This is a genomic window from Streptomyces sp. NPDC014861 (assembly GCF_043081625.1).
In the GTDB taxonomy this organism is placed as follows: Bacteria; Actinomycetota; Actinomycetes; order Streptomycetales; family Streptomycetaceae; genus Streptomyces.
In genome coordinates this window covers 339350-394266 of the sequence record NZ_JBIBWV010000001.1, presented here as the reverse complement: position 1 = coordinate 394266, position 54917 = coordinate 339350, and the positions used below count along the sequence as shown (strand labels likewise).

Sequence of the window (54917 nt, the reverse complement as noted above, 5' to 3'; positions counted from 1 at the left end):
GTGTCAGGTGACCTCTCGGCGTGTCGCCGGGGTCAGAGCAGCGTGAGCTGTTCCGGGTCGCCGGCCGCCGGTGCGGCGGCCGGGGAGAGCGCGGGGCGCGGGGCGCGCTGGGGGGAGGGCCGGTGGGCCGGGCCGATGCCGAACTCGGCGGCCAGTTCGTGGACCTGGCGGGTGATCCGGCGCTGGTACCAGGTCGGCGCGTAGGCCCCGGTCCCGTACATCCGCTCGTACCGTCCGACGAGCCGCGGGTGGTGGCGGGCCAGCCAGCTCATGAACCACTCGCGGGCGCCGGGCCTCAGGTGGAGGACGAGCGGGGTGACGGAGACGGCGCCGGACTCGGCGATGGCGCGGACGGTGGCGCGCAGCTGCTCGGGGGAGTCGCCGAGGAAGGGCACGACGGGGGCCATGAGGACCCCGCAGCCGATGCCGTGGTCGCCGAGCGCGCGGACCACGTCGAGGCGGCGGTGCGGGGCGGGGGTGCCGGGCTCGACGGTGCGCCACAGCTCCTCGTCGGTGAAGCCGACCGAGACGGAGACGCCGACCTCGGTGACCTCCGCCGCCTGGGTCAGCAGCTCCAGATCGCGCAGGATCAGGGTGCCCTTGGTGAGGATCGAGAAGGGGTTGGCGAGGTCGCGGAGCGCGGTGAGGATGCCGGGCATGAGCCGGTACCTGCCCTCGGCCCGCTGGTAGCAGTCGACGTTGGTGCCCATCGCGATGTGGGCGCCCTGCCAGCGGCGGGAGGCGAGCTGCCGGGTCAGGAGCTCGGCGGCGTTGACCTTGACCACGATCTGGGAGTCGAAGCCGAGGCCGGTGTCGAGGTCCAGATAGCTGTGGGTCTTGCGGGCGAAGCAGTAGACACAGGCGTGACTGCAGCCTCGATAGGGGTTCACGGTCCACTCGAAGGGCATCCGGGAGGCGCCCGGGACCCGGTTGAGGATGGTGCGGGCCCGGACCTCGTGGAAGGTGATGCCGCGGAACTCGGGTGTGTCGAAGGTCCGGGTGGTGACGGCGTCCGCGCCGAACAGGGCGGCGTCGGCGGGCGCGGACGGGGTCTCGCCCAGATGGTCCCAGCGCATGGACGCCTCCTCGATCGACTTCGCTCGTACGTTCGATTGCTCTCGCAAGGCCAGAATAGAACATCTGTTCTCTTGATCGTCGCAACCCGGATTTCGCGCCCCGGGGGCCACGTGGTTCGCTTGGCCCGCAGCCCCGAAACATCCCCGAAGAAATACGAGCTGGAGGAAATGCGATGGCGCAGGTCGAGGCCACGACGGAACGGATCATCGCGGCGGACGCGGAGACCGTGTTCGACACGCTGGCCGACTACAGCGGCGCGCGCGCGAAGCTGCTGCCCGAGCACTTCAGTGAGTACGAGGTGCGCGAGGGCGGCGACGGCGAGGGCACCCTCGTGCACTGGAAGCTCCAGGCCACCAGCAAGCGCGTCCGCGACTGCCTGCTCGAGGTCACCGAGCCCACCGACGGGCAGCTCGTCGAGAAGGACCGCAACTCCTCCATGGTCACCACCTGGACCGTGACCCCGGCCGGCGAGGGCAGGTCCCGCGCCGTCGTCACCAGCGTCTGGAACGGCGCCGGCGGCATCGGCGGCTTCTTCGAGCGGACCTTCGCCCCCAAGGGCCTCGCCCGGATCTACGACGCCGTGCTCGCCAACCTGGCGGCCGAGACCGAGAAGTAACGCCCGGGGCGTTCACCGCTTCGAGTGGATTCCCCGCAGCCCCCGTACCGGCGCCCGATCCGCCGAGGGGGCGCGGGGAGTTCCGCAAACGCGCTGATGGGCGCCGCAAGTGCCCCGGCGCGCCACCGGGTTCACCTCCCCGTCCGGCCACCCTCCGTCCGTACCGCCCGACTTGCTCCCGCTTCGCGCCCGATGCGAAGAATGGCCCGGCGCCGAGGCCGGCAGCGAGCCGGGGCGAAGCCGTGACGAGGGGAGCCGTACGTGGGTGCGATCGCGCTGGTGAAGGACTCCGGGGGAGCCGCGGCGCCCCCCGGGGACGGACCGCCCGCGGCGACCCCGCCGCAGCCCCCGGCCGAGACCCCGCTCGACCCCCGCCGCGTCCGGCTCGTCTTCCTCGGTCTGATGCTCGCGCTGCTCCTCGCCGCGCTGGAGCAGATGATCGTCGCCACCGCCCTGCCGAAGATCGTCGGCGAACTCCAGGGCCTGGACCGGATGTCCTGGGCGATCACCGCCTACCTGCTGACCGCCACCATCGGCCTGCCCGTCTACGGCAAACTCGGCGACCTCCTCGGCCGCAAGAGCGTCTTCCTCTTCGCCATCGTCGTCTTCGTCATCGGCTCCGGACTCGCCGGCTGGTCCCGCAGCATGGACGAGCTCATCGCCTTCCGCGCCCTCCAGGGCGTCGGCGCCGGCGGCCTCATGATCGGCGTCCAGGCGATCATCGCCGACATCGTCCCGGCCCGCGAACGCGGCCGCTACATGGGCCTCATCGGCGCCGCCTTCGGCCTCGCCTCCGTCGCGGGACCCCTCCTCGGCGGCTTCTTCACCGACCACGTCTCCTGGCGCTGGTGCTTCTACTTCAACGTGCCCTTCGGGCTCGTCACCCTCGCCGTCGTCGCCACCGTCCTCAAGCTGCCCAAGCCGAAGACCCGCGCCCGCTTCGACGTCCTCGGCACCCTGCTCCTCGCCGCCGCCTCCACCTGCCTGGTGCTGCTCACCAGCTGGGGCGGGACGGAGTGCGACTGGGACGACCGGGTCATCATCGCCCTCGGCTGCGGCGCCGCCGGAACCGTCCTGCTCTTCCTGGTCGTCGAGCACTTCGCGCCCGAACCCCTCATCCCGCTCCGCCTGTTCCGGGACTCCGTCTTCAACGTCACCGCCCTCGTCGGCGCCGTCGTCGGCGTCGCCCTCTTCGGCGCCGCCGGCTACCTCCCGAGCTTCCTCCAGATGGTCGAGGGCGCCACCGCCACCGAGTCCGGGCTCCTGATGCTCCCGCTCATGGGCGGCATCGTCGTCGCCTCGGTCGTCTCGGGACAGCTCATCAGCCGCACCGGCCGCTACAAGGCGTACCCGGTGATCGGCGCGGCCCTCGCCGTCCTCGGCATGGGCCTGCTCTCCCGCATGGACATCGGCACGCCCCGCCTCACCCACAGCCTCTGGCAGGCCGTCCTCGGCACCGGCATCGGCCTGATCATGCCGGTGCTCATCCTCGCCGTGCAGAACTCCGCCCGCCCCGCCGACCTCGGCACCGCCACCAGCGCCCACAACTACTTCCGCCAGATCGGCGGCAGCGTCGGCGCCGCCGTCTTCGGCACCGTCTTCGCCGCCCGCCTCGACGACGCCCTCGCCGACCGGCTCCCCGCGGTCCAGAACGCCGGAGCCCAGGGAGCGGCCCTCCCGCCAGCCGAGTCGATCACCCCGCAGACGGTGCACGCCCTGCCGCCCGCCCTGCGCGACCTCTACATCCAGGCGTACGCGGACGCCATGCCGCGCATCTTCCTCTACCTCGTGCCGGTCCTCGTGCTCGGCCTCGTCCTCGCCTTCTTCCTCAAGGAGCAACCGCTGGTGTCCCACCACACCCCCGCCCCCGAGGCCACCGACATCCCCTACGACCAGGCCGCCGCCCCCCAGGCCGTGCCGCACGCCCGCCACGCCGCCCCGGCCGCCGTCACGGCCGTCCACCACAGCGGCCTGCCGGTCTGCGGGACCGTCCAGCACCACGACGGCAGCCGCGTCCCGCGCGCCGCGCTCACCCTCATCGACGTCGGCGGACGCCAGATCGGCAGAGGAGCGAGCGGCGAGGACGGCCGGTACGCGCTCAGCGTGCCCGGCAGCGGCTCGTACGTGCTCATCGCCGCCGCCGGCGGGCACCAGCCGCAGGCCGTCTCCGTCACCGTCGGCGACCGGCCGGTCGAGCTCGACGTCGTCCTCGGCGGCGCGGGCCGCCTCGCGGGCAGCGTCCTCACCGCCGACGGCACCCCCGTCCGCGACGCCGCCGTCACCCTCACCGACGTGCGCGGCGAGGTCGTCGCCTCCACCCGCAGCGGACGCGAGGGCGGGTACGTGATCACCGAACTGGTCGCGGGCGAGTACACGCTCGCCGCCAGCGCCCCCGCCTTCCGGCCCGCCGCCGTCCCGGTCAGCGTCCAGTCCTCCCGCGAGACCCGCCAGGACATCGAGCTGGCGGGCGGCGCCGTCCTGCGCGGCACGGTCCGGGCCGGCGGCGGCAGGCCCGTCGAGGACGCCCGGGTCACCCTGCTCGACGCGGCGGGGAACGTCGTCGACACCCTCACCACCGGCCCCGACGGCACCTTCCGCTTCGTCGACCTGTCCTCCGGCGAGTACACGGTCATCGCCGCCGGGTACCCGCCCGTCGCCACCGTCCTCCAGGTGGCCGGCGGCGGCCGCACCGAGCGCGACCTCCAGCTCGGCCACCAGGACTGACCCGGCCGAACCTCAGGAGGTGGTCGGCGCGGCCCTGCGCAGGGCGGTGATGCAGCTGCCGATCGCCTCCTGGAGGGCTTCGAGGCGCTGGAGCATGTCCTCCTCGTAGATCTCCTCCTCCATCACCTCGTCCAGGGTCAGCTCCTCGAAGACCTTCGTGGCCTTCTGGAGCGAGCTGTAGAAGCGGGTCCTGCGCTCCTGGACCCGCAGCGCCGGGTCCTCCTCGACGGCCTTGGCGACGAGCCCCTTCACCGACTCGTACGCCTCGCCGGCCCACTCGCCGGCCTCCTCCGAGTCGTCCAGCTCGTCGATCAGCGAAAGGTGCCGCTCGGCCTCCGCCCGCACCTCGGCCGGCGCGTCCACGGTCTGCCCGGCGGGCGTCCTGATCTGCCCGTTCTCGACGATCTGGCGGACGTAGCCGATCCGGTCGGCCACCTTCGCCTCGCTCGCCACCGCCTTCTTCAGGTCGTCGGTGCGGGCGATGGCCCGCGCCAGCTCCGTCTGGAGCGCCGGGTCCTCCTTCATCCGGTCGAGCAGCGCCCCGCGCGCCGCCTCGGCCGTCCCCGGGTCGGCGAGGATCGCGGCCCGCAGCGCCGTCGGGTTCTCCGCGACCTCCAGCGCCTTCGTCGGCCGGATGCCCTCCGCCTCGGCCGCCGCGCTGATCGCCTGGCCGCGCACGGAGGAGGCGCTGCTGCGGGAGGCGTAGTACGAGAGCCAGACGTCCGCGTCCGGCAGTTCGATGTCGGCGCCCGGCTCCAGGACCTCGAACTGCGGCACCAGACCGTCGTCGGCCGCCATGTCCCACGCCTTGTAGTAGCGCATCACCCGCTCCGGCGAGCACCCCGCGAGCGCGGCGAACGCCCGCGCCGACACCTTCCGCGCCGCCGTCCCCTCGGCAGGCTGCCCGCCGGGCCGGACGCTGCGCGCCACCTTCAGCGCGAAGGTCCAGCCCCCGGTCCGGGCGTAGACCCCGAAGTCCTCGGCGTCCCGGACGACGACGGGGTCGTGGTCGGCGGGGTCGACGGCCACCTCCTCCACGTCTTCGGGAGCACCGGCAGCGGGCTCACCGTCCTCGGGCCCACCTGTCTCCTCGTGGGCGGCGGCATCGGGCTCGCCTGCCTCCTCGTGGGCGGCGGCATCGGATGCGCCGGTCTCCTCCGGGGCGGCCTCGGGGACCCAGAAGCCCTCCTCCGGCGAGGAGGAGGGGGCGGGGGTGGTGTCGGACGGATCGAGGGCGATGGTCACCGAGAACACTCCGGATCGGTCGGGCGGGACAACTGCGGCCGACAGCCTATACGTACCTCTTGGCGATGTTTGGTCCGTTTCGGACAGTGGCCGGAATGATGCCACCGGTCCACACCGGCGGCAGTTGTCCACAGGGGTGGTACGCCTGCCGGGCGGCGCGTACGGTGCCAGACATGAAGATCCTCATCAGCGCCGACATGGAGGGCGCCACCGGCGTCACCTGGCCCGCCGACGTGCTCCCGGGCACGCCTCAGTGGGAGCGCTGCCGCCCGATGTTCACCTCGGACGTGAACGCGGCGGCGCTCGGCTTCCTCGACGGCGGCGCCGACGAGGTGCTGGTGAACGAGGCGCACTGGACCATGCGGAACCTGCTCCTGGAGCGACTGGACGACCGCGTCCAGATGCTCACCGGCCGCCACAAGGCCCTCTCCATGGTCGAGGGCGTCCAGCACGGCGACGTCGACGGGATCGCCTTCGTCGGGTACCACACCGGCGCCGGCGCCGAGGGCGTCCTCGCCCACACCTACCTCGCCAACTCGATCACCGGCGTCTGGCTGAACGGCCTCCGGGCGAGCGAGGGCGTGCTCAACGCCCATGTGGTCGCCGAGTACGGCGTCCCCGTCGTCCTCGTCACCGGCGACGACCTCACCTGCGAGGACGCCCTCGGGTACGCGCCCGAGGCGCTCAAGGTCGCCGTCAAGGACCACGTCTCGCGGTACGCGGCCGTGTGCCGGACACCCGCCCGCACCGCCGCCGACATCCGGGCCGCCGCCCGCGAGGCCGCCGCCCTGGCCGTCCGCCACGACCCGGTCCACGCCGGGCCGCACGACGTCGAGGTCGAGTTCGACGCCGAGCACCTGGGCGCCGCCGCCACGGTGGTTCCCGGCGTGGCGCGGAGCGGCGAGCGGCGCGTCGCGTACACCAGCGCGACGATGTACGAGGCGATCCGCACGTTCAAGGCGGTGACGACGATCGTCTCGGCCGCCGTGGAGGAGCAGTATGGCTAGCAGCACGTCCCCCCGGAGCACGTCCCGCGCGTCCGCCGGAAGCGCGTCCCCCGAGGGCCCCGCCCCGGACGCGCAGGCGTTCGACGAGGTCGTCGCCTTCACCTCCGACCTCATCCGCGTCGACACCACCAACCGCGGCGGCGGCGACTGCCGCGAGCGCCCCGCCGCCGAGTACGTCGCCGAGCGGCTCGCCGGCGCCGGTCTCGAACCGGCCCTCCTGGAGCGCACCCCCGGCCGTACCAACGTGGTCGCCCGCATCCCCGGCACCGACCCCACCGCCCCGGCGCTCCTCGTCCACGGCCACCTCGACGTCGTCCCCGCCGACCCGGCCGAGTGGACCGTCCACCCCTTCTCCGGCGAGGTCCGCGACGGCGTCGTCTGGGGCCGCGGCGCCGTCGACATGAAGAACATGGACGCGATGGTCCTCGCCGTCGTCCGCTCCTGGGCCCGCCAGGGCGTCCGGCCCCGCCGCGACATCGTCCTCGCCTACACCGCCGACGAGGAGGACAGCGCCGTCGACGGCTCCGGCTTCCTCGCCGACCGGCACGCCGCCCTCTTCGAGGGGTGCACCGAGGGCATCAGCGAGTCCGGCGCCTTCAGCTTCCACGCCCACCCGGGCATGACGCTCTACCCGATCGGCGCGGGGGAGCGCGGCACCGCCTGGCTCAGGCTCACCGCCCGCGGCCGGGCCGGCCACGGCTCCAAGGTCAACGACGCCAACGCGGTCACCCGCCTCGCCGCCGCCGTCGCCCGCGTCGGCGCGCACAGCTGGCCCGTCCGGCTCACCGCGACCGTCCGCGCCGCCCTCACCGAACTGGCCGCGCTGCACGGCATCGAGATCGACGCGGACGACCCCGACCTGGACGTGCCCCTCCTCCTCGACAAGCTCGGACCGGCCGCCGCCCTGGTCGAGGCCACCGTCCGCAACAGCGCCAACCCGACGATGCTCCAGGCGGGATACAAGTGCAACGTCATCCCCGGTGAGGCCGTCGGCTTCGTCGACGGGCGGATGCTGCCCGGCACCGAGGAGGAGTTCGCCGCCACCATGGACCGGCTCACCGGCCCGGACGTGGAGTGGGAGTTCCACCACCGCGAGGTGCCGCTCGAAGCCCCCGTCGACTCCCCGACCTTCGCCAAACTGCGGGCCGCCGTCGAGCGCTTCGACCCGGGCGGACACACCCTGCCCTTCACCATGTCCGGCGGCACCGACGCCAAGCAGTTCTCCCGGCTCGGCATCACCGGCTACGGCTTCTCGCCGCTCCGGCTGCCCCCGGGCCTGGACTACGGGGCGCTCTTCCACGGCGTGGACGAGCGCGTCCCGGTCGACGCCCTGCACTTCGGCGTACGGGTGCTCGACCACTACCTGAAGACCGCGTGACCGCACGGACGGACCCGACCCGGACCCTGGGGGGAACGAGGATGCAGAACACGGCCGCCTACGGCAGCTGGCCGTCACCCGTCGGAGCCGCGCTCGCGGCGGCCCACGACGGCCGACCCGAGCACCTGGGCACCGTCGGCGACGAGGTGTGGTGGTCCGCGCCCCGCCCCACCGAGGGGGGCCGCCGCACCCTGGTACGACGGCGCGCCGACGGCACCGAGGCGGCCCTCCTCCCGCCGCCCTGGAACGTACGGAGCCGGGTCATCGAGTACGGCGGCCGCCCCTGGGCCGCCGTCGAACGGCCCGGCACCGGCCCCCTGCTGGTCTTCTGCCACTTCCCCGACCAGCGGCTCTACGTCCACGAGCCCGACGCGGGCCCCGGCGCCGCACCCCGCCCACTCACCCCCGTCTCCGCGACCGGAGGCGGACTGCGCTGGGCCGACCCCGTCCTCCTGCCCGACCGGGGCGAGGTCTGGTGCGTCCTGGAGGAGTTCACCGGACCCGCGCCCACCGACGTCCGCCGGGTCCTCGCCGCCGTCCCCCTCGACGGCTCGGCCGCCGACGACCGCGCCGCCATGCGCGAACTCTCCGACGGACGCCACCGGTTCGTCACCGGACCCCGGATCTCCCCCGACGGGCGGCACGCCGTCTGGCTCGGCTGGGACCACCCCCGGATGCCCTGGGACGGCACCGACGCCGTCCTCGCCGAAATCACCGCCGACGGCACCCTGGCGAACGCCAGGACCGTCGCCGGCGGCCCGGAGGAGTCCGTGCCGCAGGCCGACTGGGACGCCGCCGGCCGGCTCCTGCTCGCGAGCGACCGCACCGGCTGGTGGAACCTCTACCGCGCCGAGGTCGCCGCCGACGGCGCCGTGGGACCGCTCCAGGCGCTCTGCGCCCGCGAGGAGGAGTTCGCCGGACCCCTCTGGAGGACCGGCACGGTCTGGTTCCAGGCCCTGGAGACCGGCCCGATCGCCGTCCTCCACGGGCGCGGCGACGCGGTCCTCGGCATACTCGACCCCGACACCGGCACCCTCGCCGACGCCCCGGGCCCCTGGACCGCCTGGAGCTCCACCCTCGCCGTCCACGGCACCCGCGTCCTCGGCGTCGCCGCGGGCCCCGACCGCTTCCCCGAGGTCGTCGAACTCGACACCCGCACCGGCCGGACCCGGGTCGTCGGCTCCCCGCACACCGACCCCGTCGACCCCGCCCACTACCCCCTGCCCGTCGCCCGCACCTTCACCGGACCCGACGGCCACGACATCCACGCCCACGTGTACCCGCCCCGCAACCCCGGCTCCACCGGGCCCGCGGGCGAGCTCCCGCCCTACGTGATCCGCGCCCACGGCGGCCCCACCGGCCACTCCGCCCTCGTCCTCGACCTGGAGACCGCCTACTTCACCTCCCGGGGCATCGGCGTCGCCGACGTGAACTACGGCGGCTCCACCGGACACGGCCGCGCCTACCGCGAGCGGCTGCGCGGCCGGTGGGGCGTCGTCGACGTCGAGGACTGCGCCGCCGTCGCCCGCGCCCTCGCCGCCGAGGGCGCCGCCGACCCCGCGCGCCTCGCGATCCGCGGCGGCAGCGCGGGCGGCTGGACCAGCGCCTGCTCCCTCGCCCGCACCGACGTCTACGCCTGCGGCACGATCATCTACCCCGTCCTCGACCTCATGGGCTGGGCCACCGACGAGACCCACGACTTCGAGTCCCGCTACCTCGACGGCCTCGTCGGCCCGCTCGACGAGGTCCCCGAGCGGTACGAGGAGCGGTCGCCGCTCACCCACGTCGACCGGATCACCGCCCCCTTCCTGCTCCTCCAGGGACTCGACGACGTCATCTGCCCGCCGGCCCAGGCCGAGCGCTTCCTCGCCCGCGCCGCCGGCAGCGGCGTCCCGCACGCCTACCTCGCCTTCCCCGGCGAAGGCCACGGCTTCCGGCACGCCGAGACCATGACCCGCGCCCTGGAAGCCGAACTCGCCCTCTACGCCCGGGTCTTCGGCTTCGACCGGACCGACGTCCCGGAGCTGGAGCTGCGCACGTGACCGCCCCCGTGCCCGAGCTCGGCTTCAACCGGACCGGCCTCCCGGAGCCGGGGCTGCGCAACGTGACCGCCCCCGTGCCCGAGCTCGGCTTCGACCGGACCGGCCTCCCGGAGCCGGAGCCGCGCACGTGACCGCCCCCGTGCCGGAGCTCGTCCGCCCCCGCAGGCTGCGGCCCGGCGACCGGATCGCCGTGGTCGCCCCCTGCGGTCCCGTGCCCGAGGACCGGCTCCTGCCCGGCCTCGACCTGCTGCGCGAGCTCGCTCTCGAACCGGTCGTCGCCCCGCACGTCCTCGACGCCCACCCCGTCCTCGGGCACCTCGCGGGCGCCGACCGCGAGCGGGCCCGCGACCTCACGGAGGCGTACACCGACCCCTCGGTCGCCGCCGTCGTCTGCGCGCGCGGCGGCTACGGCGCCCAGCGCATGGTGGATCTGGTGGACTGGGCGGCGATCCGCGCGGCCGGCCCCAAGCCGTTCATCGGCTACAGCGACGTCACCGCTTTGCACGAGGCCTTCGCCCGCCGCACCGGCTTCGCCACCCTGCACGGCCCGATGCCCGCGACCGCCGCCTTCCTCACCGAGCCGCGCACCCGGGAGTCGCTGCGGGCCACGCTCTTCGCGCCCGAGACGGTACGGACCCCGGCGACGGGACGGACCCTCGTCCCCGGCCGCGCCGCCGGCGTCACCCTCGGCGGCTGCGTCAGCCTCCTCGCCGCCGACCTCGGCACCCCGCACGCACGGCCCTCGGCCCGTGGCGGGCTGCTGCTCCTGGAGGACGTGGGGGAGGAGCCGTACCGCCTCGACCGGATCCTCACCCAACTGCTGCGCTCCGGCTGGTTCGACGGCGTCGCCGGGATCGCCCTCGGCTCCTGGGAGGAGTGCGGCCCGTACGAGGAGGTCCGGGCGCTGCTCGCCGACCGGCTCGGCGGACTGGGCGTGCCGGTCGTGGAGCGGATGGGCTTCGGTCACGACCCCGCCGCGCCGACGGTGCCGCTCGGCGTGCCGGGCGTGCTCGACGCCGACGCCGGCACCCTCACCCTCGACGTGCCGGGCCTGGTGTAGCCCCCGCGACGGCCGCCGCCCCGGCCCAGGCCCAGTCGTCGCGGGCCGCCCGGCCTGAGCCGTCGCGGGCCGCCCGGCCTCAGCCGCCTAGCGCCGCGCCCCGGCCGCCGCCCCGCCCCGGCCGTCGCGGGTCGCGCGGTGCGTGCCGGGGCCATGGGGGCGTGCGGTCCGCCGCTACTCCGCCGCCAGGCGCCGCTGGTGCTCGGTCGCCTTGCTCTGACTGGTCTCCAGGTGGTGCAGGGCCAGTGCCTCGACGCCCTCCACGTCCCGGGCCTCGATCCGCCGGAACAGCTCCTCGTGCTCCTCGGCGACGACCGCGAAGTCGTCGTGCTGGCCGAGCAGCCAGCGCATCCGGCTCCGCAGCGTGCCCTCCAGCTCGGTCAGGAGCGCGTTGTCGGCGAGCTCGGTGACTGTCTCGTGGAAGTCGGCCGCCGCCCGGCGGGCCTCCGGACCGTCGCCCCGCGCCGCCGCCGCCTGCTCGTCGTCGAGGACGGCGCGCAGCGTGGCGAGGCCCGCGCGGGTGCGGCGCTGGGCCGCGAGCCGGAAGGCCAGGATCTCCAGGGCGGACCGGACCTCGACGAGGTCGGCGATGTCGGAGGCGGTGAACTCGCGGACCACCGCCCAGGTGCGCGGCCGGGGCGTGACGAGCCCCTCGTTGACCAGGTCCTTGAGCGCGTCGCGGACGGGCAGGCGGCTGACGTCCAGTTCGGCGGCGATCTCCCGCTCCACCAGACGGCTGCCGGGGGCCCGCGTCCCGTCGATGATCTGGTCGCGCAGGGTGCGCGTGATCCGCTCCGACTCGGGCCTGAACTCCTCAGCAGCTGTCATGGCGCCATTCTTCCACCGGGGAGGACGGCCCCCGCCGCCCTCCCCGGGGCGTCACAGGGCGGTGTACCCCGGGCGTACGACCTCCGCGATCAGGCGCTCGCGCTCGGGCAGCGGCAGGAAGGCGGCCTCCAGGGCGGCGACCGTGAACTCCTCGAAGACCTCGGGGCCGTACCCGAAGGCGTCCGCCATGTGCTGGAACTCCTCGCTCATCGTGGTGCCGGAGACCAGGCGGTTGTCGGTGTTGAGCGTGATGCGGAAACCGAGGCGCCGCAGCTCGTCGATCGGGTGGGAGGCGTAGTCCTTGGCGGCGCCGGTCTGCAGGTTGGAGGTCGGGCAGACCTCCAGGGCGATCCGGTTGTCGCGGACGTAGGAGGCGAGCCGGCCCAGCGTGCCGTCCTCGGCGATGTCGTCGGTGATGCGCACGCCGTGGCCGATCCGCTCGGTGCCGCACACCTGCACGGCCTCGTGGATCGACTCGGCGCCGACGGCCTCGCCCGCGTGGATGGTGAAGTGGCAGTTCTCCCGCTTCAGGTGCTGGAAGGCGGGCAGGTGGCGGGCGGGCGGGTTGCCGATCTCGCCGCCGGCGATGTCGAAGCCGGCCACGCCGTTGTCGCGGTGGGCGACGGTGAGCCGGGCGATCTCCAGCGAGCGGTCGGTGTGCCGCATGCCGGTGAGCAGGGCGCGGACGGTGATCCGGCCGCCGGTCCTGCGCTCGCCCTCGCGGAAGCCCTCGTTGACCGCCTCGACGACCTCGTCGAGGGTGAGGCCGGCCTCCAGGTGCTGCTCGGGGGCGTATCGCACCTCGGCGTAGACGACCCCGTCCGCGGCCAGGTCCTCGGCGCACTCGGCCGCGATCCTGAGCAGCGCCTCGCGGGTCTGCATCACCGCGCAGGTGTGGGCGAAGGTCTCCAGGTAGCGCTCCAGCGAGCCGGAGTCGGCGGCGTCCCGGAACCAGACCGCGAGCTCGGCCGGGTCCTCGGCCGGCAGCGCGGTGTAGCCGCACTCGCGGGCCAGCTCGACGATGGTGGCCGGGCGCAGCCCGCCGTCGAGGTGGTCGTGGAGGACGGCCTTCGGGGCGCGGCGGATCCAGTCGGAGACGGCGGCCCGGACAGAAGCGGCAGGGTTGTCAGACAAGTGCATGGCCGGGAAGTGTACGTCATGACCCGTCCGACCCCCGCACGGCCGCCGGGGGAGCGATTCCGGCGGCGATTCCGGCGGCGATTCCGGAACGGCACCGGGAGGAGGCCGGCCCGTGTCTCCGGTGGGATCCGGCGGGTGTCCGGTGGGGTCCGGGACGGGTGCGGGAGGCGTCCGGAGCGGGGGACGGAGAGGGGTCGGCGCCGGTGCGGGGAGGCGTCCGGTGCGGGTGCGGGTGCGGGTGCGGGTGCTGGGTGCCGGGCGCCGGGTGGCGTCCGGCGCACGTGCGGGGAGGGGGCGCACGACTGTCGGCAGGGGACCGGCAGGGTTCTTCGGTACGGCTCCGAGGGCGGGGGCCCGGGTGTGTGCCCCGGTCGCCGGCCCGGGGCGCGGGGCGCGCCGGGCGGGGGCTCAGTGGGACTGGAGGACCGGCAGCGCGGGCGCGCCCGTCGGCAGCATGTGCTTGGCGGCGAGTACGGGGGTGTCCCCGACCCGTACCACCTGGGTGACCAGCACCGCGGGGGTGTCGGCGGGGCGGCCCAGCTGCTCGCCGCGGCGCCGCCCGAGGAGGGTGGCGGTGATGCCGCTGTGGGCGTGCAGGGCGACCTCGCGGGAGGCGCCGAGCAGGACCGAGAGCATCGACACGGTCCCGTCGCCTTCCGTGGCCTCCCCGCAGGTCCGCAGCGCGGCGGCGAAGGCGGGGTGGACGCGGTCCAGGACCTCGTCGGCCGCCGCCCACTCGTGGCTGAGCGCGGCCGGCCCGGACTCGCCGCCGAGCACCGACTCCCAGAACCGCAGCTCGGCGCGGGCCGGGGCCAGCAGGTGCTGGGTGGTGAAGTCGGTGGGCTCCTCCAGGGTGCGCAGCAGCGCCAGCACCCGGGGTCCCGTACCGCCGCCGACCAGCTCCTCCAGCGGCTGGACGTGCTCGAAGCCGCGGCGGGGCGGCCGGGCGTTCACCGTGCGGCCGACTCCCCGGCGGACCGTGAGGAGCCCGTCCTCCTGGAGAAGCAGCAGCGCCTCGCGCAGGGCGGGCCGGCTGACGCCCAGTTCGGCGGCGAGCTTCGGTTCGGAGGGGAGGGTGGAGCCGGGCGGGTAGGTGCCGTCGTGGACGGCGTCCGCAATCCGCTCGTAGAGCGCCACCACCGGTCGCCGCCGGTGCCCGCTGAGTGCCAAGGCTCCTCCTCGTCCCGTCGTCCGGCCACCACCGTAGCCGCCCAAGGTTGTCTGACAAGTCACCCGGACGGCGTCTTCCACCCGCCCGCCGAGGTGCATGTCCCCCCATTCTGGTCCCACGGGTACGCCCGAGACGGACGACGGAGGAAGGGCGGGCAATGAGTCCCAAGGACACGGCGGGCACGCAACGGGGAGACCGCTTCGGCGCCATCACCCCCGGACGCATCGGGATCGCGGTCGTCGCGGTCCTGCTGCTCGTCTTCATCTTCGAGAACACCCGCCAGGTCAAGATCCGGCTGCTGATCCCGGAGGTGACGATGCCGCTGTACCTCGCGCTCCTCGCGACCGCGGTGCTGGGCGGGATCTGCGGCTGGTACGTGGCCCGGAGGGGCCCCCGGAGGAACAGGTGAAGCGCGGCGCCCTGATCGGGGCGGGCGCGGCACTGGCCCTGGCGGCGGTGGCGGCCGGGGCGGCGGGCGGCACGGACTCCCGGCGGGCCCGCGAGGCGGCGGCCGGCGCCCGGCCACCCATGCCGGACTTCCGGGGCGGCGGCCTGTGGCGGGTCTTCACCCGCCTCGACCACCGCACCCGCCTCGACGTCCACGACGTGAGCGGCCGCGACCGGCGCGTCCTGTGGCCGCCGCGCTGGGAGGTCTGCACCCAGTACCCGTCCGCCGGCACGGGCCTCGACCGCCGCACCACGGTCGTGATCGGCGTCCTCCGCAAGGGAGAGCCCTGCCCCGTCCGCGTGACCACGGCCCGCCGCTGACCCGCCGCGCCCGCCCTCCGGGCCCGCGCCCCGCCCCCGCCTGCCCTGCCCGCCTGCCGCGCCCGGCCTACCGGCCCGCCCGCCGCCCGCCCCGCCTGCCCTGCCCGTCCCCCTACCCGCCGCGCCCGGCCTCCGGTCTCTCCGCCCCGGCCCGCGCCTCCCGGGAGCCTGAAGCTCCCGGCCTGCGCTCGGCCTCTGGGCCTGCGCTCGGCCTCCCGGCCCCCGCGCGCAGCCTCCCGGGAGCCTGAACCCCCGCGCACGCTCGCGCCCCCCGCCCACGCCCGCCCGTGCCCCCGCCGCCGGAACCGCCTCCAGCCCCGCCCCCGTCCCCGTCCCCGTTAGCCTGGGCGTATGTCCGACGATCTTGACCGGTACCTCACGGCCGGACCCCGCGTGGGGCTGCGGCCATTCACGTTCGGCGACGGGGAGGAGTTCGTCGCGCGGGCGGAGGAGAGCGTGGAGCTGCACCGGCCGTGGCTCTTCCCGCCCCGTACGGCCGAGCGGTACGCCGCCTACGCGGGCGCGCTGATCGAGGAGCCGACGCGGGCCGGCTTCCTCGTCTGCGAGCGGGAGGCCGACGGAGGCATCGCCGGCTTCCTCACCGTCAACAACATCGTCCACGGCGCCTTCCGCAGCGGCGCCCTCGGCTACGGCGCCTTCGCGCACGCCGCCGGGCGCGGTCTCATGGGAGAGGCGCTCGGCCTGCTCCTGGCGCACGCCTTCGGGCCGATGGGCCTGCACCGGCTGGAGGCCAACATCCAGCCGGGCAACGCCCCTTCGCGCGCCCTGGTCCGCCGCGCCGGCTTCCGCCTGGAGGGCTTCTCCCCGGCGATGCTCCTCATCGACGGGGCCTGGCGCGACCACGAGCGGTGGGCGATCACCGACCCTTGCGGTTGATCTTCATCGTGTCGAGGTCGGTCACGGTCGACTTCAGCCCCGTGTACCCGTGGCCGAGCGCGCCCAGCGCCTCCTCCACCCGCTCCTCGGCGAGCGCGCCCGCCATCTCGTCCCCGTCCTCGGCGTCCGACGTGACGACCAGCCGGTACGAGAAGTGCTTGAGCGTCCGGTCGTAGGTGAGCGAACCCTCCTCGGTGAAGCGCATCGACGCCAGGCCGTGCTCCTCCGCCTCGGCGAGCAGTCGCTCCCGGCTCTCGGGCGCCAGCCCGTCGAAGGTGCCCCGCACGATGACCCGGTAGGTGTGTGGCGTGCCCATCTCTCGTACTCCCGTGGTGCTCCCGGTGCCCGCCCCGACGGCGGACGACCCTCCACCCTAGGCACGGCCCCGCTCCCGCCGCGCGTCCTTTTCGGCGCGGCGGAATCCCCTGGTCACACGCCCTCTGTTCAGGGCGGGCCCCGGCGTGTTCCATGGGCGGATGACGACCGTACGACGTGCCGTGCTCACCCTTCCCGCGGCCCCGCTCGGCCCGGACAACCCGCTTCCCGCCCTCCGGACCCCCGGTCCCGCGCACGCCCTCGGCGCCGCCGAACTGGCGGCGCTGCCGCGCGAGATGGCGCGGGGCATCGGCAGGGCGCCGCTGCGCAGCCTGCTGCCCGCGCCGGTCCGCGACGGCTACGGCCGGGAGCGCGAGGACACCGCCCTCGACGCCCTCGTCATGGAGAACGACCGGCTGCGCGTCACCGTCCTGCCCGGGCTCGGCGGCCGGATCCACTCCCTCCACCACAAGCCCACCGGCCGCGAACTCGTCTACCGCAACCCCGTCCTCCAGCCCGCCGCCTTCGCCCTCAACGGCGCCTGGTTCTCCGGCGGCGTCGAGTGGAACACCGGCGCGACCGGCCACACCACCCTCTCCTGCGCCCCGCTGCACGCGGCGACCGTCCCCGCGCCGGACGGCACCCCGATGCTCCGCCTCTGGGAGTGGGAGCGCCTGCGCGACCTGCCGTTCCAGGTCGACCTGTGGCTGCCCGAGGACTCCGACTTCCTCCTCGTCGGCATCCGCGTCCGCAACCCGCACGAGCGGCCCGCGCCCGTCTACTGGTGGTCCAACACCGCCGTCCCCGAGCACCGCAGGATCCTCGCCCCCGCCGACACCGCCTGGCACCACGGCCACGAGCGCGGGCTCACGGAGGTGCCCGTGCCGGCCGGGCCGGACGGCGCCGACCGCTCCCGGCCGCGCCGCAGCACCCACGCCGGCGACTGGTTCTACGACCTGCCGGACGGCGGCCGGCGCTGGATCGCCGCCCTCGACGAGGACGGCACCGGCCTCGTCCAGACCTCCACCGACGTCCTGCGCGGCCGCAAGCTCTTCGTCTGGGGCACGGGCCCCGGTGGCCGCCGCTGGCAGGAATGGCTCACCGCCCCCGGCACCGACGGCTACGCCGAGATCCAGGCCGGACTCGCCCGCACCCAGCTCGAACACCTCGAACTCGCCCCCGAGTCCGAGCTGAGCTGGCTGGAGGCGTACGGGCCGCTGGCCGCCGATCCCGCCACCGCGCTCGGCGCCGACTGGGCGGCGGCCCGCGCCGAGGCCGAGCGGAGCCTCGACCTGGCCCTGCCCCGTACCGCCGTCGACGCCGCTTACACCGCCTGGCGCGAGCGGGCCGCCGACACCGACCCCGCGCCGGACGCGGTCCTGGCGGCCGGCTCCGGCTGGGGCGCCCTGGAGGTGCTGCGGGCCGGACACGCCCTCCCCGGCACTCCCTTCCCGGAGTCCACCCTCGGCGCCGCGCAGGAACCCTGGCGCGCCCTGCTGAGCACCGGCGTCCTGCCGCCGCCCGCGAAGGGCACCGTGCCGGTCCCGCCGCAGGTCGGCCAGGCCTGGCGGGACATGCTGGAGACCGCGCCGGCGGACCCGGCCACCGAGTACCACCTCGGCATCGCCCAGTGGCACGCCGGCGACCGGGCCCAGGCGGTGCGCAGCTGGGAGCGGGGCCTGGCCGGGGCGGAGGTCCGCTGGCCGCTGCTGTACTGCCTCGCCGTCGCCGACCGGGAGGAAGGGCATCCGGAGCGGGCCGCCCACCGCTTCGCCGAGGCGTGCGAGGAGCTGGAGGGGGCGCTCGACGGGCCGGCCGCCGTCACCACCGCCGCCGCGCTCGCCCGCGAGGCCGTCGACGCCCAGCTGACGGCCGGCCGGCCCGAGCGCGCCCGCGCGCTGTGGCGGGCGCTGCCGGAGGAGGTGCGGGCCAGGGGTGCGTTCCGGTTCCTGGAGGCCCGGCTGCTCCTCGCCGAAGGGTGTCCGGCCGAGGCGCGGGCCGTTTTCGACAGGGGCTTCGAGGTGCCGGACCTGAGGGAGGGCGCCGAGATCCTGGGCGAGCTCTGGGCCCGGATCACCGACGAACCGCTGCCGGCCGCCTACGAGTTCCGCATGCGGCCGTAGGGGGCGGTCCGCCGCTCGGGCCGGGCTCGTCCGAAGGGCCGCCGACGCGCCACGGGCCGGGCTCGTCCGAAGGGTCGCCGACGCCCCCGAGCCAGGCTCGCCCGAGCGGGCTGCCGACGTGCCTCGGGGCCGGGCTCGTCCGACGGGCCGCCGACGCCCCTCCCGGGCGGCCGGGCTCAGGAGACGCGGCAGAGGATCTCGCCGTGCGGGACCATGAACCAGGCGTCCTCGCGCGTGCCCCACTCGCGCCACGCCGCGGCGATCTCCGCCAGTTCGGCGCGGGTGGCGTGGCCGCCCTCGACGGCCAGGTCGGCGTAGGAGGAGGAGGTCGTGCGGTCCGCCCACAGGCCGCTCCACCAGGCACGGTCCTCGGGGGTGGAGAAGCACCAGGTGCCCGCCGTGGCGGTGATCTCGGTGAAGCCGGCCCGCCGGGCCCAGGCGAACAGCCGCCGTCCCGCGTCCGGTTCGCCGCCGTTGGCGCGCGCCACCCGGTGGTACAGGTCCAGCCAGTGGTCCAGGACGGGCCGTTCGGGGTACCAGGTGAAGGCGCCGTAGTCGCTGTCGCGGGCCGCCACGATCCCGCCCGGCCGGCAGACGCGCCGCATCTCGCGCAGCGCCTGGACCGGGTCACCCACGTGCTGGAGCACCTGATGGGCGTGGACGATGTCGAAGGAGTCGTCGGGGAAGTCCAGGGCGTGGACGTCGGCGACCGCGAACTCCACGTTTTCCAGGCCGCGTTCGGCCGCGGTCGCGCGGGCCTTCGCCAGTACGTCCTCGGCGGCGTCGACGGCGGTGACCCGTCCCGGGGCGACCAGGGCGGCCAGGTCGGCCGTGATGGTGCCGGGCCCGCAGCCGACGTCCAGCACGTCGAGTCCCGGACGCACCTCGTCCAGCAGGTAGGCCGCGGAGTTGGCGGCGGTGCGCCAGGTGTGCGAGCGGAGCACCGACTCGTGGTGGCCATGGGTGTAGACGGCGGTCTCGTGGACCCGGGGCTGCTCGGAGGCGTGCGTCATCGAACCGACTCCCTCGGTGTGGGTGTGTGGCTCCACGGTAGGGGCTCGCGCCGTATGGTGAGACTGCTGTCTTGTCATGTGGACAGGCGTGGTCGTGGCCGCATGGGTCGAACGGGCCTGTCGTGTGCTGGAGTTCGGGGGGTGCGGGAGTGGCTCGGGCCGGGCCTTCGCGCGGGGAGAAATCGGACTGGAGTTGGTTTCTAGAAGCAACTTCTATATCTTTCCCTCGGAGGGGACGCGCGACGGGGGGCGCGTACCCGCGCGGAGGCGGCCCGGCCCGTGGGGGGAACCGGGCCGCCCCGCGTCCCTCGTGCCCGGCCGCCGAGTCCTCGCGCCTCGCCGTGGCCCTGAGCCGCCGCGCCCTCGGCCCCAGGACCTCCACCCCGCGCCCGCTCCACGGAGCACTGCCTCCACCGCGCCCCCGGCTTCCCTCCCCGCGTACGACCGACCCTCACCGCACCCCCAGCGCACTCCCACCGCACCCCGGCCGAGCATCGCCCCCGACCGAGCCGCCACCCCCCGGCAACCGCCTCCCCGACCGCCGGCCCCCGGCAACCGCCCCCCAACCGCCGGCCACCCCGACCGCCTCCTGTGACAGCCTCGTGAACAGGCGTCCGGGAACCGGGTCCCGCCGCCCCCCGCACCCCTACGATCGGCCCGCCGCCGCCGGTGGCCCGACCCGTGACCCGTGCCGAGGAGACCCGTGCCGCATCCGCCCGTGCCCGTCCGCCGAACGCTCCTGAAGGCCCTCGCCGCCGGACCGGCCGCCGCCGCGCTCGGCGGACTCGCCGCCCCCCGGGCCGCCGCCACCACGGGCCCCGCCGCGCCCCTCGCCGCTCCCGGCATCGTCAAACCGCTGCCCGACGCGTATTTCACCGTCCGGGGCACCAACGCCGAGGCCCGCTTCGACGCCCTCGGCGACACCGGCCTCCTCGCCCCCGCGGACCGCTTCTTCGTCCGCAACCACACCTCCACCCCGGTCCTCGACGCCCGGGACTGGCGTCTGACGCTCTGGGGCGACGGGCTCCACGGCCGCACCCCCGTCCACTTCACCTACGGGCGCCTCCGCGACCTGCCCTCCGTCACCCGGACGGCCCTCGTCGAATGCGCCGGCAACGGCCGCAGCCTCTACACCACCCAGCAGGGCCAGTCCGTCTCCGGCACGGCCTGGACCCTCGGGGCCGTCGGCGCCGCCCGCTGGCGCGGGGTCCGCCTCGGCGAGGTGCTGCGGCGCGCCGGACTCGCCCGCGACGCCGTCGACCTGCTGCCGCGCGGCCTTGACGACCCGTACGTCTCCGGCGGCACCGACCACGGCCGGGTCCGCCGCCCGCTGCCCGTGGCCAAGGCGCTGGACGACGTGATCCTCGCGTACGAGATGAACGGCGAGCCCCTCCCGTACGACCACGGGCACCCCGTCCGGCTCATCGTGCCGAACTGGGTCGGCATCGCCTCCATCAAGTGGCTCGGCGACATCGAGGTCTCCACCCGCCCGCTCACCAGTCCCTGGTCGACCGACTGGTACCGGCTGCTGGGCGAGGCCCACCCGCCCGGCGGCAGCGCCCCGATCACCCGGCAGACCCTCAAGTCCGGCTACCAGCTGCCCTTCGGCGCCGGCCTGGAGGCCGGCCGCGTCCACCGGCTCACCGGCCGTGCCTGGTCCGCCCACGCCCCCGTCCGCTCCGTCGACGTCTCCGCCGACGGCGGCGCCACCTGGCGCCCGGCCCACCTCCACGACGCGCCCCGGCGCGGCGCCTGGGTCCGCTGGTCGGTGCCGTGGCGACCCACGCGCACCGGGCCCGCCACCCTGCTCTCCCGCACCACCGACGCCGCCGGGAACACCCAGCCCGACCGGGCCGTGCACAACACCCAGGGCTACCTCTTCGACGCGATCGTCCGGCACCCGGTCACCGTCGTCTGAACGGGCGGACCGGCCCGAACCTTCGTATAAAGGGCTCGGGGATGCCGTGCCCGGCGCCCCGCGCGCTCAGGAGGTACGGGACATGCGGGAGACGGCTCCGGAAGGCCGCGGCCCGGTGCGCTACGGACCTCCGGCGCCCGAGAGCGGCCGGCCCGTCCCCCCGGGGCTCGCCGCGCTCCTCGCGGCGGCCGCCGGACGGACCTCCCCCGAACCGCCCGGCGGCGGCCCCGTGCTCCGCGAGGCCGCCGCCGGCTACTGGTGGCGCCGGGGCCTGCGCGGCCACGCCGAGGACGGCCTCGCCGCCCCCGGAGCCCCCGCCCTGCTCCTCGCCCTGCTCGCGGCCCACGGCGGCGACGTCCTGCTGCCCCGGCCCTGCCCCGCCTGGTGGACGCCGCAGATCCGGCTCCTCGGCCGGCCCGCGTACCACGTGCCCACCACCGCAGAGGCCGGCGGCGTCCCCGACCCGTACGCGCTCCTGGAGACCGTCCGCCGGGTCCGCGCCGAGGGCGGCGACCCGCGCGTGCTGCTCCTCTCCGTCGCCGACGACCCCACCGCCACCGTCCCCCCGCCCGAACTCGTCCGGGAGAGCTGCGAGGCCGCCGTCGCGGAAGGCCTCCACGTCGTCAGCGACGAGACCTGGCGCGACACCCTCCACGACCCCCGGGACACCGTCCTCGTCAGCCCCGCCGAGATGTGCCCGGACGACGTCACCGTCCTCGCCGACCTCGCCGGCGGCGGCCTCGTCCCCGCCTCCTGGCCCTGCGCGATCGCCCGCTTCCCGCCGTCCGGCCGCACCCGCGCCGACCGCTACGGCGATCCCAGGGCCCGCGCCCTCGACGTCCTCACCGCACTCGGCGCCGTCCTCCCCGCGCCCGTCGCCCCCGCCGTCGCCCACGCCCTCGACGAACCCGAGGACGTCTCCGTCCCCGCCCTGCGCGCCGCCGCCGTGCACGGCAGGCTCGCCGCCGCCGCGCACCGCGCCGTCCTCGCCGCGGGCGCCCTCGCCCGGCCCCCGCGGGCCGGCCGCCACCTCTACGCCGACCTCGGCCCGCTCCGCCCGGGACTGGCAGCCCGCGGCGTCACCGACTCCCTGGAGCTGGAGCAGTACCTCACCGCCCGGCTCGGCCGGCCCGTCCCCGGCGGCCACCGCTTCGGCGACGAACTCGGCGCCCTCCGCGTCCGCGTCGACACCGGTCCGCTGCTCGGCGCCGACCCGCCCGAGCGCGCCGAGACGCTCGCCTCCCGCGCACCCGAGCAACTGCCCCAGGCGGTACGGGCCCTGGCCCGGCTGGCCGCCGCCCTCGACGACCTGGCCGATCCCCCCGCGCAGAACGGAGCCCGCAGATGACCGAGAGGACGGCCCGCCCCGCCCCGGCCGCCGAGGCCCCGCGCCCGCCCGCGCCCGTCACCCTCCCGACCTCCGTGCTCCAGCCGCTCGGCCGGCTCCGCGAGGACTGGCCCCGCACCTTCGCCGACCGGCTCACCGCGCCCCTGCCCGGTGTCCGCGCCCTCGCCCGGCTCGCCCGCGAGGGCGCCGTCCGCCCCCGTCCGGAGGGCCTGCGGGACGTGCCCCGACTGCCCTTCGAGCCCGGCCCGCTGCCGCCCGCGGGCCCCGGCACCGTCGCCGTCACCTGGGCCGGACACGCCAGCTGGATCCTCCGCGCCGGCGGCCTCACCGTCCTCACCGACCCGGTCTGGTCCCGGCGCATCTTCGGCACCCCGGCCCGGCTCACCCCGGTCGGTGTCCGCTGGGAGGACCTGCCGCCGGTCGACGCGGTCGTCATCAGCCACAACCACTTCGACCACCTCGACGCCCCCACCCTCCGCCGCCTCCCGCGCGCCACCCCGGTCCTCGTCCCGGCCGGCCTCGGCCGCTGGTTCCGCCGCCGGGGCTTCACCCGCGTGACCGAGCTCGACTGGTGGGAGGCGGCCGAACTCGACGGCGTCCGCTTCGACTTCGTCCCCGCCCACCACTGGTCCAAGCGGACCCTCCTCGACACCTGCCGCTCCCTGTGGGGCGGCTGGGTGCTCACCGACCCCGCCGGCCGACGGGTCTACTTCGCCGGGGACACCGGATACGGCCACTGGTTCGCCGAGATCGGCCGCCGCCATCCCGGCATCGACCTGGCGCTCCTCCCCATCGGCGCCTACGACCCCCGCTGGTGGCTGCGGGACGTCCACACCGACCCCGAGGAGGCGGTCAGGGCCCACCAGGACCTGGGCGCCCGGCGGATGGCCCCCATGCACTGGGCCACCTTCGTCCTGTCCACCGAGCCCGTCCTCGAACCCCTCGACCGCGTCAGAGCCGCCTGGGAACGCGCCGGCCTGCCCCGTGAGGACCTGTGGGACCTCCCGGTCGGCGGCTCACGCGTCCTCGTGCCGTAGCGCCCGCTCCCGGCCGTCCCCGCCGTCCCGGTCGCCCCTGATCCGCCGCCACACCGCGGGAACCGCGCCGAACAGCAGCGTCAGGCCGACCGCCGCCACCACGCCCTGCCACGGCTCGGGGAAGAGCGAGCCGCCCAGGATGCCGATCAGCTGGTACGTCGCCGCCCAGGCCAGGCAGGCCGCCGCGTCCCCGCGCGCGAAGCGGCGCAGCGGCATGCGGGCGAGCAGGCAGGCCAGCATGACCGGGATCCGGCCGGCCGGGACCAGCCGGGACAGCACGAGCACCGAGACCTGGTGGGTGTCGAGGCGGTCCTGCGCGTGCGCGAGGCGGTCCGGCGTCACCCGGGAGCGCAGCGCGGCCAGCCACCGCGAACCGTTCCTCGACCGCACGCCCCGCTGCCCCAGCCAGTACAGCGCCACATCGCCGAGGAAGGCGGCGAGGGAGGCCAGCAGGAAGACGACCAGCAGCGAGAAGGGCGAGGACTGGTGAAAGGCGACCACGGCCGCCGAGCTGACGATCGCCCCCGTCGGTACCACCGGCACCAGCGCGCCCAGCGCCACGAGCAGGAACAGCGACGGGTAGCCGACCGCCTGCTGCGTCGACTCCGGCGGAAGGTCGCCCACGGCGGCGAGCAGCGCACCGGTCACCGGGCGACCTCCGGCCGCACCCGCTCGCCGTGCGCCAGTCGGTGCACCACCGCCTTCGGAGCCAGCCGGGCCGCCTGCCGGACGAACTCGTCGCCGGGCGCGTGGAACTCGTGCGGCCGGACGCCGTCCATACCGATCGGCCAGTACGTGCCGTAGTGCACCGGCACCGCCGCCGCCGGGGAGAGCGCCGCCAGCGCCTGCGCCGCCCGGCCCGCGTCCAGATGCCCGTGGCCCAGGTACGGGCCCCAGCCGCCCACCGGCAGCAGCGCCACGTCGACCGGCCCGACCGCCTCCGCCATGCCGTCGAAGAGCCCGGTGTCCCCGGCGAAGTACGTGCGGGCCTCGCCCTCGACGACGTACCCGAGCGCGGGGGAGCGGTGCGGGCCGAACGGCAGTCGCCGGCCGTCGTGCGCCGCCGGCACCGCCCGTACCGTCACGCCCTCCACCGTCACCTCGTCCCCGGCCGCCACCTCCGTGAGCCGAAGCCCCGCCGCCGCCAGCCGGCGCAGCCCCGGCACGGCGTCGGGGGCGCCGGACGGCACCAGCACCCGGGTCCCCGGCGCGAGCCGGGCCAGCGACGGCAGGTGCAGGTGGTCGGAGTGCAGGTGCGAGACGAGGACCGCCTCCGCCACGGCCGCCTCCGGCGGCGGCGGGGCGCCCCGGCGGCGGCGCAGATGCGCGAGGCGCCGGGCGAACAGCGGGTCCGTGAGGAACCGGACCCCGGAGTCCTCGACCGTGCAGGTCGCGTGCCCCCACCAGGTGACCTCCACCGGCATGCCGCCCTTCCGTCGCCCCGCGTGCTCCCTGTCGAGGGTAGAGGCCCGGCGGCCCTCCCGTGCGGCACCCCGGGGCAGTAGGGTCGGCGCATGAACGACGTCCGGGTCGCGGCGATCGCCAGCCTGACCCCGCTCGAAGAACTCGATTCCGAACCCTTCCTCGTCGACACGCGCGGTCAGCACGCGGTGTGCGCCCGCTGGGCCGTCGAGCGGGGCTACGTCCTCGCCCGCCAGCTCCTCTTCTACGGCGTGCGCCCCGACCACGACGAACTCTGGGCCGACGTGGACTCCGGCGAGGTCGACCTCTTCGTCGCCGCCAACGAGCACGTCCTGGCCCGCGCCCTGACCTCGGTCCCCGGCTTCCGCGCGGAGTGCGCCCGCAGGGGCGTCCGGGTGGAGACCGCCGGAGCCGCGCCGCCCGCCTACGACTCCGCCGCCAAGGCCGCGGTCCACCGGCGGCTCTCCATGCCGACCGCCGGCTACGACGGCACCTGACCCGCCGCCGCACGCTCCCGCCCCTCACCCGATGTGCCGTGCGCCCCGCGTGGGTAGGTGTGTCAGGGTAGGGGGACGTTTGGGTGAAAGGTGACGGGCGGCGTGGGTGACGGGCGAAGGGGCGGCGGCACCGACCGCTGGCGCAGCGCGGGGCGGGCGGGCATACGGGTGCTCACCGTGTGGGCCGTGTCGACGGGCACGCTGCTCGTGCTCGCCGGTCTGCTGCCCGACTTCCAACTGCAGTCCCCCGACGGCGACAGCCTCACCAGGACGGCGCTGACCGCCGCCTCGGCGGCCGGCGCCTTCGGCCTGCTCACGGCGCTGGTCTGGCCCCTGGTGGTCCGCGCGCTGCTCCTCGTCCCCGCCCTCGTCCTCGGCCTGCTGGTCTTCTTCCTCAACGGCTCGCTGCTGCTCGTCGCACTCTGGCTTATCCCGGACGGGCGCGGCGCCGCCGACCCGGAGACCGCGGTCGTCGTCGCCGCCGTGATGTCCGCCGTCGCCTCCGCGACCTCCACCGCGCTCGCCGTCCGGGACGACGACGCCTACCGCCGCAGGCTCTACCGGCTCACCGGCCGCACCCGCCCCCGTGACCCGGGGACCGTCCCCGCGCCCCCGCCGGGCACGGTCTTCCTCCAGCTCGACGGCGTCGGCCACGAGGTGCTGCGGTCGGCCGTCGCCGACGGGGTGATGCCGACGGTGGCCGGCTGGCTGGCCGCGGGGCACCGGCTCACGCCGTGGCGGACGGACTGGTCGAGCCAGACCGGCGCCAGTCAGCTCGGCATCCTGCACGGCAGCAACGAGGACGTGCCCGCCTTCCGCTGGTACGAGAAGGACACCGGCCGCCTCATGGTGTCGAACCGGCCGGCGAGCGCGGTCGAGCTCCAGCGCCGCGCGGTGCGCCGCACCGGCGACGGCGGGCTGCTCACCCTGGACGGCGCCTCCCGGGGCAACCTCTTCAGCGGCGGGGCCGACCAAGTGGCGCTGGTGCTGACGGTGGCGGCGCGCCGGGGCCGCCGCAACCGCTCGCGGGCCGGCTACTTCGCGTACTTCTCCGACCCGGCCAACGCCGTCCGCACCGCCGGCTCCTTCGCCAACGAGGTGGTCCGCGAGGTGGCCCAGTCGATCCGGGCCCGGCTGCGCCGCGACCGGCCGCGGATCCCGCGCGGCGGCACCTACCCCTTCGTCCGCGCCTTCGCGACGGTGATCGAGCGGGACGTGGTGGTCGCCGCCGTCATGGGCGACATGCTCGCGGGCCGGACCGCCGTCTACGCCGACCTGGTGGCGTACGACGAGGTGGCCCACCACTCGGGACCGCAGGGCCGCGACACCGACCAGGTGCTGCGCCGCCTCGACCGCTCCCTCGCCCTCGTCGGCCGGGTCGCCGAGCACGCCCCCCGGCCGTACCGGATCGTGCTCCTCTCCGACCACGGGCAGAGCCCGGGGGAGACCTTCGAGGGGGCCTACGGGCTGACGCTGAAGGATCTGGTCCGGGCGGGCTGCGGACTGCCCGTCTCCCGCCGGGTGGGCAGGACCCGCAGCGGCGCGGAGGCGAGGGACGCCGCCAGGGACGCGCTGCGCAGCGCCCTGCACCGGCCGGTGGAGACGGGCGAGGAGGCCGAGCGGGAGCTGCCGGCCCGCCGGTCGGAGCCGGTCGTCCTCGCCTCGGGGAACCTGGGCCTGATCTCCTTCCCCGACGTGCCGCACCGGATGACGAAGGAGGAGATCGACCGGCGCCACCCGGCGCTGCTGCGGACCCTCGCGCAGCACCCGGGGATCGGCTTCCTGCTCGTGGCGAGCGCCGAGCACGGCTCGGTGGTGCTGGCCGGGGACGGCGTGGAGGTGCCGGTGGCGGAGCTCGCGGACGACGGGCCGCTGGCGGTGTTCGGCCGGGGCGCGGCCGAGGCCGTCCGGCGCACCGACGGCTTCCCGCACGTCGCCGACGTGATGGTCAACTCGATGTACGACCCGGCGACCGGCACCGTGCACGCCTTCGAGGAGCAGATCGGCTCGCACGGCGGCCTGGGCGGGGAGCAGTCGCACCCCTTCCTGCTCTCGCCGCCGGAGCTGTCCCCGCCGGTCGAGGAGGACGGCGAGCTGGTGGGCGCGGAACGGGTGCACCGGGTGCTGCGCCGCTGGCTGCGCGAGTGCGACGGGCCGCAGGTTCCGCTGGAGCGACCGGCGGGGACCCCGGAGACTTCCCCGGCCGAAGCGGGGGCGGAACCGGTCCTCCCGGCGGAGGGGCCGGTCGTGCCGGACAAGAACCACTGACCGGGACGGCGCCGGGGCCGACGCGGCCGCGCGGTGAATCGGGGCCGACGTGGTGAATCGGGGCCCGGAGGCGTAGCCCAGGAGGGCGGATCTCCCGCCCGGGCGGAGCGTCGGCGGGTCCGGCGGGGCAGTACGGATCACCGTGAGCCCCGCACCCCGGCCGGCCCACCCGGCCCGGCCGCACGACGAGCCCGCCACCCCGGCGGGCCGTCCGGCGCGCGTCCGGCGGCTCCTCGTCCTGGTCTGCGGCGCACTGCTCGCCCTCGTCGCCCTCGCCGCGACCAGCACCGCCGCCGCCCTGCCCGGCGCCGTCGCCGAACCCCGGCCGGCCGGCGCGCCCGCCGTCCCGGACCCCGTCGGCGAGACGTACGAACCGGGCCCCGCCGAGGCCGGACTCCCCGGCCGCACCCGGCACCGCAGGACCCGCGTCCGCCCCGTCCCGGCGCCCCCGCGCCCCCGGGCCGTCCGCCGCGCCACCCGGCGCGGCGCCCCCGCCTCCGTCCCCGCTCCCCGTCCGCTCCCGCACCGGCGCGTGGTGATGCGCTGCTGACCGGCCCCGCCGCAGCAGTCCTTCCCACCCACCCCGCACCCGCGAGGAGCACCGTCATGAAGTCAGACCCGTACGCCGTCCTCCAGGCCCTGCTGCGCGCGGAGGCCGCCCGCGGCCGCCGGGCCGCCGAGCACCCCTCCGAACCGGCGCCCGTCCCGCCGGCCGCCGAGCCCGCGCCCGCCCCGGCGGGTCCGCGCCCGCACCGGGAGCCCCCGGCCCGCTGACCGGCGCGGCACCAGCCGTACGGCCCCGCACCAGCCGTACGGCCCCGCACCGGCCGTACGGCCCCGCATCGGGCAGCCGGCCTCGCACCGGCCGCCCTGCCCCAGCGCCGGGCGGCCGGACCGGCGCCGGCACCGCCCGGCCCGCATGACCTCTCAGGTAATCGACCCGCACCCTCCTGTGGCGGCAAGCTCTGAAGCACCGGAACCCGGGCGGCGCACTCCGTCCGGGCGCCGGGTCCCACGTACGAACGACCCCCTTCAGGAGGGTGATCCGTCATGTCCCAGGCCCTGCTCGCCGGTCTCTCCCGCACCACCCAGCCGCAGTCCATGGTGCGCCGGTTCCTCGCCCTCGACGCCGTGGTCACCGGCGGCAACGGCCTCGCCTACGTCGTCGCCTCCGGCCCCCTCGGCGAACTCCTCGGTGTGAACAGCACCCTGCTCCTCGGCCTCGGCGTCTTCCTCACCGCCTTCGCCGCGGGCGTGGCCTGGCTGGCCAGCCGCCCGCAGCCGCCGGTGCTCGGCGTGAAGCTGGTCATCGACGCCAACGTGCTGTGGGCCGTCCTCAGCCTCGTCGCCCTCGTCGCCTGGCTGGAGCCCACCACCGCCGGACTCGTCTGGACGCCGATGCAGGCGGGCACCGTCGGCGGCTTCGCCTTCCTCCAGTGGGCCTCCCTGCGCGCCTCTACCCGCTGAGGGAGCGCAGGTACTCCACCGTCGCCGGGTCGGCCGGGAGCATCGTCTCGATGGCCAGCTCGGCGACGGTCACGTCCATCGGCGTGTTGAAGGTCGAGATCGACGACACGAAGGACAGCACCCGCCCGTCGTGCTCGATCTGCAGCGGCAGCGCGAAGTACGGATACGGCTCGGGGTCCTCCACGTCACCCGGGTGCGACTCCGGCAGCGGATACGCCGCCACCTCCTCGTACAGCACGCGCAGCGCGTCCGAGCGGGCGTAGGCGATCTGACGCTCCATCTGGGCCAGCAGATGCCCCCGCCACTCCCGCAGGTTGCGGATCCGGGGCGCGAGGCCCTCCGGGTGCAGGGTGATCCGCATGACGTTCATCGGCGGCGTCAGCAGGTGCTCCGGCAGCCCCTCGATGAGCAGCGCGATCGCCCGGTTGGCGGCCACCACCGTGTAGGAGCCGTCCACCACCAGCGCCGGGTACGGGTCGTACCCCTGGAGCAGCCGCTCGATGCCCTCCCGCAGCGTCTCCAGCTCCGGCGCGTCGAGCGTCGACTCCGCGTACCGGGGCGCGTAACCCCCCGCGAGCAGCAGCACGTTGCGGTCCCGCACCGGCACCTCCAGGTGCTCGGCGAGACGGAGGATCATCTCCTCGCTCGGCCGCGACCGCCCGGTCTCGATGAAGGAGATGTGCCGCGCCGAGGAGTCCGCGCGCAGCGCCAGCTCCAGCTGACTCAGCCGCCGCCGCTCGCGCCAGTCGCGCAGCAGGGGCCCCACTCCCGTGTCGTTCACGACTGTTGTCATGGGCAGACGGTATCTCAGAGGGGTGACCCGGGTACGTTCCCCGGAGGCACATCCGCACCCCGTACCCCGCCCCGCGCACCACCGACCGGAGGGAGCACCCCCGTGCCCACGCAGCCGCTGTCGCAGAAGGAGATCGAGGACCGACTGCGGGAGCTCCCCGGCTGGTCGGTCGAGGACGCCCGGCTGGTCCGCTCCTACCGGCTCGCCGACCACTTCGCCGCCACCGCCCTCGTCGTCCACGTGGCCCAGATCCAGCAGGAGCTGGACCACCACTCGGACCTGACGCTCGGTTACGACTCGGTCGCCGTCTCCGTCCACACCCACTCCGCGGGCGGCGCCCTCACCGAGAAGGACTTCGCCCTCGCCGAGCGCGTCGACGCCATCGCTCCCGGGCACGGCGCCCGCTGACCCCCGGTCCGTCCTGCCGGGCCCGTACGATCCCCGGCATGGCGGACACCCTGCTCGACTACGAGACCGAGGCGGCGCACTACGACGAGACCCGTGGCGGCGTGCCCCGGGCGGAAGCGGCGGCCGGCGCCGTGCTGAGGCTCCTGCCGCCCGGCGCCCGCACCCTCCTCGACCTCGCCTGCGGCACCGGACTGGTCACCGAGCGGATCGCCGGAGCCGGGCCGCGGGTCCTCGGGGCCGACGCCGCCCACGCCATGCTCCGGGCCGCCGGGTCGCGGCTGCCCGGGCGGGTGGTCCGCGCCGACGCCCGCAGGCTGCCCTTCCCCGACGCCGGCTTCGACGCGGTCTGCGCGGTGTGGCTGCTCCATCTGGTGCCGTACACCGGGGAGATCGTCGCCGAGGCCGCACGGGTGCTGCGTCCCGGCGGCGTCCTCGCCGTCACCGTCGACAAGGACGCCGCCCACGACGTCGGCAGCGACATCGACGCCCTGCTCCGCCCGCACCGGGCGGCTTCCGCCGCCCACGACCGGGCCGGACGGGTCGACGCCCTCGCCGCCGCCCACGGCCTCGCCCCGGCCGGCACCACCACCTTCACCGGCCACGGCCAGGGCGCGACCCCGCGAGGCACCGCCCGCCGCCTCCGCGCCGGCGCGTACGCCTCCTGGTTCCGGGGCGGCGCGGCCACCGTCGACGCCCTCGCCGCCGCCCTGGCGGCCCTCCCGGACCAGGACCGTCCCCGCCGTGACCCGGAGTACCGCCTGGCGGCCTACGCGAAGCCCGCCCGTCAGGACTCCTTCGCGGCGCGTCCCTAGAAGGCGACCCGGCCTCCCGCCAGTTCGATCCTGCGGCCGGTGAACCGGTCGCGGAACTCGCGGTCGTGAGAGACCGCGACCACCGCGCCCGGGAACGCGGCGACCGCCTCCTCCAGCTCCTCCACCAGCGCGGGCGCGAGGTGGTTCGTGGGCTCGTCCAGGACCAGTAGATCGGCGGGGCGCCGGACCAGCAGAGCGAGTTCGAGCCGGCGGCGCTGGCCGGCCGAGAGCGCGGCCACGGGCACGGCCAGGTCCTCCTCCCGCAGCAGCCCCAGGGCGAGCAGCTCCGCCGCGTGCTCCTCCGGTTCGCCGGGCCGGCCCCCGGCCCAGACCGCCAGGGCCGTGCGGCGGGTGGGGGAGTGCGGCAGTTCCTGCGCGAGATGTCCGACCCGGCCGATCCGGCGCACCACCCCCTCGTCCGGCGCGATCTCACCGGCCAGGACCCGCAACAGGGTCGTCTTCCCGGCCCCGTTGGGACCGGAGACGAGCAGCCGCTCACCGGCCCCGATCCGCAGCTTCCCCACGGCGAGCCGGTCGCCGACGACCACGCCCTCCAGCTCCACCAGCGGCCCCTCGGGAAGCTCCGCGCCGTCCCCGGCGAACCGTCCGCCGAAACGCAGCGGCTCCGGCGGCGCGGCCACGGGCTCCCGCAGCAGCTCCTCCAGCCTGCGGCGGGCCGTCCGCACCTGCCCGGAGAGCTTGTTCTCGCTGGAGCGCCGGTGCTTGCCGAAGCCCTGGCGCGGGTCCTTCCCGGTCACCGCGAGCCGCTGCCCGGCCGCCGCGACCAGCTCCTCGGTCCGGGCCACCTCCTCCCGCCACTCCAGGTGCTCCTGCGTCCTGCGGCGCCGCTCGGCGGCCTTCGCCGCCCGGTAGCCGGTCCAGCCGTCCCCGTACCGCAGCACGGTCCGCAGGTCCCGGTCGACCTCCAGGACGGTGGTGGCGAAGCCGGTGAGGAAGGCGCGGTCGTGGGTGACGACGAGCGCGGTGCCCCGGTGCGCGGCGAGCCGTGCCCGCAGCCAGTCGACGGCGTCCCGGTCGAGGTGGTTGGTCGGTTCGTCGAGCAGCAGCAGCTCGGCCCCGGAGGAGAGCACGCAGGCGAGCGCGAGCCGGGCCTGCTCGCCGCCGGACAGGGTGGCGAGCGGCCGGTCGGTGGTGACGTGGCCCAGGCCGAGGGCGTTCAGGGCGGCGGCGACCTCGGCGTCGGCGCGGTAGCCGCCGCGCTCCTCGAAGCGGTCGAGGAGTTCGCCGTACGCGGCGAGCTCGTCCGGCCCGGCCGAGCCGAGGCCCGCCTCGGCTTCCCGCAACTCGGCTTCGAGTGCGCGGAGTTCGGCGAGGGCGAGGTCGAGGGCGTGCTGGACGGTGTCGTCCGGGCCGACGGGGTACGTGTCGGGCAGGGTCTGGGCCAGGCGGGCGACGGAGCCCGGGAAGCGGACCAGGACCTCGCCCTCGTCGGGGGTCAGGGTGCCGTCGAGCAGCCGGAGCAGGGTGGACTTGCCGGAGCCGTTCTCGCCGACGACGACGGCCTTCTCGCCGGGACGGACGGTGAAGGAGACCTGGTCGAGGACGCGGCGGTCCCCGAAGGCGACGCCGACATGACGGAGGGAGAGCTGAGCGCGTTCGCGCATGGGTGTTCCTCTGAGGGGTTCGTGGAATGCGGGCACACGAAACCGGCGCACGGCCGCGACGGCGGCCGGGCCGGACCCGGAATCAGCGGAAGAAGTAGTAGTGGAACGCACCCATACGCCCAGGCTAACAGCGACTCCGGAGAACATCCCGGGACTTTTCCCGGCCGCTCGGCCCTCCCACAGAGGCCCATGGGCGACCGGCCGCTCCCGCCGGAGCGCGGGCGGAGGCCGGGTCTCGGGCCGGGGAGCACGGGGCGAGCACCGGGCGAGGATCGGGTGGGGAGCGGGGGGAGAGACCGGGCGGGTATCGGCCGACACGTTTGCCGTACCGGCAACTTTTCTCGCGTTTCCGGGGAGGTGGGGCGCAGGCTGCTCCCATGACCCAGCATCGCGAAGCCCCCGCCGCCGCCCCGGCCCCGCCCGCCCACGACCACGGCCCGGGCCACGCCCCCCACGCGGGCCACGGTGCCGACGGCGGCCACTCCCACGGACCCGCGAGCGGCCACGGCACCGACGGCGGCCACTCCCACGGACCCGCGAGCGGCCACGGCCACGGCACCGACGGCGGCCACTCCCACGGACCCGCGAGCGGCCACTCCCACTCCCACGGTGACGGCGCCGAGCTCGACTGGGGCCGGCTCGCCCCGCTCCTGGAGCGCCAGGCCGAGGTCGCCGGCACCGCCTACCGCGAGGCCGCCGCCTGGCTCGGCACCCTCGTCCCGGCGGCCGGCGTCCGCAGGCTCCTCGACGTCGGCAGCGGTCCCGGGGTCGTCACCACGCTTCTCGCGGAGGCGTTCCCGTACGCCGAGGCCGTCGCCGTCGACGCGACCCCGGAGCTCCTGGAGCGGGCCCGCGCCCGCGCCGAGGCCCAGGGCCTCGGCCACCGGGTCGGCACCCTGCGTGCCGAACTCCCCGCCGACAACGCCACGCTGGGCGAGGCCGACCTGCTGTGGGCCGGCAACTCGCTGCATCACATCGGCGACCAGCGCGCGGCGGTCGCCGACCTGGCCGAGGTGCTCCGCCCCGGCGGTCTGATCGCGCTCGTCGAGGGCGGTCTCTCCCCCCGCCACCTGCCCCGGGACATCGGTGTCGGCCGCCCCGGCCTGGAGGCCCGCCTCGAGGCCGAGCACGCCGACCAGTTCGCCCGGATGCGCGCGGAGCTGCCCGGCGCCACCCGCGAACCGGACGACTGGCGCGCCCTGTTCGTCGCCGCGGGCCTCACCCCGGCCGGCACCCGCACCTTCCTCGTGGACGTGCCGGCGCCGGTCCCGCAGGTCGTCCGCGAGCTCGCGGTCAGCCACTTCGGGCGGCTCCGCGAGGGCTTCGGCGACCGGCTGGACGCCGAGGACCGCGCCACCCTCGACCGGCTCCTCGACCCGGCCGACGCGCAGTCCCTGCACCGGCGCACGGACCTCTTCCACCTGACGGCCCACACGGTGCACACCGCCCGCAAGGGCTGAACCGCGCGGGCCGCCCGCCCGCGACCGGGCCGGACGCCTCGGGAGGAACGACTCCCGAGGCGGAGGCCGCCTCAGGAGGACACCGGCTCCAGCCGCCACCACTGGAACGGGGAGTCGGTGTCCTCCCCCTGCCGGATGTCGGCGCCCTCGGCCGCCGAACCGTCCGCCACCTCCAGGAGCAGCCCGCTGACGAAGCTCACCAGCGTGACCGTCCCGGGCTCCTCGACGTCCCGCTGGATGATCCACTCCTGGGCGCCGAAGTTGTTCGCCCGCCACTGCTGGACGAGCGCCCCCGGCTCCGTGGAGGCGTTCACGACGTCGAGCCGCTTCCCGCTGGCCGCGTTGACCAGGTGGTACAGCCCGCCGCCGTTCGGCACGGCGGACACCTGCCAGCGCTGTCCCGGGGCCCCGTCGGCCGCGGCGCCCTGCTGCACCTTGGCGCCGCCGCGCCGCGAACCGGCGTACACCTCCAGGACCAGCCCGCTGCCCACGTTCCGCACCCGGTAGAGCCCGTCGGGGACGGGGGCCGGGCGGCCCCCGTCCCGCGTCCCCGCCACCGGGGCCTCAGGCCATGTTGAAGTGCGCCGGGTCCGGGCCCAGGCGCCGGCCCTCGTCCAGCGCCGCGATCGCGGCGATGTCCTCCGCGTCCAGCTCGAAGTCGAAGACCTCGATGTTCTCGCGGATCCGGGAGGGGGTCACCGACTTCGGGATGACCACGTTGCCCAGCTGGAGGTGCCAGCGGAGGACGACCTGCGCGGGGGTGCGCTCGTGCTTGCGGGCGATGGCGACGAGCGCCGGGACGTCGAGCAGCCCGCGGCCCTGGCCCAGCGGCGACCACGCCTCGGTCGCGACGCCCAGCTCGGCGTGGAGGGCGCGGGACTCGGCCTGCGCCAGCTGCGGGTGGAGCTCGATCTGGTTCACGGCGGGCACGACGGAGGTCTCGTCCGTCAGCCGCCGCAGGTGCTCGGGGAGGAAGTTGGAGACGCCGATCGCCTTGGCGCGGCCGTCGGCGAGGATCTTCTCGAACGCCCGGTAGGTGTCGACGTACGCGTCCTTGGCCGGGACCGGCCAGTGGATCAGGTACAGGTCGACGTAGTCGAGGCCGAGGCGCTCCAGGGAGGCGTCGAAGGCGCGCAGCGTGGCGTCGTGGCCCTGCTCGCTGTTCCACAGCTTGGTGGTGACGAAGAGCTCCTCGCGGGCGATCCCGGAGGCCGCCACGGCCTTGCCGGTGCCCCGCTCGTTCTCGTAGATCGCCGCCGTGTCGATGGAGCGGTACCCGGCTTCCAGGGCGGTGGCCACGGCCTTCGCCGCCTCGTCGTCCGGCACCTGCCAGACACCGAAGCCGAGCTGCGGCATCGCCACGCCGTTGTTCAGGATGACCGAGGGGACCTTGCTGTCCGTGCTCACGTGGGATGGATCCTTACGTCGTCGTGGTCGTTCACGCGGAGGGCGCGCGTGAGCCCGCCCCTGCCCTTCAACGATCACCCGCCCCGTAACATTCCGCCCGCGCGGCGCCGTCCCGTCAGCCGTACAGGGCCTCGACCTCCGCCGCGTAGGCGCGCTCGATGGCCTTCCGCTTCAGCTTCAGGGACGGGGTGAGGAGGCCGTGCTCCTCGCTGAAGGGGTGGGCGAGGATGCGGAAGGTGCGGATCGACTCCGCCTGCGAGACCAGGGTGTTCGCGGCGACCACGCCCCGCCGGATCTCCGTCTCCAGGTCAGGGTCCCTGACCAGCTCGGCGGGGGAGAGCGGCGGGCGGTTCTGGATGGCGAGCCAGTGGTCCACGGCCTCCTGGTCCAGGGTGACCAGGGCCGCGATGTACGGCCGGTCGTTGCCGACGACGAGGCACTGGGCGATCAGCGGGTGGGCCCGCACCCGCTCCTCCAGGCCGGTCGGCGCCACGCTCTTGCCGCCGGAGGTCACCAGGATCTCCTTCTTCCGCCCGGTGATCGTCAGATACCCCTCGGCGTCGAGCGCGCCGAGGTCGCCGGTGGCGAGCCAGCCGTCGTTCAGCACGGCGGCGGTGGACGCCGGGTCGCCCAGGTAGCCGGAGAAGACCTGGCCGCCGTGGACCCACACCTCGCCGTCCTCCGCGATGTGCACGCTCGTGCCGGGCACCGGCCGCCCCACCGTGCCGTATCTGACCCGGCCGGGCGGGTTCGCGGTCGCGGCGGCGGTCGTCTCCGTCAGGCCGTACCCCTCGAAGACGGTGACCCCGGCGCCGGCGAAGAACAGCCCGGTCCTGCGGTCCATCGCCGATCCGCCCGACATCGCGTACCGGATCCGCCCGCCGAACGCCTCGCGCACCTTGGCGTAGACCGTCTTGTCGAAGAACTGGTGCTGCACCCGCAGCGCCGCCGACGGGCCCGGGCCCTCGCCGAACGCCTTGTGCTCCAGCGCCTCCGCGTACTTCACCGCCACGTCCACGGCCTTGTCGAAGATGCCCACGCGCCCGTCCGCCTCGGCCCGGCGGCGCGCCGCGTGGAAGATCTTCTCGAAGACATAGGGCACGGCGAGGACGAAGCTCGGCCGGTACGTCGCCAGATCCGGCAGGAGCGCGGCGGCGGTCATCGACGGCTGGTGCCCCAGCTTCACCCCGCCGCGGACCGCCGCGACCTCCACCATCCGTCCGAAGACGTGGGCGAGCGGCAGGAAGAGCAGGGTGGACGCCCGGTCGCCGGGGCGGGAGCGGAAGACCGGCTCCCAGCCGGCCAGCAGGGCGTCCGTCTCGTGCATGAAGTGGCCGTGGGTGATCACGCAGCCCTTGGGGCGGCCGGTGGTGCCCGAGGTGTAGATGACCGTGGCCACCGAGTCGGGGGTGACCGCGCGCCGGTGCCGGTGCACCACCTCCGCGTCGATGCCCTCGCCGGCCGCGGTGAGCTCCGCGACCGCGCCGGGGCCCGCGTCCTCGCCGGGGTCGAGCTGCCACAGCCGCTGGAGCCGCGGCAGCCGGTCGACCACGGAACCGATGGTCATGGCGTGGTCCTCGTGCTCCACCACGCAGGCGGTGACCTCGGCGTCGTACAGCATCCAGTGCACCTGGTCGGCGGAGGAGGTCGGGTAGATCGGCACGGGCTGCGCGCCGAGCGTCCACAGCGCGAAGTCGAAGAGGGTCCACTCATAGCGGGTGCGGGACATGACGGCGACCCGGTCGCCGAACCGGACGCCGTGCGCGACCAGCCCCTTCGCCAGCGCCAGCACCTCGTCCCGGAACCGGGCGCAGGTCACGTCCTCCCAGGCCCCGTCCGCCGTCCGGCGTCCGAAGGCGACCGCGTCGGGGGTGTCGGCGGCGCGGGCGAAGACGGCGTCCGCAAGGCCGCCGCTGAGCGGAGCCGCCTCGACGGGCGGCACGGTGAACTCGCGCACGGACCTGGTCCTCCCTCGACGGCTCGGTGGCTGAAAGGGGCCGCTGTGACGGCTGCGGCGCCGTGACCGTACCCCACCCGGAGCAGCGGTGGCAGGACCTTCACCAAGCCGCGACATTCCCCGTTCGTACAGGTCAGGACAGGTGGTCGGGCAAGTGACCGAGGAGCGGCGCTCGTTGCGTACCGACCGGTACGTCCCCGGGCCGGAAGTCTCCACCGAATTCGTACCGGCCGGGCACGCCCCCACGACCGACCGGCGTCCGACGGGCCGCCCGTCCTTGAGGCCGCGCCCCCAGTGAGGCCGCCCCCTCGAAGCCGCGCCTCCCTTGAGGCCGCGCCCCCCTGAGGCCGCCCCCTTGAGGTCCCGCCGCCCAGGCGCCGTGGCGGGCCGCCGGACGCTCCGTCCCCGCCGCCCCAGGCGCCGTACCGGGCCGCCGGGCGCGCTCAGCCCGGCTGCCGGAGCCCGTCGCCGCTCTCCAGGATCGCCTCGGCCAGCGCGTCCGCCGCCTCCTGCGCCGCCCCGCCGCGCCGCCCCTTCCGCAGGACGAAGTCGACCCCGCCCAGCTCGGGCAGTCCCGCCCTGGCCGGTACGGGGACGAGCCCGGGCGGCACCAGGCCGCGCGTGTGCGCCATCACACCGAGCCCCGCGCGGGCCGCCGCCACGTTCGCGCTCAGGCTGGAGCTCGTGCACGCGATCCGCCACGTCCGGCCCTCCGCCTCCAGCGCCGCCAGCGCCCGCGCCCGGGTGATGCCCGGCGGCGGGTAGACGATCAGCGGCACCGGGCGCTCCGGGTCCAGCCGCAGCCCCGGCGCCCCGATCCACACCAGGACGTCGCTCCACACCGGCACCCCGCCCTCGCCGTCCGCGCCGGCGCCCCGCTTGGCCAGGATCAGGTCGAGCCGCCCCGCCGCGAGCCGCGCCTGGAGCGTCCCGGAGAGGCCGACCGTCAGTTCCAGGTCCACCTCCGGGTGGGCGCGCCGGAAGGACTCCAGGATCTCCGGGAGCCGGGTCGCCACGAAGTCCTCCGACGCGCCGAACCGCAGCCGGCCGCGCAGCCGCGTCCCGGTGAAGAAGGCCGCCGCCCGCTCGTGCGCCTGGAGGATCGTGCGGGCGAACCCGAGCATCGCCTGACCGTCCTCAGTCAGTTCCACGCTGTGGGTGTCCCGGGTGAAGAGCGGCCGCCCGGTCGCCTCCTCCAGGCGTCGCACGTGCTGGCTGACGGTCGACTGGCGCAGCCCGAGCCGCCGGGCCGCCCGGGTGAAGCTCAGGGCCTGCGCGACGGCGAGGAAGGTGCGCAGCTGGGTGGGCTCGTACACCCTCCCGACGTTATCGCGGATCGTGATGACAGTCAGTGGGCTGTACGGGATTCCCGATGACCGTCCCGTGGACCAGGATGGGAGGACGCGCCGGCCCGTCACGGGACCGCGTACCGACCGCCACCAGCCCCGCGTGGAGCCATGAACCGACGCCCCCTCCTGCCCTCCTGGCTGCCGGTCGACGGCTATGTCCTCGCCCTGCTCGGCACCGTCGGCCTCGCCGCCCTGCTGCCCGCGTCCGGCGCCGTCGCCACCGTCGCCGAGGCCGCCGCCACGGGGGCGGTCGCGCTGCTGTTCTTCCTCTACGGCGCCCGGCTCTCCACCCGCGAGGCGCTCGACGGGGTGCGCCACTGGCGGCTCCACCTCACCGTCCTCGGCTGCACCTTCCTCGTCTTCCCGCTGCTCGGCCTCGCCGCCCGCGGACTCGTGCCGGCCGTCCTCACCCCCCAGCTGTACAGCGGCTTCCTCTTCCTCTGCCTGGTCCCCTCGACCATCCAGTCGTCGATCGCCTTCACCTCGATCGCCCGCGGCAACGTGCCGGCCGCCATCTGCGCCGGCTCCTTCTCCTCGCTCGCCGGCATCGTGCTCACCCCGCTGCTCGCCGCCGCCCTGCTCGGCGGCAGCACCGGCGGCCTCTCCGCCGACGCCCTCCTCCGGATCGTCCTCCAGCTCCTGGTGCCCTTCCTCCTCGGGCAACTGCTGCGCCCCTGGGTCGGGGGCTTCCTGACCCGCCGCAAGAAGGTCCTCGGGTACGTCGACCGGGGCTCGATCCTCCTCGTCGTCTACACCGCCTTCAGCCAGGGCGTGGTGGCCGGCGTCTGGCACCTCGTGACCCCCGGCCGGCTCGCCCTGCTGCTCGCCGCCGAGGCCGTCCTCCTCGCCCTGATGCTGGCGCTGACCTGGTACGGGGCGGGGAAGCTCGGTTTCGGCCGGGCCGACCGGATCGCGATCCAGTTCGCCGGGTCCAAGAAGAGCCTCGCCGCCGGCCTGCCCATGGCGAGCGTCCTCTTCGGCGCGCACGCCTCCCTCGCCGTGCTGCCCCTGATGCTCTTCCACCAGATGCAGCTCATGGTCTGCGCGGTCCTCGCCAGGCGCCGGGCCCGCGACCCGGAGCCGCCCGAGCCGGACGCCACCACCACCACCGGCACGGAAACCGCCGGTGCGCACGCAGCCCCCGTACCGGCCTCCACCCCCGCACCGGCTCCGCTCCCCGGCGCCGGACGGATCGCGCCACCACCCCCTCCGCGGTGATCATCCGGGCGGCTACCGTGCTCCCATGCCCTCACTCGATCCCGCCCGCACCGCCCTCCTCCTCGTCGACCTGATGGAGCGGATCGTCGCGCTGCCGCTCGCCCCCCGGCCCGGCACCGACGTCCTCGACGCCGCCGGCCGGCTCGCCGCCGCCTTCCGCACCGCCGGCGCGCCCGTCGTCCACCTCCGCGTCGAACGGCCCGGCGTGCCCGTCCAGCCGGCCGGCAGCGAGCTCGTGCCCGACCTGCTGCGCACGGGCGAACCGGTCGTCGTCAAGCGCACCATCGGCGGCTTCCAGGACACCGGGCTGCACGAACTGCTCACCGGCCTCGGCGTGAGCACCCTCGTCCTCGCCGGGATCGCCACCAACCTCGGCGTCGAGTCCACCGCCCGCGCCGCCGCCGACCTCGGCTACGACCTCGTCTTCGCCGAGGACGCCATGACCGCCCTCACCGCCGACGAGCACCGGGCCTCCGTCGACCTCGACTTCCCCCGCCTCGGCACGGTCGCCACCGTCCCCGGGATCGTCCTGGACGGCCGGGGATGAGCCGCGTCCCGATACGGTACGGGGCCCGCCCCTGCTCCCTGGTCGTCTGCCGGGGCTGCTGCTGCGGCGACCCCCGCAAGAACCCCGGCACCGACCACGACGCCCAGCTCGACCGGCTCCGCGCCGCCGCCGCGGCCTCCGGCGGGAAGCTCGCCGTCCGGACCAGCGACTGCCTCGGCCCCTGCGCCCAGGCCAACATCGTCGTCGTCCAGCCCTCCACCGAGGGCCGCCGGCGCGGCGGCCGGGCCGCCTGGGTCGGCTTCACCCTCGACGACGACTGCCTCGACGACATCCTCGCCTGGACCGAGGCCGGCGGTCCCGGCCTCGCCCCGCCCCCGGCGACCCTCGCCCTCCAGATGATCGACCCGCCGAAGAACTGACCCCGCCGGGGCCGTGCCTCAGAGCGCGATCCGGTGCTCGCCCGCGTACACGTTCATGTCCGGCCCGCGCAGGAAGCCGACCAGCGTCAGACCCGTCTCCACCGCCAGGTCGACCGCCAGCGAGGACGGCGCGGACACCGCGGCGAGCACCGGGATCCCCGCCATCACCGCCTTCTGCGCCAGCTCGAACGAGGCCCGCCCCGACACCAGCAGCACCGCCCGCCCCAGCGGCAGCAGGTCCTCCCGCAGAGCCCGCCCCACCAGCTTGTCCACCGCGTTGTGCCGGCCCACGTCCTCCCGTACGTCGAGGAGCTCGCCGTCCTCCGAGAAGAGCGCCGCCGCGTGCAGCCCGCCCGTCGTGTCGAAGACCTTCTGCGCCGCCCGCAGCCGGTCGGGCAGCTCCGACAGCAGCGCCGGGGCGATCCGTACCGGGGGAGTGTCGGCGATCGGGAAGCGGGCCGTCGTCCGCACCGCGTCCAGGCTCGCCTTGCCGCACAGCCCGCACGACGAGGTCGTGTAGACGTTCCGCTCCAGCGTGATGTCGGGGACGACGACCTCCGGCGCGAGCTTCACGTCGACCACGTTGTACGTGTTCGTACCGTCCTCCCTGGCTCCCGCGCAGTACACGATCGACCGCACGTCGGCGGCCGAGGCCAGCACCCCCTCGCTCACCAGGAACCCCGCCGCCAGCGCGAAGTCGTCGCCCGGCGTCCGCATCGTGATCGCGATCGGCCGCCCGTTCAGCCGGATCTCCAGCGGCTCCTCGGCCACCAGCGTGTCCGGCCGCGTGTTCACCGCGCCGCCCCGGATCCGCGTGACCCGCCGTCGTTCGGTGACCCGTCCCATCCCCGCCGCCTTCGATTCCGTCGGTGTTCCTGCCCCTGACCGTGTCATTCTCCGCCACCCCCGGAAACCCCGCCCGACCCGGTGTGCCGCCTGACCCCTTGTCACGGTCGGCCAAGCGACTCGGGGGAATCTTGGTGGTTTACGTCACCTGTTACCCATCAGTCGCTGGCAAGACTGGGTGGTTCCTGCCGTCGAACGACCATCGAGGGGGTCCCGGGATGACGGGCACTCGCATCTCCGCGCTCGGGCACTACCAGCCCGCCAAGGTACTGACCAACCACGACCTGGCCGAGCTGGTCGACACGAGCGACGAGTGGATCCTCAGCCGGGTCGGCATCCGCACCCGGCACATGGCCGGACCCGAGGAGCCGGTCGACGAGCTCGCCGCGCACGCCGCCGGCAAGGCGCTCGCCGCCGCCGGCCTCGCACCCGGCGACATCGACTACGTCATCGTCGCCACCTCCACCGCGATCGACCGCTCGCCCAACACCGCCGCCCGGGTCGCCGCCCGCCTCGGCATGGGCTCGCCCGCCACCCTCGACCTCAACGTGGTCTGCGCCGGCTTCACCCACGCGCTCGCCACCGCCGACCACGCCGTCCGTGCCGGGGCGGCCCGCCGCGCTCTCGTCATCGGCGCCGACAAGATGACCGAGATCACCGACTGGACCGACCGCACCACCTGCGTCCTCACCGGCGACGGCGCCGGCGCCGTGATCGTCGAGGCCACCGAGACCGACACCGGCGCCATCGGCCCGGTCCTGTGGGGCTCGGTCCCCGAGATGGGCCACGCCGTCCGCATCGAGGGCACCCCGCCGCGCTTCGCCCAGGAGGGCCAGAGCGTCTACCGCTGGGCCACCCAGAAGCTCCCCGCCCTCGCCCGCGAGGCCTGCGCCCGGTCCGGCATCGCCCCCGAGGACCTGGCCGGCGTCGTCCTCCACCAGGCCAACCTGCGCATCATCGAACCCCTCGCCGCGAAGATCGGCGCCGTCAACGCGATCGTCGCCCGGGACGTCGTGGACTCCGGCAACACCTCCGCCGCCTCCGTACCGCTCGCCCTCGCCAAGCTCGTCGAGCGCGGCGAGCTCCCCTCCGGCGCGCCCGTCCTGCTCTTCGGCTTCGGCGGCAACCTCTCCTACGCGGGCCAGGTCGTCCGGATCCCCTGACCGGCGGGCCGGGTGCCCCGTTCGGCGGAGCACGAGGGGGGACCGGTGGCGGCGCCCCCGGGGCGCGCCTAGCTTCGGACGCGGTGGGGGTACCGGCGCCGCGGGCGTCGGACCCGGACGCGGAGCGGCTCCGCGACCCCGCCCCCGCCGCGACCCGGAGGACCGCATGCGCGCGATACGTACCGCTTCCGCAGCCCTGCTCGCCGCCGCGGCCGTGGCACTGTCCGCCCCCGCGGCCTCCGCCGACGAGGACACCGGAACCGGCACCGGAATCGGCACCGGAACCGGCGCGGACATCACCTCCTTCGGCTTCTCCGTCACCCCCGCCACCGTCGCTCCCGGCGGCACCGTCACCCTGACCAGCGACGGCTGCGAAGTGCCGTCCGTGACCGTCACCTCGGGGATCTTCGACACCGTGACCCTCACCGAGGGCCGCCCCGGCCGCGCGACCGTCGACATCGACGCGAAGGCCGGCGCCGCGTACGAGATCGTCTTCGACTGCAAGGGCGAGCGCGGCACCACCACCCTCACCGTCGCCCCCGGCACCACCACCCCGACGCCGCCCCCGGTCCCCCCGCACAAGGGCGTCAAGGCCGGCTTCGGCAGCTCCACCGGCTCCGCCGCGCTCGGCGCCGCCGAGCTGGCCACCGGCGCCGCCCTCATCACCGGGGGCCTCGCCGCCGCGCTCGTCCTCGCCCGCCGCGGCCGGACCCGCGGCCGCCCCTGAGACGGCCCCTCCGTCCCGGTGTGACGAGGTCCGGGACGGAGGGGCGACCAGCGACCCGTCCGAACAGAGGAGGCCCGAGGGCCGTGGAGAGCGCGTACGGCCGGCGCGGCGCCTGGGGCGTCGTCGCGATCCTCCTCCTCACCGGGGTCCACCTCGTGCGCGGCGGTACGGAGCAGCTCACCGCCGCCGGTCCGCCCCAGCCCGTGGCGGCCGACGCCCCCGCCCCGGCGGCGCCCCCGCTCCGCGCCCGCCCCGCCCTCCCCGCCGCCGCACCGCTCTCCGTCGCGATCCCCGCGATCGGCGTGGACGCCCCGCTCACCCGGGTCGGCCTGGACGCGGACGGCTGGATCGAGGCCCCACCGCCCGAGCACCCCGGCCGCGCGGGCTGGTTCTCCGGTGCCGTCACCCCCGGCGAGCCGGGCACCGCCGTCGTCGTCGGCCACGTCGACACCCCGGCCGGCCCCGCCGTCTTCCACGCCCTCGGCGCCCTCACCCGCGGCCGCGTGATCGAGATCCCCCGTGCCGACGGCCGCACCGCCGTCTTCACCGTCCACGGCGTCGAGCTCGTCCCCAAGGACGACTTCCCCGCCGACCGCGTCTACGCCTCCACCGGCGCCCCCGAGCTCCGGGTGATCACCTGCGGCGGTGCCTACACCCGCGCCGGCGGCTACACCGGTAACGTCGTCGTCTCCGCCCGCCTCACCGCCCTCCGCTGACCTGACGTAATCCCGCCGTCCGACTGGCCTGGACCAACCCCCCGGGGCCAGGGTGGACCCCGGAGCAGGCGTCGGGGGGCGTCTGGCTCCCGGCCGCCGAGGCGGCATCCCCGGGGATGGGCGGTCCCCGTGCGCCCGGTCACGACCCGTGGTCCACCCGGCGCACGGGCCGCCCCCTCCACCACCCACGACTGACCACGGAAAACGCCGGTGAAAGCGCCCGCGAACCCCTGGTAGAGTTGTCCATGTCGCCGCGGGGAACACCCGCGATCACGACAGACACCTTGTCCGGGTGGCGGAATGGCAGACGCGCTAGCTTGAGGTGCTAGTGCCCTTTATCGGGCGTGGGGGTTCAAGTCCCCCCTCGGACACCACGGAGCAGGCCGGTCGATCTCGTATCGACCGGCCTTTCTCGTCATCTGCACCTTCGGGGGAGGGAGCGGCGGATGCCGCGAGTGTCTGGGTTCGACCGGCGGGCCACGGCCCTCGTCGAGGTGCACGGGCTGCGCGGCGAGCACGAGCTGTTCGAGGAGGCCCTCGCCGCCCGGGGATGGCCGGTGCTCGACCGGCAGGGGCGGGATCCGCAGCCGCTCGTCGAGCGGCGCGTCCGCTACCTGATCGAGGCCCGCTTCCCCGGCAGCCGGCTGAACGCGGTCTCCGGCGCCCGGCAGCGGATCGAGCTGATCGCCGAGGAGTGCGGGCTCGACCTCCAGGTCCAGGCGGTCGAGTGCGTCGAGCGGGACCCCAGGGACCTGCCGCACTGGTTCGCCTACGAGGCTCCGCGGGTGCCCGCCGGGGCGGGCCCGGCGGAGCGGGCGCGGGGACGGCTCGCCCGCTGGGCCGCAGAGAACCTCGGCACCCGGGACACCGGTCGGCTGATCACGGCGAGGACACCGCAGGCCGCCCGCTGGCTGGCGGCCCGGCCGCTCCCCGGTACGCGGGCGCGGTCGGAGGCGGCGGCCCGGCGGCCCTCGGGCGCCGCGCCCACGCCCGCGCGCCGGGTCGGCGGCCGCCGGGAGTCCTCCCGGACGATGGGCCGCCTCATCGTCGTCGCCCTGCTCGGCCTGCTGCTCGGCGCCCGTCAGGCCGACGTCCTCCTGGTGCGGGACCGGTGGTCGTGGACGAGTACGGTGCTCCTCGCCGTCCTCGTCGGATCCGCCGAGGCCGTCCTCTCCCGCGCTCCGGGGGACGGCGGCTCGCGGGCGGTCCCGAGGGGCGTCGCCGCGGGTCTCGTCCTGTGCAGCGCGGGGCTGGGGGCCTACCTGGCGTGGACGGTCCCCGATCCGGGGATCACGGCCCCCGTCCTCGTCGCCCTGGCGGCGGGGGCCGCCGTCGCGAACGGCGTCCGCCTCCTGGTCCGCCAGTGGAGCTGGCAGCGGGTCGCCCCCTGGCTGCTGCCCGCCCTGATCCCGCTCGCCTTCGGGTTGCTGCCCGGGGTCGGCACCACCCTGCACATGATGTACCTGGACGCCTTCGGGGTCGACCTGGAGGACGTGGAGATACCCCGGGCCTACCAGCTGATGGCGATGCTCAAGCTGGCCGCCTGCCTGAGCCTGTGGTTCCTCGCCCCGGCACTCCTGGGCTACATGAAGCACTTCCACCTGCACGTCAAGGACCGCGTCTTCGGCAATCTGGTGGTCCTCGCCCTCAGCGTCCTGCTGGTCGTCACCGGCCTCCTGGAGATCGGACTGCTCGGCGCCGGCCGGGCCGGGGCACGGGACGCCACCGCCGCGGCGGCCGGCCGCACCCCGCCCGGCTACTACGGCATCGACCCCGAATGGGTCTGCCCCGCCCCCGTCGGCGCGCTCGCCGAGGTCCCGGTGGACGGCGGTGTCCTGGACCCGAAGCGCGCCTACCTCAAGCTCGGCGACTCCGGGGGAGTGGTGGTGCTCTGGGACGCGCGGGAGCGCGCCGGCATGAAGGTCCCGCTGGAGAAGCTCCGCCTCGTCCCGGCGGACTCCGCCCGCACCGCGTGCGGGGCGGACACCCCCTAGGTGTATCGACCCGCGTCGACAACCCCGCGGGTCGATACGCCTGTATTGACCCGCAGGGTTGTTGACGCGGGTGATGGGTGGGTGTCCGTCGAGTGCGGTGTGGCAGCGGTGGTGGTTGTAGGTGTGGAGGAAGTCTGCCAGGGCTTCGGTCCGCTCGTGGTTCGAGGTGTAGGGCCGCTGGTAGGCCCATTCGTCGAGCAGGGTGCGGTTGAAGCGTTCGACCTTGCCGTTGGTCTGCGGCCGGTAGGGCCGGGTGAGTTTCCCGGTCGCGCCGAGGTCGGCCAGGACGTTCTTCCAGGCCAGGCCCTTGCGGTAGGCCCAGGCGTTGTCGGTCAGGACCCGTTCGATCCGGGTGATGCCCTGGCTGTGGAAGAACGCGGCCGCGCGGGCCAGGAAGGCCGCGCAGGTCGCGGCTTTCTCGTCGGGGTGGATCTCGCTGTAGGCGAGGCGGGAGTGGTCGTCGACGGCGGAGTGGACGTAGTCGAAGCCCATGTTGCTGCGGGTGGCCCGGCCGGCCTGGCGTCCCAGGGTCCTGTGGCCGCCGCCGTCGGGGATCCGGCCGAGCTTCTTCACGTCCACGTGGATCAGCTCGCCGGGACGTTCGCGTTCGTAGCGGCGGATCGGCGTCCCGGTGGGGCGGTCGAGCCAGGCCAGGCGGTTCAGCCGGTGCCGGGTCAGGATCCGGTGCACGGTCGAGGCGGGCAGGCCCACGATCGGGCCGATCCGGGCCGGCCCGAGCTTGCGGGTCCGCCGCAGCTCGCAGACCTGCTCTTCCACCGCGGTCGCGGACCGGTGCGGCGTGGTCCGAGGGCGGCTGGAGCGGTCGTGCAGGCCCGCGTCTCCCTCGGACCGCCACCGGCGGATCCACTTGTGGGCCGTGGCCCGGGAGATACCCATCTCGGCGGCCACATGAGCGACCGGACGGCCGGAGCAGACACGTTCGACCAGCAGTCTCCTACCGAAGACGGTCAGCCGGGCATTACGGTGGGACACGAAGACCTCCGTGCGGTGAGTTCCTAGACAGCTCCCACCACACCGGAGGTCTTCGCCATGTTCAAGACCAGACCGGTGTCAACAACGCTCGTGATCAATACACCTAGCCCTTCCGCGCCACCACCAGCCGGCAGTTCGGGCTGCCGTCCGGGCGGGTGCCGAAGTCGGGGAGGGGGAGGTGGGTGACCGCGAAGCCGGTCTCCTCCAGGAGGGCGCGGACGTCCGCGAGGCGGAAGGTGCGGTAGTACATGACGAACGGAGGGCGCCAGAGGGCGTTGCGGACGCGCATCGCGGCGTCGAAGGCCCAGAGGGTCCAGTAGGCGCGGGAGCCGACCGGGGGCGGGGCCGGGAGGGGGAAGGCCAGCAGGCCGCCGGGGCGGAGGACGGCGTGGACCTGGGCGAAGAGGGTGCGCTGGGCGGCGGGGAGGAAGTGGCCGAAGGCGCCGAAGCTGACCGCCAGGTCGAAGGCCGGTGCGAAGGGGAGGGCGAGGGCGTCGGCGCGGACCAGGGTGGCGTCGGGGTGCCGGCGGCGCGCCTCGGCCAGCATGTTCGTACTGAAGTCGACGCCGGTGACGCGGCCCGCGCAGACCGAGCGGAGGACGGGGAGGCCGGCGCCGGTGCCGCAGCAGACGTCCAGGCCCGTCCCGAAGGGACCCAGGCCCTCCAGGGCGTCGGCCACCGCCGTGAGGATCCGGTCCGGGGTGCGGAACGGGGTCGCTTCGAACTTGGGCGCCAGGAGGTCGTAGCCGTGCTCCACCGAGGAGAGCGCCTGGCCGGTCAGTTCGCGGAGGGTCGGGCCCTGCGGGGTGAACATGGCACCGACTCTACGCAGCCGCGGGACCGGGCGGTCAGAGCGCGCTGCGCACCGGCGGGGCCGGCCAGGCCGGGGCGGTGCCGGTGAGCTGGCAGGTCAGCAGGTAGAGGGGGATCGGCGGGGTGTAGGGCGAGGTGCCGTCCGGGTGGTGGATCAGCCGGGGGCCGCGGTCGGGGATCTCGGCCCCGGGGGCGTAGCAGGCGGGCAGCGGCCAGGTCAGGTCGAGGTCGGAGCCGGCCGGGACGAGCCACCACCACCAGTCGGTGTCGGCGTAGACGCAGCCCTTGGCGGGGAGCCGGGAGAGGATCTTGAAGCCGAAGCGGGCGGGGACGCCGACGGCGTCGCAGCCGAGCCCGGTGTTCAGGCCGGTGGGGACCGCGAGGCGGGTCGCGGTGACCGCGGGGGAGCGGCCGGGGCCGTTCTCGGGGGAGCGGCGGCCGCGCGGGACGAGCAGGGTGGCCATGGATCTCAGCATGGCTCCCCCAGGGAGTGGGCCAGCTCCGCCCAGACGATCTGCGCCGTGCCGTGCCCGGTGCGCTCGGCGCCCCAGGACGCGCAGAGCGCGTCGACGATCAGGAGGCCGCGGCCTCGTTCGTCCGCGCCGCAGTCGCGTATCCGGGGGCCGGCGGGGCCGCCCTCGTCCCGGACGGCTATGCGGAGCGCCTCGGCGCCGTCCCGCAGCTCGCAGACGATCCGGCTGCTCGCGGTGTGCAGGACCGCGTTGGTGACCAGTTCGGAGACGACCAGGGCGGCCGTGTCGCGTATCTCGGAGCCGCGGCCCCAGAGGACCAGCCGCTCCTCGGAGAGGTGGCGGGCGCGGCTGACGGACTCGGTGCGGGCGGGCAGCTCGAAGGCGAAGCGGCGGAGGGGGTCGCGGCGGAGCGGGTCGCGGTGATGGGGCTCGCGGTGCCGGGGGTCGTGGTGGACGGGATCGTGGCGGTGCTGCGGGCGCTGGGCCATGACTCGGGAGCTCATGAGACCTGAGGGCTGCGCGTTACCAGAAGCCACGACCGGTTCCTCACAACAGTGGGCAGGGCTGCCGTACATCGCTGTCGCCGGGGCCCGGGGAGCTCCGGCGGCAGTCCGTACTGGTTCACCGGAACACTGTCCTCCTGACTCGGACACTTGGCAAGTGGCACTCTGAAAATTGCAGAGTGCCGTGTTCTCTCCGGCCGGGCTTCGTGGCACACTCATCGAAAACAGCGCGTCGGGGAGGTCTGGGAGTGAGCGAGCCGCGGTCCGCCCCCACGGTGGGACAGGTCGTCCTCGGCCGGCGTCTGCAGGACCTGCGCGAGCGCGCGGGCCTCAAGCGGGAGGAGGCCGCGAAGGTCCTCCACGTCGCCCCGGCGACCGTCCGTCGCATGGAGACCGCCGAGGTCGCGCTGAAGATCCCGTACGTCCAGCTGCTGCTGAAGACCTACGGGATCACCGACGCCGAGGCGGAGGCGTTCGTCGCCCTCGCCGAGGAGGCCAACCTGCCCGGCTGGTGGCAGCGGTTCCACGACGTGCTGCCCGGCTGGTTCTCCATGTACGTCAGCCTGGAGGGGGCCGCGAGCCTCATCCGGGCCTATGAGCCCCAGTTCGTCCCCGGTCTGCTCCAGACCGAGGGGTACGCCCGTGCCATTCTCCGCAGTGGAGCGGTCGGCGGCGGCGGCGACGCCGCGCGGGAAGAGGACATCGACCGGCATGTAGCCCTCCGGATGGAGCGCCAGTCCCTGCTGACCAGGGAGGACGCCCCCAGGTTCTGGGTGATCATGGACGAGACGGTGTTCCGCCGGCCGGTCGGCGACGGGCCCGAGGTGATGCGCGACCAGCTCGACCGGCTGCTCGAAGCGTCCGAGCTGCCGAACGTCACCCTGCAGATCGCGGAGTTCGCGTCCGGCCACCACCCCGGCACGTACGGTCCCTTCGTCCTCTTCCGCTTCGCCATGCCCGAACTCCCGGACATGGTCTACAGCGAGTACCTGACCGGCGCCGTCTACCTCGACGCGCGCCCCGAGGTGGCGTCCCACCTGGAGGTCATGGACCGTATGGCGGCGCAGGCCGCGACTGCACAACGCACGAAGGAGATCCTCAGGGATCTCCGCAAGGAGCTGTGAATGGATCGCATATACAACGGCATGCCCGCCGCGGAGCTCGGTGCCGAGGGATGGCACAAGCCCTGGAGCGGCGGGAACGGGGGCAACTGCGTGGAGGCCATGAAGCTGGCCGACGGCAGGGTCGCCGTGCGACAGTCCGCAGACCCTGAAGGACCCGCGCTCATCTACACCCACGGGGAGATCGCCGCGTTCATCGCGGGAGCCAAATCCGGTCAGGCTGACTTTCTCCTCACCTGAACCCTTCCGTCCTGCCCCTACCGTCACGTAACTCTTGTAGCAGCGCCACCCGTTCGTCCCGACCAGGAGAGCCGATGACCCAGGAACCCGCTTCCGCGCGGAGCGAGATACGGATCGACACCAGCAAGCCGCACCCCGCGCGGATGTACGACTGGTTCCTGGGCGGCAAGGACAACTACCCCGTCGACGAGGAGATGGCCCGCCAGCTCCTCACCGTCGACGCCCGCGGCCGGGACATGGCCCGGGTCAACCGCGCCTTCATGCACCGTGCCATCCGCTGGCTCAGCGCCCAGGGCGTGCGCCAGTACCTGGACGTCGGCACCGGTATCCCCACCGAGCCCAACCTGCACCAGATCGCGCAGGCGGCCGCGCCGGAGTCCCGGATCGTCTACTGCGACAACGACCCGATCGTGCTCGCGCACGCGGCCGCCCTGCTGCGCTCGACCCCCCAGGGGGCCACCGAGTACATCCAGGCGGACGCCCGCGATCCCGAGACCATCCTCGAACGGGCCGGAAAGGTCCTTGACTTCGACCAGCCCATCGCCCTGTCGATGCTGGCCCTGCTCCACTTCCTGGGGGACGAGGACGGCGCCCACGACATCGTCGCCAAGCTCGTCGACCAGCTCGCCCCGGGCAGCTACCTCGTGCTCTCCCAGGTCACCGGCGACTTCGACCCCGAAGGCGCCGCCAAGGCCGTCGGCATGTACAAGGCGCGGGGGCTGACCCTGCGACCGCGCACCCGCGACGAGCTGGCGGTCTTCTTCGACGGCCTGGAGTTCGTCGAGCCCGGGGTGTCGCTCACCGCCGCCTGGCACCCCGAGCTGGGCGAGCCGGTGCCGGTGCAGGGCGACGACCCGATCCCGGGCTGGGCCGCGGTGGCCCGCAAGCCCTGACCCGTACCGGTACCCGCACGCCCCGACCCGTACCGGTACGCCGGAGGGCACAGCCCGTACGACCGGGAGGCCCGTGGAGTCCGCTCCACGGGCCCCTCGGGGAGCCGGCCGTCACCCCCGCAGGTACGCGAGGCCCGGATGCGCCGCCGTGTAGCCGTCGAGCAGCCGGCGGGCCACCGCCACCGAGTCCACCAGCGGATGCAGCGCGAAGGCCTTCACCGCGTCCGCCCGCGCCCCGCTCTCCGCCGCCGCGAGCACCTCCCGCTCGACCGCCTTCACCGCCGACACCAGCCCCATGGCGTGGTACGGCAGCGGGTCCACGGCCACCGGACGGGCGCCGTTGGCGTCCACCAGGCACGGCACCTCGACCACCGCGTCCGCGTCGAGCCCCGGCAGCGTGGTGCCGTTGCGCACGTTCAGGATCAGCGTGGTCCGCTCACCGCGCGCGATCGCCCGCATCAGGGCCAGCGCCACCTTCTCGTAGCCGCCCGACTCCAGGTCCTCCTCGGCCCGGTCGCCGGCCCCGGCCGCCTCCCGGTTGTGCGCCATGTAGGTCGCCTCCCGGTCGGCGAGCGTGCGGTGCCAGGCGTCCAGGGCGCGGGTCCCGGGCCTGCGGGCCTCCGCGTAGAAGCCGGCCTGCTGGTCGAGGAGGTACGCCCCGCGGGTCTTCCCGGCGCCCCGGTAGGAGGCGACGGCCTCCCGGTTGAAGTAGTAGTAGTGCAGGTACTCGTTGGGGACCGCGCCGAGCGACCGCAGCCACTCGGTGCCGAAGAGCTTCCCCTCCTCGAAGGAGCCCAGCAGCGCCTCGTCCGCGAGGAGCCGCGGCAGCTCGTCCCGGCCGTCCACCCGCAGACCGCGCAGCCATCCGAGGTGGTTGAGGCCCGCGTAGTCGATCCAGACCCGGTCGGGGTCGGCGCCGAGCACCCGCGCGACCCGGCGGCCCAGGCCGACGGGGGAGTCGCAGATGCCGACGACCCGGTCGCCCAGGATCCGGGACATCGCCTCCGTCACCGTCCCCGCGGGGTTGGTGAAGTTGATGACCCAGGCGTCCGGGGCGAGCGCGGCGATCCGGCGGGCGATCGCGACCGCGACCGGCACGGTCCGCAGGCCGTACGCGATCCCGCCCGCGCCCACCGTCTCCTGCCCGAGCACCCCTTCGGCCAGCGCCACCCGCTCGTCGGCCGCCCGGCCCTCCAGTCCGCCGACCCGGATCGCCGAGAAGACGAAGTCCGCGCCGCGCAGCGCCGCGTCGAGATCGGTGGTGGCCGTGACGACGGGCGCGTCCGGCACCCCCTCGGCCTGCTCGGCGAGGACCCGGGCGACGGCCGTCAGCCGGTCCGCGTCCAGGTCGTGCAGGGTGACGTGGGTGATCCGGCCCTCGGCGTGATCGCCGAGCAGCGCGCCGTACACCAGCGGCACCCGGAATCCGCCGCCTCCGAGAATCGTCAGTCGCATGCTCCGTACGCTACTCGGACACCCCCGCCGAACAGCCCGAACCGGCCTCGGCGTCCACGCCGGCGTCCGCATCCCGGGCATCGGCTGAGGGAGAATGACCGCATGTCCCGACGCAAGACCGCCCCTCGCCGCCGCACGCCCGCACCCGCCCCGGTCACCGCCGACACGCCCTGCCCCTGCGGGCTCGACGCCGGCTACGGCGCCTGCTGCGGCCGCTTCCACGCCGGTACGGGAGCCACCGCGCCCACCGCCGAACTGCTGATGCGCTCCCGCTACAGCGCCTTCGTCGTCGGTGACACGGCCCACCTCCTGCGCACCTGGGCCCCCGAGACCCGCCCCGCCGACCTCGACCTCGACCCCGGCACGCGGTGGGCCGGCCTGGAGATCCTGGACACCACCGACGGCACCGCCTTCCACCAGCGCGGCACGGTCACCTTCCGGGCCCGCTACGTCCAGGGCGGCGAGCCGGGCTCCCTCCACGAGCGCAGCCGCTTCACCCGCCACGACGGAGCCTGGGTCTACGTCGACGGCGAGTTCCTGGACGACTGACGACCGACGACTGACCGACCGAGGATTGACCGACCGACCGACCGACCGACCGACCGACCGACCGACCGACCGACGACTGACCGACCGGCGACCGGCGCTGACGACCTGAGACCGACCGGCGGGGCTCCGCCCCCGGGGATCACCGCCCCGACGTGACCTTCCTGCGGGTGTCCGGGCCGTGGGCCGGGAGGCCGGTGGAGAGGTCCTCCGCCACGGCCTTCTTCGCGATGGCGTCGGCCGCCGCGCGGAGTTCGGGGCCGCTGGGGCGCCCGCGCTCCTGTTCCAGGCGGTCGGCGAGCCAGTCGCCCCAGGCGTGGGTGATGACCTCGGCCTCGCGGGCCCCGGCCGGGGTGTGCGAGAGCAGGCTGCCGTCGCGGGTGAGGAAGCCCTCGTCGACCATCCGGTCGAAGACGGGGAGGATCACCTCGGGCGGGAGGCGCCGGCCCGCCGCGATGAGGCCGAGGCTGGCGTGGCCGACCGTCCGGGTGTAGAGCTCGACCTGCATGACCGCCCAGGCGCCGGCCATGTCGAGGCGGGTGTCGGAGCCGGCGACGATCCGCCGCGCGGTGTCCCGGTCCATCCGGTGCAGCAGCCGCCCCACGGCGAGTTCGAGGAGCTTGGCCGAGTCGCCGCCGCTGGTGGGGGAGGCGAAGCCCTCGCCCATGTCGGGAGCGGCCTCCCGGGCCGTGTCGCGGAGCTTCACCTGTTTGAGGAAGAGAGCGACGACGAAGCCGACGGCGGCGACCGGGACGGTCCACAGGAAGACGGTGTGGAGGGTGTCGGCGTAGGCGCGGACGATCGGCGCGGCGACCCCGTCGGGCAGTCCGTGCACTCCCTGCGGGCTCTGCGCGGCGGTCGCGATCCCCGACGGGTCGAGGCCGGCCTGCCGGGCGAGGACGGACGCCTCGGCGACCCCGGTGGTGAGGTTGGGCTTCAGGGCGTTGGCGTAGATCGTGCCGAAGACGGCGGTCCCGAAGGCGCTGCCCAGGGTGCGGAAGAAGGTGACGCCGGAGGTGGCGGTGCCCAGGTCGGCGTAGTCCACCGTGTTCTGCACGGCGATCGTCAGGACCTGCATGCACAGTCCGATGCCGACGCCGAGCACGAACATGTACAG

54 protein-coding genes, 1 tRNA gene and 1 pseudogene (1 of these 56 cut by a window edge) are annotated in these 54917 nt (G+C 75.2%); 34 read left to right on the top strand and 22 right to left on the bottom strand.

Features of this window, described 5'->3' with window-relative positions:
* Positions 1–32 precede the first annotated feature (32 nt).
* The gene (locus ACF1BN_RS01680; protein ID WP_392329578.1) at positions 33–1076 is read right to left on the bottom strand and encodes an Rv2578c family radical SAM protein; all 1044 of its coding nucleotides are present in this window, start codon (positions 1074–1076) and stop codon (positions 33–35) included.
* Positions 1077–1249: 173 nt separating this feature from the next.
* Here ACF1BN_RS01680 and ACF1BN_RS01675 point away from each other — a divergent pair, with 173 nt between their 5' ends.
* Both ACF1BN_RS01675 and ACF1BN_RS01670 read left to right on the top strand, forming a co-directional pair.
* Positions 1250–1693, top strand: a complete 444-nt coding sequence (locus tag ACF1BN_RS01675) for an SRPBCC family protein (protein ID WP_030756869.1) — start codon at positions 1250–1252, stop codon at positions 1691–1693.
* A 261-nt stretch (positions 1694–1954) separates the two neighbouring features.
* Entirely contained in the window at positions 1955–4417 is a 2463-nt protein-coding gene (locus tag ACF1BN_RS01670) for an MFS transporter (RefSeq protein ID WP_392329577.1), read from the top strand.
* 12 nt (positions 4418–4429) lie between these two features.
* Here ACF1BN_RS01670 and ACF1BN_RS01665 read toward each other — a convergent pair whose 3' ends face one another.
* Complete coding sequence (locus ACF1BN_RS01665) at positions 4430–5662, bottom strand: hypothetical protein (protein WP_392329576.1); 1233 nt, start codon at positions 5660–5662, stop codon at positions 4430–4432.
* 173 nt (positions 5663–5835) lie between these two features.
* Between ACF1BN_RS01665 and ACF1BN_RS01660 the strand changes: the two genes are divergently transcribed.
* From ACF1BN_RS01660 to ACF1BN_RS01640, 5 genes are read left to right on the top strand one after another with little or no spacing between them, the layout of a single operon-like run.
* The gene (locus ACF1BN_RS01660) at positions 5836–6669 is read left to right on the top strand and encodes a M55 family metallopeptidase (RefSeq protein ID WP_392329575.1); all 834 of its coding nucleotides are present in this window, start codon (positions 5836–5838) and stop codon (positions 6667–6669) included.
* Positions 6662–8047 carry a M20/M25/M40 family metallo-hydrolase gene (locus tag ACF1BN_RS01655; RefSeq protein WP_392329574.1) on the top strand — a complete coding sequence of 462 codons (1386 nt, stop codon included), beginning with the start codon at positions 6662–6664 and terminating at the stop codon, positions 8045–8047. Before ACF1BN_RS01660 ends, ACF1BN_RS01655 begins: the two co-directional genes overlap by 8 nt.
* A 41-nt stretch (positions 8048–8088) precedes the next feature.
* The gene (locus tag ACF1BN_RS01650) at positions 8089–10089 is read left to right on the top strand and encodes a S9 family peptidase (RefSeq protein ID WP_392329573.1); all 2001 of its coding nucleotides are present in this window, start codon (positions 8089–8091) and stop codon (positions 10087–10089) included.
* Positions 10086–10220, top strand: coding sequence for a hypothetical protein (locus tag ACF1BN_RS01645; protein WP_392329572.1), 135 nt, complete (start codon positions 10086–10088; stop codon positions 10218–10220). The genes ACF1BN_RS01650 and ACF1BN_RS01645 overlap by 4 nt, the downstream gene beginning before the upstream one ends.
* Positions 10217–11149: an LD-carboxypeptidase gene (locus tag ACF1BN_RS01640; protein ID WP_392329571.1), complete on the top strand. Its 933-nt coding sequence runs from the start codon at positions 10217–10219 to the stop codon at positions 11147–11149. The genes ACF1BN_RS01645 and ACF1BN_RS01640 overlap by 4 nt, the downstream gene beginning before the upstream one ends.
* Before the next feature lie 174 nt (positions 11150–11323).
* Here the strand turns inward: ACF1BN_RS01640 and ACF1BN_RS01635 are convergent, their stop codons facing one another.
* The 3 genes from ACF1BN_RS01635 to ACF1BN_RS01625 form a co-directional block, all read right to left on the bottom strand.
* The gene (locus tag ACF1BN_RS01635; RefSeq protein WP_392329570.1) at positions 11324–11977 is read right to left on the bottom strand and encodes a GntR family transcriptional regulator; all 654 of its coding nucleotides are present in this window, start codon (positions 11975–11977) and stop codon (positions 11324–11326) included.
* A 51-nt stretch (positions 11978–12028) separates the two neighbouring features.
* Positions 12029–13117, bottom strand: coding sequence for an adenosine deaminase (locus ACF1BN_RS01630; protein WP_392329569.1), 1089 nt, complete (start codon positions 13115–13117; stop codon positions 12029–12031).
* A 408-nt stretch (positions 13118–13525) separates the two neighbouring features.
* The gene (locus tag ACF1BN_RS01625; RefSeq protein ID WP_392329568.1) at positions 13526–14287 is read right to left on the bottom strand and encodes a GntR family transcriptional regulator; all 762 of its coding nucleotides are present in this window, start codon (positions 14285–14287) and stop codon (positions 13526–13528) included.
* 158 nt (positions 14288–14445) lie between these two features.
* Here ACF1BN_RS01625 and ACF1BN_RS01620 point away from each other — a divergent pair, with 158 nt between their 5' ends.
* From ACF1BN_RS01620 to ACF1BN_RS01610, 3 genes are all read left to right on the top strand, one after another.
* Positions 14446–14697: a DUF1049 domain-containing protein gene (locus tag ACF1BN_RS01620; protein WP_392329567.1), complete on the top strand. Its 252-nt coding sequence runs from the start codon at positions 14446–14448 to the stop codon at positions 14695–14697.
* Positions 14694–15056: a hypothetical protein gene (locus ACF1BN_RS01615; RefSeq protein WP_376596968.1), complete on the top strand. Its 363-nt coding sequence runs from the start codon at positions 14694–14696 to the stop codon at positions 15054–15056. The genes ACF1BN_RS01620 and ACF1BN_RS01615 overlap by 4 nt, the downstream gene beginning before the upstream one ends.
* A 351-nt stretch (positions 15057–15407) precedes the next feature.
* Positions 15408–15953, top strand: coding sequence for a GNAT family N-acetyltransferase (locus ACF1BN_RS01610; RefSeq protein WP_392329566.1), 546 nt, complete (start codon positions 15408–15410; stop codon positions 15951–15953).
* Here the strand turns inward: ACF1BN_RS01610 and ACF1BN_RS01605 are convergent.
* Positions 15934–16269 carry a DUF6204 family protein gene (locus tag ACF1BN_RS01605; protein ID WP_392329565.1) on the bottom strand — a complete coding sequence of 112 codons (336 nt, stop codon included), beginning with the start codon at positions 16267–16269 and terminating at the stop codon, positions 15934–15936. The genes ACF1BN_RS01610 and ACF1BN_RS01605 overlap by 20 nt on opposite strands.
* A 160-nt stretch (positions 16270–16429) precedes the next feature.
* Between ACF1BN_RS01605 and ACF1BN_RS01600 the strand changes: the two genes are divergently transcribed.
* The gene (locus tag ACF1BN_RS01600) at positions 16430–18391 is read left to right on the top strand and encodes a DUF5107 domain-containing protein (protein ID WP_392329564.1); all 1962 of its coding nucleotides are present in this window, start codon (positions 16430–16432) and stop codon (positions 18389–18391) included.
* 176 nt (positions 18392–18567) lie between these two features.
* On the opposite strand, the gene ACF1BN_RS01595 is transcribed toward ACF1BN_RS01600, so the two are convergent.
* Entirely contained in the window at positions 18568–19404 is an 837-nt protein-coding gene (locus ACF1BN_RS01595; RefSeq protein WP_392329563.1) for a methyltransferase domain-containing protein, read from the bottom strand.
* A 703-nt stretch (positions 19405–20107) separates the two neighbouring features.
* Here ACF1BN_RS01595 and ACF1BN_RS01590 point away from each other — a divergent pair.
* The 3 genes from ACF1BN_RS01590 (at position 20108) to ACF1BN_RS01580 (ending at position 23707) form a co-directional block, all read left to right on the top strand.
* Positions 20108–21322 (top strand): sulfite oxidase, encoded by a 1215-nt coding sequence (locus ACF1BN_RS01590; RefSeq protein WP_392329562.1) that lies wholly within the window; start codon positions 20108–20110, stop codon positions 21320–21322.
* Positions 21323–21404: 82 nt separating this feature from the next.
* The gene (locus tag ACF1BN_RS01585; RefSeq protein WP_392329561.1) at positions 21405–22670 is read left to right on the top strand and encodes an aminotransferase class I/II-fold pyridoxal phosphate-dependent enzyme; all 1266 of its coding nucleotides are present in this window, start codon (positions 21405–21407) and stop codon (positions 22668–22670) included.
* Positions 22667–23707 carry an MBL fold metallo-hydrolase gene (locus tag ACF1BN_RS01580; protein WP_392329560.1) on the top strand — a complete coding sequence of 347 codons (1041 nt, stop codon included), beginning with the start codon at positions 22667–22669 and terminating at the stop codon, positions 23705–23707. Before ACF1BN_RS01585 ends, ACF1BN_RS01580 begins: the two co-directional genes overlap by 4 nt.
* On the opposite strand, the gene ACF1BN_RS01575 is transcribed toward ACF1BN_RS01580, so the two are convergent.
* Positions 23687–24355: a DedA family protein gene (locus ACF1BN_RS01575; protein ID WP_392329559.1), complete on the bottom strand. Its 669-nt coding sequence runs from the start codon at positions 24353–24355 to the stop codon at positions 23687–23689. The genes ACF1BN_RS01580 and ACF1BN_RS01575 overlap by 21 nt on opposite strands.
* The gene (locus tag ACF1BN_RS01570) at positions 24352–25131 is read right to left on the bottom strand and encodes an MBL fold metallo-hydrolase (RefSeq protein WP_392329558.1); all 780 of its coding nucleotides are present in this window, start codon (positions 25129–25131) and stop codon (positions 24352–24354) included. The genes ACF1BN_RS01575 and ACF1BN_RS01570 overlap by 4 nt, the downstream gene beginning before the upstream one ends.
* Before the next feature lie 90 nt (positions 25132–25221).
* Between ACF1BN_RS01570 and ACF1BN_RS01565 the strand changes: the two genes are divergently transcribed.
* From ACF1BN_RS01565 to ACF1BN_RS01545, 5 genes are all read left to right on the top strand, one after another.
* Positions 25222–25626 carry a hypothetical protein gene (locus ACF1BN_RS01565; RefSeq protein ID WP_392329557.1) on the top strand — a complete coding sequence of 135 codons (405 nt, stop codon included), beginning with the start codon at positions 25222–25224 and terminating at the stop codon, positions 25624–25626.
* Between the two features lie 102 nt (positions 25627–25728).
* On the top strand, positions 25729–27894 hold the full coding sequence (locus ACF1BN_RS01560) for a phage holin family protein (protein WP_392329556.1): 2166 nt from the start codon (positions 25729–25731) through the stop codon (positions 27892–27894).
* Positions 27895–28036: 142 nt separating this feature from the next.
* The gene (locus tag ACF1BN_RS01555; protein WP_392329555.1) at positions 28037–28444 is read left to right on the top strand and encodes a hypothetical protein; all 408 of its coding nucleotides are present in this window, start codon (positions 28037–28039) and stop codon (positions 28442–28444) included.
* A gap of 56 nt (positions 28445–28500) precedes the next feature.
* Positions 28501–28668: a hypothetical protein gene (locus ACF1BN_RS01550; protein ID WP_392329554.1), complete on the top strand. Its 168-nt coding sequence runs from the start codon at positions 28501–28503 to the stop codon at positions 28666–28668.
* 276 nt (positions 28669–28944) lie between these two features.
* A complete protein-coding gene (locus ACF1BN_RS01545) occupies positions 28945–29361 on the top strand; it encodes a hypothetical protein (protein WP_392329553.1) in 417 nt (138 codons plus the stop codon).
* Here the strand turns inward: ACF1BN_RS01545 and ACF1BN_RS01540 are convergent.
* A complete protein-coding gene (locus ACF1BN_RS01540; RefSeq protein WP_392329552.1) occupies positions 29351–30154 on the bottom strand; it encodes a helix-turn-helix domain-containing protein in 804 nt (267 codons plus the stop codon). The genes ACF1BN_RS01545 and ACF1BN_RS01540 overlap by 11 nt on opposite strands.
* A 102-nt stretch (positions 30155–30256) precedes the next feature.
* Between ACF1BN_RS01540 and ACF1BN_RS01535 the strand changes: the two genes are divergently transcribed.
* Together ACF1BN_RS01535 and ACF1BN_RS01530 are read left to right on the top strand one after the other, a co-directional pair.
* On the top strand, positions 30257–30562 hold the full coding sequence (locus ACF1BN_RS01535; RefSeq protein WP_376605061.1) for a 4a-hydroxytetrahydrobiopterin dehydratase: 306 nt from the start codon (positions 30257–30259) through the stop codon (positions 30560–30562).
* Between the two features lie 50 nt (positions 30563–30612).
* Positions 30613–31374, top strand: a complete 762-nt coding sequence (locus ACF1BN_RS01530; protein ID WP_392329967.1) for a class I SAM-dependent methyltransferase — start codon at positions 30613–30615, stop codon at positions 31372–31374.
* Here the strand turns inward: ACF1BN_RS01530 and ACF1BN_RS01525 are convergent.
* Entirely contained in the window at positions 31371–32999 is a 1629-nt protein-coding gene (locus ACF1BN_RS01525) for an ABC-F family ATP-binding cassette domain-containing protein (protein ID WP_392329551.1), read from the bottom strand. The two genes, ACF1BN_RS01530 and ACF1BN_RS01525, sit on opposite strands and share 4 nt — an antisense overlap.
* 377 nt (positions 33000–33376) lie before the next feature.
* On the opposite strand from ACF1BN_RS01525, the gene ACF1BN_RS01520 reads away from it, so the two are divergent.
* Complete coding sequence (locus tag ACF1BN_RS01520; RefSeq protein WP_392329550.1) at positions 33377–34459, top strand: class I SAM-dependent methyltransferase; 1083 nt, start codon at positions 33377–33379, stop codon at positions 34457–34459.
* 71 nt (positions 34460–34530) lie between these two features.
* On the opposite strand, the gene ACF1BN_RS01515 is transcribed toward ACF1BN_RS01520, so the two are convergent.
* From ACF1BN_RS01515 to ACF1BN_RS01500, 4 genes are all read right to left on the bottom strand, one after another.
* Positions 34531–35016 (bottom strand): RICIN domain-containing protein, encoded by a 486-nt coding sequence (locus tag ACF1BN_RS01515; RefSeq protein ID WP_392329549.1) that lies wholly within the window; start codon positions 35014–35016, stop codon positions 34531–34533.
* A gap of 7 nt (positions 35017–35023) precedes the next feature.
* A complete protein-coding gene (locus tag ACF1BN_RS01510; protein ID WP_376597236.1) occupies positions 35024–35815 on the bottom strand; it encodes an aldo/keto reductase in 792 nt (263 codons plus the stop codon).
* 166 nt (positions 35816–35981) lie between these two features.
* On the bottom strand, positions 35982–37823 hold the full coding sequence (locus ACF1BN_RS01505) for an AMP-dependent synthetase/ligase (protein ID WP_392329548.1): 1842 nt from the start codon (positions 37821–37823) through the stop codon (positions 35982–35984).
* Between the two features lie 443 nt (positions 37824–38266).
* Positions 38267–39139, bottom strand: a complete 873-nt coding sequence (locus ACF1BN_RS01500; RefSeq protein WP_392329547.1) for a LysR family transcriptional regulator — start codon at positions 39137–39139, stop codon at positions 38267–38269.
* 141 nt (positions 39140–39280) lie between these two features.
* Between ACF1BN_RS01500 and ACF1BN_RS01495 the strand changes: the two genes are divergently transcribed.
* From ACF1BN_RS01495 to ACF1BN_RS01485, 3 genes are read left to right on the top strand one after another with little or no spacing between them, the layout of a single operon-like run.
* A complete protein-coding gene (locus tag ACF1BN_RS01495; protein WP_392329546.1) occupies positions 39281–40390 on the top strand; it encodes a bile acid:sodium symporter family protein in 1110 nt (369 codons plus the stop codon).
* Between the two features lie 25 nt (positions 40391–40415).
* A complete protein-coding gene (locus ACF1BN_RS01490; RefSeq protein ID WP_392329545.1) occupies positions 40416–40937 on the top strand; it encodes an isochorismatase family protein in 522 nt (173 codons plus the stop codon).
* The gene (locus ACF1BN_RS01485; protein ID WP_376597212.1) at positions 40934–41317 is read left to right on the top strand and encodes a (2Fe-2S) ferredoxin domain-containing protein; all 384 of its coding nucleotides are present in this window, start codon (positions 40934–40936) and stop codon (positions 41315–41317) included. The genes ACF1BN_RS01490 and ACF1BN_RS01485 overlap by 4 nt, the downstream gene beginning before the upstream one ends.
* Before the next feature lie 18 nt (positions 41318–41335).
* Here ACF1BN_RS01485 and fdhD read toward each other — a convergent pair whose 3' ends face one another.
* Complete coding sequence (gene fdhD / locus ACF1BN_RS01480; protein WP_392329544.1) at positions 41336–42163, bottom strand: formate dehydrogenase accessory sulfurtransferase FdhD; 828 nt, start codon at positions 42161–42163, stop codon at positions 41336–41338.
* A gap of 218 nt (positions 42164–42381) precedes the next feature.
* On the opposite strand from fdhD, the gene ACF1BN_RS01475 reads away from it, so the two are divergent.
* The 5 genes from ACF1BN_RS01475 (at position 42382) to ACF1BN_RS01455 (ending at position 46763) form a co-directional block, all read left to right on the top strand.
* Positions 42382–43326 (top strand): beta-ketoacyl-ACP synthase III, encoded by a 945-nt coding sequence (locus ACF1BN_RS01475; protein ID WP_392329543.1) that lies wholly within the window; start codon positions 42382–42384, stop codon positions 43324–43326.
* A gap of 166 nt (positions 43327–43492) precedes the next feature.
* Positions 43493–44053 carry a hypothetical protein gene (locus tag ACF1BN_RS01470; protein WP_392329542.1) on the top strand — a complete coding sequence of 187 codons (561 nt, stop codon included), beginning with the start codon at positions 43493–43495 and terminating at the stop codon, positions 44051–44053.
* Positions 44054–44136: 83 nt separating this feature from the next.
* The gene (locus ACF1BN_RS01465; protein ID WP_392329541.1) at positions 44137–44769 is read left to right on the top strand and encodes a class F sortase; all 633 of its coding nucleotides are present in this window, start codon (positions 44137–44139) and stop codon (positions 44767–44769) included.
* 286 nt (positions 44770–45055) lie between these two features.
* Positions 45056–45143, top strand: a tRNA-Leu gene (locus ACF1BN_RS01460).
* 72 nt (positions 45144–45215) lie between these two features.
* Positions 45216–46763 carry a hypothetical protein gene (locus ACF1BN_RS01455; RefSeq protein WP_392329540.1) on the top strand — a complete coding sequence of 516 codons (1548 nt, stop codon included), beginning with the start codon at positions 45216–45218 and terminating at the stop codon, positions 46761–46763.
* Between the two features lie 39 nt (positions 46764–46802).
* Here ACF1BN_RS01455 and ACF1BN_RS01450 read toward each other — a convergent pair.
* The 4 genes and pseudogenes from ACF1BN_RS01450 to ACF1BN_RS01435 all read right to left on the bottom strand — a co-directional run.
* Positions 46803–47756, bottom strand: a pseudogene (locus ACF1BN_RS01450) (IS481 family transposase); the annotation flags it as partial.
* A 103-nt stretch (positions 47757–47859) separates the two neighbouring features.
* Positions 47860–48570, bottom strand: a complete 711-nt coding sequence (locus tag ACF1BN_RS01445; protein WP_392329539.1) for a class I SAM-dependent methyltransferase — start codon at positions 48568–48570, stop codon at positions 47860–47862.
* A gap of 34 nt (positions 48571–48604) precedes the next feature.
* Positions 48605–49033 (bottom strand): hypothetical protein, encoded by a 429-nt coding sequence (locus tag ACF1BN_RS01440; protein ID WP_392329538.1) that lies wholly within the window; start codon positions 49031–49033, stop codon positions 48605–48607.
* A gap of 5 nt (positions 49034–49038) precedes the next feature.
* Positions 49039–49578 carry an ATP-binding protein gene (locus tag ACF1BN_RS01435; protein WP_392329537.1) on the bottom strand — a complete coding sequence of 180 codons (540 nt, stop codon included), beginning with the start codon at positions 49576–49578 and terminating at the stop codon, positions 49039–49041.
* 215 nt (positions 49579–49793) lie between these two features.
* On the opposite strand from ACF1BN_RS01435, the gene ACF1BN_RS01430 reads away from it, so the two are divergent.
* The 3 genes from ACF1BN_RS01430 to ACF1BN_RS01420 all read left to right on the top strand — a co-directional run bounded on the left by ACF1BN_RS01430 (position 49794) and on the right by ACF1BN_RS01420 (position 51799).
* Entirely contained in the window at positions 49794–50669 is an 876-nt protein-coding gene (locus tag ACF1BN_RS01430) for a helix-turn-helix domain-containing protein (RefSeq protein ID WP_392329536.1), read from the top strand.
* Positions 50670–50906 carry a DUF397 domain-containing protein gene (locus ACF1BN_RS01425; RefSeq protein WP_030495614.1) on the top strand — a complete coding sequence of 79 codons (237 nt, stop codon included), beginning with the start codon at positions 50670–50672 and terminating at the stop codon, positions 50904–50906.
* Positions 50907–50980: 74 nt separating this feature from the next.
* On the top strand, positions 50981–51799 hold the full coding sequence (locus ACF1BN_RS01420; RefSeq protein ID WP_392329535.1) for an SAM-dependent methyltransferase: 819 nt from the start codon (positions 50981–50983) through the stop codon (positions 51797–51799).
* A gap of 111 nt (positions 51800–51910) precedes the next feature.
* On the opposite strand, the gene ACF1BN_RS01415 is transcribed toward ACF1BN_RS01420, so the two are convergent.
* Positions 51911–53254 carry a 6-phospho-beta-glucosidase gene (locus ACF1BN_RS01415; protein WP_392329534.1) on the bottom strand — a complete coding sequence of 448 codons (1344 nt, stop codon included), beginning with the start codon at positions 53252–53254 and terminating at the stop codon, positions 51911–51913.
* A gap of 102 nt (positions 53255–53356) precedes the next feature.
* Here ACF1BN_RS01415 and ACF1BN_RS01410 point away from each other — a divergent pair, with 102 nt between their 5' ends.
* Positions 53357–53803: a YchJ family protein gene (locus tag ACF1BN_RS01410; protein ID WP_392329533.1), complete on the top strand. Its 447-nt coding sequence runs from the start codon at positions 53357–53359 to the stop codon at positions 53801–53803.
* Between the two features lie 139 nt (positions 53804–53942).
* Here ACF1BN_RS01410 and ACF1BN_RS01405 read toward each other — a convergent pair whose 3' ends face one another.
* Positions 53943–54917: the 3' end of an MDR family MFS transporter gene (locus tag ACF1BN_RS01405; protein WP_392329532.1), read on the bottom strand. 1128 nt of this gene lie beyond the right edge of the window; 975 of the gene's 2103 nt are visible here — the last part of the coding sequence; its start codon lies off the right edge, out of view; its stop codon occupies positions 53943–53945.

Excerpts from the sequence above, each read along its gene's own strand:
- ACF1BN_RS01440 (WP_392329538.1), bottom strand. The coding sequence starts at position 49,033 with ATGGCCACCCTGCTCGTCCCGCGCGGCCGCCGCTCCCCCGAGAACGGC.
- ACF1BN_RS01580 (WP_392329560.1), top strand. The coding sequence starts at position 22,667 with ATGACCGAGAGGACGGCCCGCCCCGCCCCGGCCGCCGAGGCCCCGCGC.
- ACF1BN_RS01410 (WP_392329533.1), top strand. The coding sequence starts at position 53,357 with ATGTCCCGACGCAAGACCGCCCCTCGCCGCCGCACGCCCGCACCCGCC.
- ACF1BN_RS01630 (WP_392329569.1), bottom strand. The coding sequence starts at position 13,117 with ATGCACTTGTCTGACAACCCTGCCGCTTCTGTCCGGGCCGCCGTCTCC.
- ACF1BN_RS01490 (WP_392329545.1), top strand. The coding sequence starts at position 40,416 with ATGCCCTCACTCGATCCCGCCCGCACCGCCCTCCTCCTCGTCGACCTG.
- ACF1BN_RS01455 (WP_392329540.1), top strand. The coding sequence starts at position 45,216 with ATGCCGCGAGTGTCTGGGTTCGACCGGCGGGCCACGGCCCTCGTCGAG.
- ACF1BN_RS01550 (WP_392329554.1), top strand. The coding sequence starts at position 28,501 with ATGAAGTCAGACCCGTACGCCGTCCTCCAGGCCCTGCTGCGCGCGGAG.
- ACF1BN_RS01655 (WP_392329574.1), top strand. The coding sequence starts at position 6,662 with ATGGCTAGCAGCACGTCCCCCCGGAGCACGTCCCGCGCGTCCGCCGGA.
- ACF1BN_RS01510 (WP_376597236.1), bottom strand. The coding sequence starts at position 35,815 with ATGCCGCAGCTCGGCTTCGGTGTCTGGCAGGTGCCGGACGACGAGGCG.
- ACF1BN_RS01485 (WP_376597212.1), top strand. The coding sequence starts at position 40,934 with ATGAGCCGCGTCCCGATACGGTACGGGGCCCGCCCCTGCTCCCTGGTC.
- ACF1BN_RS01595 (WP_392329563.1), bottom strand. The coding sequence starts at position 19,404 with ATGACGCACGCCTCCGAGCAGCCCCGGGTCCACGAGACCGCCGTCTAC.
- ACF1BN_RS01600 (WP_392329564.1), top strand. The coding sequence starts at position 16,430 with ATGACGACCGTACGACGTGCCGTGCTCACCCTTCCCGCGGCCCCGCTC.
- ACF1BN_RS01650 (WP_392329573.1), top strand. The coding sequence starts at position 8,089 with ATGCAGAACACGGCCGCCTACGGCAGCTGGCCGTCACCCGTCGGAGCC.
- ACF1BN_RS01570 (WP_392329558.1), bottom strand. The coding sequence starts at position 25,131 with ATGCCGGTGGAGGTCACCTGGTGGGGGCACGCGACCTGCACGGTCGAG.
- ACF1BN_RS01415 (WP_392329534.1), bottom strand. The coding sequence starts at position 53,254 with ATGCGACTGACGATTCTCGGAGGCGGCGGATTCCGGGTGCCGCTGGTG.
- ACF1BN_RS01635 (WP_392329570.1), bottom strand. The coding sequence starts at position 11,977 with ATGACAGCTGCTGAGGAGTTCAGGCCCGAGTCGGAGCGGATCACGCGC.
- ACF1BN_RS01605 (WP_392329565.1), bottom strand. The coding sequence starts at position 16,269 with ATGGGCACGCCACACACCTACCGGGTCATCGTGCGGGGCACCTTCGAC.
- fdhD (WP_392329544.1), bottom strand. The coding sequence starts at position 42,163 with ATGGGACGGGTCACCGAACGACGGCGGGTCACGCGGATCCGGGGCGGC.
- ACF1BN_RS01660 (WP_392329575.1), top strand. The coding sequence starts at position 5,836 with ATGAAGATCCTCATCAGCGCCGACATGGAGGGCGCCACCGGCGTCACC.
- ACF1BN_RS01610 (WP_392329566.1), top strand. The coding sequence starts at position 15,408 with ATGTCCGACGATCTTGACCGGTACCTCACGGCCGGACCCCGCGTGGGG.
- ACF1BN_RS01495 (WP_392329546.1), top strand. The coding sequence starts at position 39,281 with ATGAACCGACGCCCCCTCCTGCCCTCCTGGCTGCCGGTCGACGGCTAT.
- ACF1BN_RS01540 (WP_392329552.1), bottom strand. The coding sequence starts at position 30,154 with ATGACAACAGTCGTGAACGACACGGGAGTGGGGCCCCTGCTGCGCGAC.
- ACF1BN_RS01675 (WP_030756869.1), top strand. The coding sequence starts at position 1,250 with ATGGCGCAGGTCGAGGCCACGACGGAACGGATCATCGCGGCGGACGCG.
- ACF1BN_RS01470 (WP_392329542.1), top strand. The coding sequence starts at position 43,493 with ATGCGCGCGATACGTACCGCTTCCGCAGCCCTGCTCGCCGCCGCGGCC.
- ACF1BN_RS01445 (WP_392329539.1), bottom strand. The coding sequence starts at position 48,570 with ATGTTCACCCCGCAGGGCCCGACCCTCCGCGAACTGACCGGCCAGGCG.
- ACF1BN_RS01425 (WP_030495614.1), top strand. The coding sequence starts at position 50,670 with ATGGATCGCATATACAACGGCATGCCCGCCGCGGAGCTCGGTGCCGAG.
- ACF1BN_RS01520 (WP_392329550.1), top strand. The coding sequence starts at position 33,377 with ATGACCCAGCATCGCGAAGCCCCCGCCGCCGCCCCGGCCCCGCCCGCC.
- ACF1BN_RS01585 (WP_392329561.1), top strand. The coding sequence starts at position 21,405 with ATGCGGGAGACGGCTCCGGAAGGCCGCGGCCCGGTGCGCTACGGACCT.
- ACF1BN_RS01545 (WP_392329553.1), top strand. The coding sequence starts at position 28,945 with ATGTCCCAGGCCCTGCTCGCCGGTCTCTCCCGCACCACCCAGCCGCAG.
- ACF1BN_RS01420 (WP_392329535.1), top strand. The coding sequence starts at position 50,981 with ATGACCCAGGAACCCGCTTCCGCGCGGAGCGAGATACGGATCGACACC.
- ACF1BN_RS01475 (WP_392329543.1), top strand. The coding sequence starts at position 42,382 with ATGACGGGCACTCGCATCTCCGCGCTCGGGCACTACCAGCCCGCCAAG.
- ACF1BN_RS01525 (WP_392329551.1), bottom strand. The coding sequence starts at position 32,999 with ATGCGCGAACGCGCTCAGCTCTCCCTCCGTCATGTCGGCGTCGCCTTC.
- ACF1BN_RS01680 (WP_392329578.1), bottom strand. The coding sequence starts at position 1,076 with ATGCGCTGGGACCATCTGGGCGAGACCCCGTCCGCGCCCGCCGACGCC.
- ACF1BN_RS01565 (WP_392329557.1), top strand. The coding sequence starts at position 25,222 with ATGAACGACGTCCGGGTCGCGGCGATCGCCAGCCTGACCCCGCTCGAA.
- ACF1BN_RS01620 (WP_392329567.1), top strand. The coding sequence starts at position 14,446 with ATGAGTCCCAAGGACACGGCGGGCACGCAACGGGGAGACCGCTTCGGC.